This is a genomic window from Priestia koreensis (assembly GCF_001274935.1).
GTDB lineage: Bacteria > Bacillota > Bacilli > Bacillales > Bacillaceae_H > Bacillus_AG > Bacillus_AG koreensis.
In genome coordinates this window covers 1-56064 of the sequence record NZ_LILC01000013.1, presented here as the reverse complement: position 1 = coordinate 56064, position 56064 = coordinate 1, and the positions used below count along the sequence as shown (strand labels likewise).

Annotated in this window: 69 protein-coding genes, 1 pseudogene and 1 riboswitch (1 of these 71 only partly in view); of the genes and pseudogenes, 43 read left to right on the top strand and 27 right to left on the bottom strand. The window is 40.8% G+C overall.

Features of this window, described 5'->3' with window-relative positions:
* From AMD01_RS09330 to AMD01_RS09310, 5 genes are all read right to left on the bottom strand, one after another.
* On the bottom strand, positions 1–349 hold the start of the coding sequence (locus tag AMD01_RS09330) for an ABC transporter ATP-binding protein (protein WP_053401136.1). It extends 506 nt beyond the left edge of the window; 349 of the gene's 855 nt are visible here — the first part of the coding sequence; its start codon is at positions 347–349; its stop codon lies beyond the left edge, outside the window.
* Positions 336–2444 carry a hypothetical protein gene (locus AMD01_RS09325; protein WP_053401135.1) on the bottom strand — a complete coding sequence of 703 codons (2109 nt, stop codon included), beginning with the start codon at positions 2442–2444 and terminating at the stop codon, positions 336–338. Before AMD01_RS09325 ends, AMD01_RS09330 begins: the two co-directional genes overlap by 14 nt.
* A gap of 240 nt (positions 2445–2684) precedes the next feature.
* Positions 2685–3302, bottom strand: coding sequence for a DUF3885 domain-containing protein (locus AMD01_RS09320; RefSeq protein WP_245638923.1), 618 nt, complete (start codon positions 3300–3302; stop codon positions 2685–2687).
* A gap of 17 nt (positions 3303–3319) precedes the next feature.
* Positions 3320–3610 carry a hypothetical protein gene (locus tag AMD01_RS09315; protein WP_053401134.1) on the bottom strand — a complete coding sequence of 97 codons (291 nt, stop codon included), beginning with the start codon at positions 3608–3610 and terminating at the stop codon, positions 3320–3322.
* Positions 3610–3909 carry a DUF2089 family protein gene (locus AMD01_RS09310; protein ID WP_053401133.1) on the bottom strand — a complete coding sequence of 100 codons (300 nt, stop codon included), beginning with the start codon at positions 3907–3909 and terminating at the stop codon, positions 3610–3612. Before AMD01_RS09310 ends, AMD01_RS09315 begins: the two co-directional genes overlap by 1 nt.
* Before the next feature lie 144 nt (positions 3910–4053).
* Between AMD01_RS09310 and AMD01_RS09305 the strand changes: the two are divergent.
* Positions 4054–5082: pseudogene (locus AMD01_RS09305) on the top strand (alpha/beta fold hydrolase).
* Here AMD01_RS09305 and AMD01_RS09295 read toward each other — a convergent pair.
* Entirely contained in the window at positions 5075–5263 is a 189-nt protein-coding gene (locus AMD01_RS09295; protein ID WP_053401130.1) for a hypothetical protein, read from the bottom strand. The pseudogene AMD01_RS09305 and the gene AMD01_RS09295 sit on opposite strands and share 8 nt — an antisense overlap.
* A 177-nt stretch (positions 5264–5440) precedes the next feature.
* On the opposite strand from AMD01_RS09295, the gene AMD01_RS09290 reads away from it, so the two are divergent.
* Positions 5441–6007, top strand: coding sequence for a cysteine hydrolase family protein (locus AMD01_RS09290; protein ID WP_053401129.1), 567 nt, complete (start codon positions 5441–5443; stop codon positions 6005–6007).
* A gap of 43 nt (positions 6008–6050) precedes the next feature.
* Here the strand turns inward: AMD01_RS09290 and AMD01_RS09285 are convergent, their stop codons facing one another.
* The 3 genes from AMD01_RS09285 to AMD01_RS09275 all read right to left on the bottom strand — a co-directional run bounded on the left by AMD01_RS09285 (position 6051) and on the right by AMD01_RS09275 (position 7790).
* Positions 6051–6482, bottom strand: a complete 432-nt coding sequence (locus AMD01_RS09285; RefSeq protein ID WP_053401128.1) for a hypothetical protein — start codon at positions 6480–6482, stop codon at positions 6051–6053.
* Positions 6483–6565: 83 nt separating this feature from the next.
* The gene (locus AMD01_RS09280) at positions 6566–7264 is read right to left on the bottom strand and encodes a hypothetical protein (protein WP_053401127.1); all 699 of its coding nucleotides are present in this window, start codon (positions 7262–7264) and stop codon (positions 6566–6568) included.
* Between the two features lie 40 nt (positions 7265–7304).
* The gene (locus AMD01_RS09275) at positions 7305–7790 is read right to left on the bottom strand and encodes an NUDIX hydrolase (RefSeq protein WP_053401126.1); all 486 of its coding nucleotides are present in this window, start codon (positions 7788–7790) and stop codon (positions 7305–7307) included.
* Between the two features lie 115 nt (positions 7791–7905).
* On the opposite strand from AMD01_RS09275, the gene AMD01_RS09270 reads away from it, so the two are divergent.
* From AMD01_RS09270 to AMD01_RS09220, 11 genes are all read left to right on the top strand, one after another.
* Positions 7906–8109, top strand: a complete 204-nt coding sequence (locus AMD01_RS09270; RefSeq protein WP_053401125.1) for a hypothetical protein — start codon at positions 7906–7908, stop codon at positions 8107–8109.
* A gap of 30 nt (positions 8110–8139) precedes the next feature.
* Positions 8140–8568, top strand: a complete 429-nt coding sequence (locus AMD01_RS09265) for a WapI family immunity protein (protein ID WP_083446494.1) — start codon at positions 8140–8142, stop codon at positions 8566–8568.
* A 160-nt stretch (positions 8569–8728) separates the two neighbouring features.
* Entirely contained in the window at positions 8729–9289 is a 561-nt protein-coding gene (locus tag AMD01_RS09260; protein WP_053401124.1) for a tyrosine-type recombinase/integrase, read from the top strand.
* 49 nt (positions 9290–9338) lie between these two features.
* Positions 9339–9836, top strand: coding sequence for a cation:proton antiporter regulatory subunit (locus AMD01_RS09255; protein ID WP_053401123.1), 498 nt, complete (start codon positions 9339–9341; stop codon positions 9834–9836).
* A gap of 3 nt (positions 9837–9839) precedes the next feature.
* Positions 9840–11084: a cation:proton antiporter gene (locus AMD01_RS09250; RefSeq protein WP_053401122.1), complete on the top strand. Its 1245-nt coding sequence runs from the start codon at positions 9840–9842 to the stop codon at positions 11082–11084.
* Positions 11085–11160: 76 nt separating this feature from the next.
* Positions 11161–11448, top strand: a complete 288-nt coding sequence (locus AMD01_RS09245; protein WP_053401121.1) for a hypothetical protein — start codon at positions 11161–11163, stop codon at positions 11446–11448.
* Positions 11449–11596: 148 nt separating this feature from the next.
* Entirely contained in the window at positions 11597–12187 is a 591-nt protein-coding gene (locus tag AMD01_RS09240) for a TetR/AcrR family transcriptional regulator (protein WP_053401120.1), read from the top strand.
* Between the two features lie 16 nt (positions 12188–12203).
* Positions 12204–13406, top strand: a complete 1203-nt coding sequence (locus tag AMD01_RS09235; protein ID WP_053401119.1) for an MFS transporter — start codon at positions 12204–12206, stop codon at positions 13404–13406.
* 77 nt (positions 13407–13483) lie between these two features.
* Positions 13484–13972: a GNAT family N-acetyltransferase gene (locus AMD01_RS09230; RefSeq protein ID WP_053401118.1), complete on the top strand. Its 489-nt coding sequence runs from the start codon at positions 13484–13486 to the stop codon at positions 13970–13972.
* A 203-nt stretch (positions 13973–14175) separates the two neighbouring features.
* Positions 14176–15486 carry a phytoene desaturase family protein gene (locus AMD01_RS09225; protein WP_053401117.1) on the top strand — a complete coding sequence of 437 codons (1311 nt, stop codon included), beginning with the start codon at positions 14176–14178 and terminating at the stop codon, positions 15484–15486.
* Positions 15461–16324 (top strand): RNA polymerase sigma-70 factor, encoded by an 864-nt coding sequence (locus AMD01_RS09220; protein ID WP_053401116.1) that lies wholly within the window; start codon positions 15461–15463, stop codon positions 16322–16324. The genes AMD01_RS09225 and AMD01_RS09220 overlap by 26 nt, the downstream gene beginning before the upstream one ends.
* A gap of 556 nt (positions 16325–16880) precedes the next feature.
* On the opposite strand, the gene AMD01_RS09215 is transcribed toward AMD01_RS09220, so the two are convergent.
* A complete protein-coding gene (locus AMD01_RS09215; RefSeq protein ID WP_053401115.1) occupies positions 16881–17696 on the bottom strand; it encodes a phosphatase PAP2 family protein in 816 nt (271 codons plus the stop codon).
* Positions 17697–17881: 185 nt separating this feature from the next.
* Positions 17882–18682: a hypothetical protein gene (locus AMD01_RS09210; RefSeq protein ID WP_053401114.1), complete on the bottom strand. Its 801-nt coding sequence runs from the start codon at positions 18680–18682 to the stop codon at positions 17882–17884.
* Positions 18683–18976: 294 nt separating this feature from the next.
* Positions 18977–19056: riboswitch (glycine riboswitch) on the top strand.
* A gap of 163 nt (positions 19057–19219) precedes the next feature.
* On the opposite strand from AMD01_RS09210, the gene AMD01_RS09205 reads away from it, so the two are divergent.
* The 4 genes from AMD01_RS09205 to AMD01_RS09190 all read left to right on the top strand — a co-directional run bounded on the left by AMD01_RS09205 (position 19220) and on the right by AMD01_RS09190 (position 24665).
* Entirely contained in the window at positions 19220–20581 is a 1362-nt protein-coding gene (locus tag AMD01_RS09205; protein ID WP_053401113.1) for an amino acid permease, read from the top strand.
* 297 nt (positions 20582–20878) lie between these two features.
* The gene (locus AMD01_RS09200) at positions 20879–21079 is read left to right on the top strand and encodes a cold-shock protein (protein ID WP_053401112.1); all 201 of its coding nucleotides are present in this window, start codon (positions 20879–20881) and stop codon (positions 21077–21079) included.
* Positions 21080–21303: 224 nt separating this feature from the next.
* Positions 21304–23502, top strand: coding sequence for an arylsulfatase (locus AMD01_RS09195; protein ID WP_083446493.1), 2199 nt, complete (start codon positions 21304–21306; stop codon positions 23500–23502).
* 14 nt (positions 23503–23516) lie between these two features.
* Positions 23517–24665, top strand: a complete 1149-nt coding sequence (locus AMD01_RS09190; RefSeq protein WP_053401111.1) for an anaerobic sulfatase maturase — start codon at positions 23517–23519, stop codon at positions 24663–24665.
* A 17-nt stretch (positions 24666–24682) separates the two neighbouring features.
* Here the strand turns inward: AMD01_RS09190 and AMD01_RS09185 are convergent, their stop codons facing one another.
* Entirely contained in the window at positions 24683–25456 is a 774-nt protein-coding gene (locus AMD01_RS09185) for a sodium:solute symporter family transporter (RefSeq protein WP_053401110.1), read from the bottom strand.
* Between AMD01_RS09185 and AMD01_RS23495 the strand changes: the two genes are divergently transcribed.
* On the top strand, positions 25437–25787 hold the full coding sequence (locus AMD01_RS23495; protein ID WP_245638922.1) for a LysR family transcriptional regulator substrate-binding protein: 351 nt from the start codon (positions 25437–25439) through the stop codon (positions 25785–25787). The two genes, AMD01_RS09185 and AMD01_RS23495, sit on opposite strands and share 20 nt — an antisense overlap.
* 20 nt (positions 25788–25807) lie before the next feature.
* Here the strand turns inward: AMD01_RS23495 and AMD01_RS09175 are convergent, their stop codons facing one another.
* Together AMD01_RS09175 and AMD01_RS09170 are read right to left on the bottom strand one after the other, a co-directional pair.
* Positions 25808–26557: a gamma-glutamyl-gamma-aminobutyrate hydrolase family protein gene (locus AMD01_RS09175; RefSeq protein WP_053401108.1), complete on the bottom strand. Its 750-nt coding sequence runs from the start codon at positions 26555–26557 to the stop codon at positions 25808–25810.
* A 217-nt stretch (positions 26558–26774) separates the two neighbouring features.
* Entirely contained in the window at positions 26775–26996 is a 222-nt protein-coding gene (locus AMD01_RS09170) for an alpha/beta-type small acid-soluble spore protein (protein WP_053401107.1), read from the bottom strand.
* A gap of 170 nt (positions 26997–27166) precedes the next feature.
* Between AMD01_RS09170 and AMD01_RS09165 the strand changes: the two genes are divergently transcribed.
* Entirely contained in the window at positions 27167–27601 is a 435-nt protein-coding gene (locus tag AMD01_RS09165) for an NUDIX domain-containing protein (protein ID WP_053401106.1), read from the top strand.
* A complete protein-coding gene (locus AMD01_RS09160) occupies positions 27598–27840 on the top strand; it encodes an alpha/beta hydrolase family protein (RefSeq protein WP_053401105.1) in 243 nt (80 codons plus the stop codon). Before AMD01_RS09165 ends, AMD01_RS09160 begins: the two co-directional genes overlap by 4 nt.
* Here the strand turns inward: AMD01_RS09160 and AMD01_RS09155 are convergent.
* A complete protein-coding gene (locus AMD01_RS09155) occupies positions 27778–28410 on the bottom strand; it encodes a LysE family translocator (RefSeq protein WP_053401104.1) in 633 nt (210 codons plus the stop codon). The genes AMD01_RS09160 and AMD01_RS09155 overlap by 63 nt on opposite strands.
* Before the next feature lie 88 nt (positions 28411–28498).
* Here AMD01_RS09155 and AMD01_RS24015 point away from each other — a divergent pair, with 88 nt between their 5' ends.
* Positions 28499–28654 (top strand): hypothetical protein, encoded by a 156-nt coding sequence (locus AMD01_RS24015; RefSeq protein WP_157052679.1) that lies wholly within the window; start codon positions 28499–28501, stop codon positions 28652–28654.
* A 121-nt stretch (positions 28655–28775) separates the two neighbouring features.
* Entirely contained in the window at positions 28776–29336 is a 561-nt protein-coding gene (locus tag AMD01_RS09150) for a GNAT family N-acetyltransferase (protein ID WP_053401103.1), read from the top strand.
* A gap of 96 nt (positions 29337–29432) precedes the next feature.
* Here the strand turns inward: AMD01_RS09150 and AMD01_RS09145 are convergent, their stop codons facing one another.
* A complete protein-coding gene (locus AMD01_RS09145; RefSeq protein WP_053401102.1) occupies positions 29433–29642 on the bottom strand; it encodes a hypothetical protein in 210 nt (69 codons plus the stop codon).
* A gap of 238 nt (positions 29643–29880) precedes the next feature.
* Between AMD01_RS09145 and AMD01_RS09140 the strand changes: the two genes are divergently transcribed.
* The 7 genes from AMD01_RS09140 to AMD01_RS09115 all read left to right on the top strand — a co-directional run bounded on the left by AMD01_RS09140 (position 29881) and on the right by AMD01_RS09115 (position 34668).
* A complete protein-coding gene (locus tag AMD01_RS09140) occupies positions 29881–30507 on the top strand; it encodes a class I SAM-dependent methyltransferase (protein ID WP_053401101.1) in 627 nt (208 codons plus the stop codon).
* Positions 30508–30562: 55 nt separating this feature from the next.
* Positions 30563–31066: an AAA family ATPase gene (locus AMD01_RS09135; RefSeq protein ID WP_342666974.1), complete on the top strand. Its 504-nt coding sequence runs from the start codon at positions 30563–30565 to the stop codon at positions 31064–31066.
* A gap of 1 nt (position 31067) precedes the next feature.
* Positions 31068–31214 carry a hypothetical protein gene (locus AMD01_RS24455; protein WP_169775945.1) on the top strand — a complete coding sequence of 49 codons (147 nt, stop codon included), beginning with the start codon at positions 31068–31070 and terminating at the stop codon, positions 31212–31214.
* A 90-nt stretch (positions 31215–31304) separates the two neighbouring features.
* Positions 31305–31721 carry an MFS transporter gene (locus tag AMD01_RS09130; RefSeq protein ID WP_053401100.1) on the top strand — a complete coding sequence of 139 codons (417 nt, stop codon included), beginning with the start codon at positions 31305–31307 and terminating at the stop codon, positions 31719–31721.
* 14 nt (positions 31722–31735) lie between these two features.
* Complete coding sequence (locus AMD01_RS09125; RefSeq protein WP_053401099.1) at positions 31736–32383, top strand: MOSC domain-containing protein; 648 nt, start codon at positions 31736–31738, stop codon at positions 32381–32383.
* A 195-nt stretch (positions 32384–32578) separates the two neighbouring features.
* Complete coding sequence (locus tag AMD01_RS09120; RefSeq protein WP_053401098.1) at positions 32579–33913, top strand: helix-turn-helix domain-containing protein; 1335 nt, start codon at positions 32579–32581, stop codon at positions 33911–33913.
* 71 nt (positions 33914–33984) lie between these two features.
* Entirely contained in the window at positions 33985–34668 is a 684-nt protein-coding gene (locus tag AMD01_RS09115) for a DUF5626 family protein (RefSeq protein WP_053401097.1), read from the top strand.
* Between the two features lie 701 nt (positions 34669–35369).
* Here the strand turns inward: AMD01_RS09115 and AMD01_RS24010 are convergent.
* Positions 35370–35546 (bottom strand): hypothetical protein, encoded by a 177-nt coding sequence (locus AMD01_RS24010; RefSeq protein WP_157052678.1) that lies wholly within the window; start codon positions 35544–35546, stop codon positions 35370–35372.
* Between the two features lie 36 nt (positions 35547–35582).
* On the bottom strand, positions 35583–36422 hold the full coding sequence (locus AMD01_RS09110; protein ID WP_053401096.1) for a pentapeptide repeat-containing protein: 840 nt from the start codon (positions 36420–36422) through the stop codon (positions 35583–35585).
* Positions 36423–36639: 217 nt separating this feature from the next.
* On the opposite strand from AMD01_RS09110, the gene AMD01_RS24710 reads away from it, so the two are divergent.
* Together AMD01_RS24710 and AMD01_RS09100 are read left to right on the top strand one after the other, a co-directional pair.
* The gene (locus tag AMD01_RS24710) at positions 36640–37071 is read left to right on the top strand and encodes a hypothetical protein (RefSeq protein WP_053401095.1); all 432 of its coding nucleotides are present in this window, start codon (positions 36640–36642) and stop codon (positions 37069–37071) included.
* The gene (locus AMD01_RS09100) at positions 37072–37824 is read left to right on the top strand and encodes a class I SAM-dependent methyltransferase (protein ID WP_157052675.1); all 753 of its coding nucleotides are present in this window, start codon (positions 37072–37074) and stop codon (positions 37822–37824) included.
* Between the two features lie 19 nt (positions 37825–37843).
* On the opposite strand, the gene AMD01_RS09095 is transcribed toward AMD01_RS09100, so the two are convergent.
* Both AMD01_RS09095 and AMD01_RS09090 read right to left on the bottom strand, forming a co-directional pair.
* Complete coding sequence (locus tag AMD01_RS09095) at positions 37844–38143, bottom strand: TIGR04104 family putative zinc finger protein (RefSeq protein WP_053401094.1); 300 nt, start codon at positions 38141–38143, stop codon at positions 37844–37846.
* 158 nt (positions 38144–38301) lie between these two features.
* Complete coding sequence (locus tag AMD01_RS09090) at positions 38302–39048, bottom strand: class I SAM-dependent methyltransferase (RefSeq protein WP_053401093.1); 747 nt, start codon at positions 39046–39048, stop codon at positions 38302–38304.
* A 141-nt stretch (positions 39049–39189) separates the two neighbouring features.
* On the opposite strand from AMD01_RS09090, the gene AMD01_RS23995 reads away from it, so the two are divergent.
* From AMD01_RS23995 to AMD01_RS09080, 3 genes are read left to right on the top strand one after another with little or no spacing between them, the layout of a single operon-like run.
* Positions 39190–39357: a hypothetical protein gene (locus tag AMD01_RS23995; RefSeq protein ID WP_157052674.1), complete on the top strand. Its 168-nt coding sequence runs from the start codon at positions 39190–39192 to the stop codon at positions 39355–39357.
* Between the two features lie 10 nt (positions 39358–39367).
* Positions 39368–40201, top strand: a complete 834-nt coding sequence (locus tag AMD01_RS09085) for a DUF2268 domain-containing putative Zn-dependent protease (protein ID WP_053401092.1) — start codon at positions 39368–39370, stop codon at positions 40199–40201.
* 47 nt (positions 40202–40248) lie between these two features.
* Positions 40249–41532, top strand: coding sequence for a S41 family peptidase (locus AMD01_RS09080; protein WP_053401091.1), 1284 nt, complete (start codon positions 40249–40251; stop codon positions 41530–41532).
* A gap of 63 nt (positions 41533–41595) precedes the next feature.
* Here AMD01_RS09080 and budA read toward each other — a convergent pair whose 3' ends face one another.
* Positions 41596–42309: an acetolactate decarboxylase gene (budA, locus tag AMD01_RS09075; protein ID WP_053401090.1), complete on the bottom strand. Its 714-nt coding sequence runs from the start codon at positions 42307–42309 to the stop codon at positions 41596–41598.
* A 16-nt stretch (positions 42310–42325) separates the two neighbouring features.
* Positions 42326–44005 carry an acetolactate synthase AlsS gene (gene alsS / locus AMD01_RS09070; RefSeq protein WP_053401089.1) on the bottom strand — a complete coding sequence of 560 codons (1680 nt, stop codon included), beginning with the start codon at positions 44003–44005 and terminating at the stop codon, positions 42326–42328.
* 210 nt (positions 44006–44215) lie between these two features.
* Between alsS and AMD01_RS09065 the strand changes: the two genes are divergently transcribed.
* Positions 44216–44635 (top strand): GNAT family N-acetyltransferase, encoded by a 420-nt coding sequence (locus AMD01_RS09065; protein ID WP_425415126.1) that lies wholly within the window; start codon positions 44216–44218, stop codon positions 44633–44635.
* Between the two features lie 279 nt (positions 44636–44914).
* Here the strand turns inward: AMD01_RS09065 and AMD01_RS09060 are convergent, their stop codons facing one another.
* The 3 genes from AMD01_RS09060 to AMD01_RS09050 form a co-directional block, all read right to left on the bottom strand.
* Complete coding sequence (locus tag AMD01_RS09060) at positions 44915–45418, bottom strand: HEAT repeat domain-containing protein (protein ID WP_053401087.1); 504 nt, start codon at positions 45416–45418, stop codon at positions 44915–44917.
* 424 nt (positions 45419–45842) lie between these two features.
* On the bottom strand, positions 45843–47288 hold the full coding sequence (gene lmr(B), locus AMD01_RS09055; protein WP_053401086.1) for a lincomycin efflux MFS transporter Lmr(B): 1446 nt from the start codon (positions 47286–47288) through the stop codon (positions 45843–45845).
* 95 nt (positions 47289–47383) lie between these two features.
* Complete coding sequence (locus tag AMD01_RS09050) at positions 47384–47944, bottom strand: TetR/AcrR family transcriptional regulator (RefSeq protein ID WP_053401085.1); 561 nt, start codon at positions 47942–47944, stop codon at positions 47384–47386.
* A 155-nt stretch (positions 47945–48099) separates the two neighbouring features.
* Here AMD01_RS09050 and AMD01_RS09045 point away from each other — a divergent pair, with 155 nt between their 5' ends.
* The 4 genes from AMD01_RS09045 (at position 48100) to AMD01_RS09030 (ending at position 51392) form a co-directional block, all read left to right on the top strand.
* Complete coding sequence (locus tag AMD01_RS09045; protein ID WP_053401084.1) at positions 48100–48867, top strand: phosphotransferase; 768 nt, start codon at positions 48100–48102, stop codon at positions 48865–48867.
* A 132-nt stretch (positions 48868–48999) separates the two neighbouring features.
* The gene (locus tag AMD01_RS09040; protein WP_053401083.1) at positions 49000–49524 is read left to right on the top strand and encodes a DinB family protein; all 525 of its coding nucleotides are present in this window, start codon (positions 49000–49002) and stop codon (positions 49522–49524) included.
* Positions 49525–49779: 255 nt separating this feature from the next.
* Positions 49780–50502, top strand: coding sequence for a nucleotidyltransferase domain-containing protein (locus AMD01_RS09035; RefSeq protein WP_053401082.1), 723 nt, complete (start codon positions 49780–49782; stop codon positions 50500–50502).
* A gap of 347 nt (positions 50503–50849) precedes the next feature.
* On the top strand, positions 50850–51392 hold the full coding sequence (locus AMD01_RS09030) for a GNAT family N-acetyltransferase (RefSeq protein WP_285846573.1): 543 nt from the start codon (positions 50850–50852) through the stop codon (positions 51390–51392).
* Positions 51393–51483: 91 nt separating this feature from the next.
* Here AMD01_RS09030 and AMD01_RS09025 read toward each other — a convergent pair whose 3' ends face one another.
* Both AMD01_RS09025 and AMD01_RS09020 read right to left on the bottom strand, forming a co-directional pair.
* The gene (locus AMD01_RS09025; protein WP_053401080.1) at positions 51484–51699 is read right to left on the bottom strand and encodes a hypothetical protein; all 216 of its coding nucleotides are present in this window, start codon (positions 51697–51699) and stop codon (positions 51484–51486) included.
* Positions 51700–51776: 77 nt separating this feature from the next.
* Positions 51777–52124, bottom strand: a complete 348-nt coding sequence (locus AMD01_RS09020; RefSeq protein ID WP_053401079.1) for a hypothetical protein — start codon at positions 52122–52124, stop codon at positions 51777–51779.
* Positions 52125–52287: 163 nt separating this feature from the next.
* On the opposite strand from AMD01_RS09020, the gene AMD01_RS09015 reads away from it, so the two are divergent.
* The 4 genes from AMD01_RS09015 to AMD01_RS09000 are packed head-to-tail and all read left to right on the top strand — an operon-like array spanning position 52288 to position 55899.
* Entirely contained in the window at positions 52288–53238 is a 951-nt protein-coding gene (locus AMD01_RS09015) for an ABC transporter permease (RefSeq protein WP_053401078.1), read from the top strand.
* On the top strand, positions 53231–54181 hold the full coding sequence (locus AMD01_RS09010; protein WP_053401077.1) for an iron chelate uptake ABC transporter family permease subunit: 951 nt from the start codon (positions 53231–53233) through the stop codon (positions 54179–54181). The genes AMD01_RS09015 and AMD01_RS09010 overlap by 8 nt, the downstream gene beginning before the upstream one ends.
* Positions 54175–54933, top strand: a complete 759-nt coding sequence (locus tag AMD01_RS09005; RefSeq protein ID WP_053401076.1) for an iron ABC transporter ATP-binding protein — start codon at positions 54175–54177, stop codon at positions 54931–54933. Before AMD01_RS09010 ends, AMD01_RS09005 begins: the two co-directional genes overlap by 7 nt.
* 21 nt (positions 54934–54954) lie before the next feature.
* The gene (locus AMD01_RS09000; RefSeq protein ID WP_053401075.1) at positions 54955–55899 is read left to right on the top strand and encodes a siderophore ABC transporter substrate-binding protein; all 945 of its coding nucleotides are present in this window, start codon (positions 54955–54957) and stop codon (positions 55897–55899) included.
* Positions 55900–56064: the final 165 nt, after the last annotated feature.

The following is a 56064-nucleotide window of genomic DNA, read 5'->3' as shown; positions in this document are numbered from 1 at the left end:
GTAATTTTTCAATCTCCGCTCGGGCCTGCTTTTTCGGAATTCCTTTTAGCACGGCGAGGTGAAACAGGCACTCCATGACGGTCGCCTGCTTATACAAGGAAAAGTGCTGCGGAAGATAGCCGATCATTTGACGAATTCTGCTGGAATTTTCCCATGACACCTCGTCATTGAAACGAATATCACCATGATCAGGCTTAATCAATGTGGCTAAGATTCTCATTAGCGTCGTTTTGCCTGCTCCGTTCGGTCCTAAAAGCCCAAATGTTCCTTGAATGGTACAGGTGACGTTGCGAAGCGCTTTTTTTCGTTTGTATGTTTTTTGAATACCGTTTATCTCAATGATGTTCATCGTTCGTTCCTTCTTTCTCTTTCAAAATGTCTTTTAGCTTCGTCCATTTATTCGGCGTATCATCCTTCGTTAGCTTGTACCATGATTGATACAGGGGAGAACGAGTATCATACGCCTTAGGCTGCTTCATCCACTGAAGAAGCAGACGCTTAACGGCTAATTTCCCTCCGTCATCTCCAACGACAGAAGAGAGGAGAAAGTCTAAATTGTCCTTTGCTTCTTCGTTTGATAAGTGAAGCTGTGCGTTAATAGCCTGGGCATACGCACTCGCAAACAGGACGTTAAATTCATAGTCATATGAACTACTATTCATAGTTTTTGTACGAGCGAGCACCAGACGATAGGTGAAATCTGACATGTTCTCCTTTGTAAAATAATTCATTCCGTTTCGGTCGTAATAGCGAAATCCGAATATAAGGTCTGTGTTGTTCCACCACGTACCTTCACCGGAAAATCCGTCACCAATGTTTTCGTTCGGCAAAAAATAGAGACTTTTGGGAAGGTGAACTTGATCATGAAGCTGGTTCTGCAAAATAGCCGTAACTGCTTTTACATAGCGATGAAGTACCGTCGTATCGGCAAATTCTGATTCCCAATCGTTCGGATAAACGAGGGTGAAATCGCTCAGCTTCTTTGACGTGAGCTGTCCGGAGATGATCGATACTCCTTCATCAGTCGTTCCGCTCCAATGTTGCTCACTTTTTAATGGAAGGTTGGAGTAAATTTCCTTCCCGCTGTTCACATACAGATCATAGCTTTTTTGAGCGTGAGCGAGACGCGGCAGACGGTGAATTTGCCTCTGCTTTGATACAAGCTGGAATGCAGGAGTTAGGTCTTCACTAGGCAACCAAGATAAGTAGTTTGGTAAATAAATCGCACGGGTGTTAGCAAAATACAAATTTGAGTGCAGTCCAGTGTATGTAAACTCAAGCGTTTTTTCCGTATGAGGAGCCCAGCCTCCAGAAGAAAAATGAATGTTAACGAAGTCCTGCTTTTGCTCAAATGAAACGGTTTTTCCGTCAAGCTTAATTTGCTGTATATGAAGCTCATGATAGAGTGCCACTTTCATTGACTGCACGATTTGGTTACTCGTATTCTCCGCTTTGATTTTTACGAAAGCATTTAACTGACCCTTTGGCTGTAGATGGATATCATAATGAGAAAAGACGATAGGTGAATTCATCTCAGCTGCATTCGCACGGTGCGTATCGTAATAGTTTCGAATAACAAGATCATCATCATTAAACGTTTGATGAGGAGAAATGATGTACGTAAACGTTATACCAGTAATAAGGAGAAAACAAAACAAAGTGCGTTTGAATCCATTTGAAAACCATGCATGCCGTTTTTTTAGGATGAAGATTGTGAACAAACATAATAGTGCCATGCAAAACAAGCTTTTCATCCAGCGAATGGGCTCTAGTGCGAAGCCGTAAAAGCTGTTGTAGCTTCTCGTCATGTTCGGCTCGCCAAAATTTAATAAGCGATCAAGCCGGATGCTATAGGCCTTTGTCGGATCATATGGGAATATAGCCGCGTTCATCGGACTTAAGAGGACAAACATCATAAGAATGAGTGGATAAATGAGCTTGTTTCGAATAACGAGCGTAAGCACGCTTCCTAGTAAAAACATGACAAACGGCGTGAGGCCATAGTATAAAAGCATGTAAATCCCTACGTGTAGAAAGAAGCGCAGGCTATGAAAGTCACTTGTCACGTACAAAACCAAATAGGACAAATAAAGTACAAGAAGTGAGAGGATAATGGCACTCAGAGCGACGAATGATTTGGCCAGGGTTTTACAAGCAATGCTGTTCTCGACTACGCCAAACGTTTCCGCAATAGAAGCTGTTTCATCAAGCTTTGTTACATAAACTCCAAAAAATAAGTAAGTAAGGATAAGCGAAAAAATTCCATAGCTTCCCACTAAAGGTGACGCCGGATCGATTCCGCCAAGATCTGCATTATCTACATAATGACTGTATAAATAAAGCGGATATAAAATAAGCCCAATGTTTCCTACTAGCAGGAGTGGCATGACCCACGTCCGGCACGTCAGCTTTACATAAAATAAATACGAATTCCATACTTTCAATGTGTTCATCCTTTCTCTATGATGTGAAATCGTGTCGTGTCGCTTCTATAACGAGTGAGGAGAAAAAAGGTTAACAGATTTTTAGTATAGAAGATGGGGGGAGGACGGAAAAAGGTTTAGAGATCGATTGAAACTTAACATGAAATCATTACAAAAAGCATTGAATGAACTTTCAATGCTTTTTTATGAGATGGTTCTTTAACACTTATTTTCTCATCTTAATTATGTATGAGCTGATCTTCACTTCTTAAACGTCGCATCAATCTCTGCACGGTCATAGTCTAAAATCCAAGACTGGTCGTTTTCGTAGAGGGGGCGAATAGCTTCTGTTGAAGCGGCAACAACGTCACATCCGCGGTCATCGTAGACATGAAAAATGGTGTGGTTCTTTTGGTGAATAAAGAAGACATCATGCTTCATAGAGGGACGAATTCCTAGATCCTGGCGACAAATGGCTTTAATTAGCTTTTGATAACGAATATCCTTTGTTTTACATGAAAGAATGAACCGATGCGTTTTATGCTCTGTCTCCTCATCTTTCTCTGTAAAAACGTCCCGAATTTGGGTATGCTTTAACTGATATAAAACTTTACGACTTTTGATAAAAGATGCAAAAAGTCTAAGATTTCTTTTAAAAGCTCGATAATCATAGATATTCACAACCAATACTAAATTTTCTTCCTGCGGATGAAGCGTTTCAAATAGAGTAATAGCGCGGTGATCTACTTCCTTCAAATAAGTACTACCTTCTCTGCAGTTTGATGATTCATCATTTACCCCTAGTTCAAATCGAATACCAATATCGCCGTTGTAAAAAAGCGGAGGCACTAATTCGAGACCGGGAAAATGAGTGTTCATATATTAATCTAAGCTTTTCATAGATTTTGCGCTTCCAATCTATCCATTTCCTTTTGACGCTTTTTCGTTACTCTTTCTCTTCCGTCTGCCCACATTCCAAGCAAGATGACTGTCCCAAGTATTCCGATAAATAACAAACCTTTCTCACCAGGCTTTATCGTAAATAGATTCGTAGCCTTCCCATAAATTAAAAAGCCAACATAAAGAACCGGAAGAATGGCTCCCCAGAAGGATTGTCTTCGTGTTGATAAGAAATACTGAACGCCTAGAATAATAACAGCGGGTAAAAAATTAAGAATGAAATCCATTAACGATCCGCCCTTTCCTTTTTGTATTGATCAATCAGCAGCTTTGCAACATCTAGACTAATCCGCTCATCAATCACCAAATTCTTAATCATCGTTACAAATTCAACACCTTCTTCTGTACTTGATAACTCGACCTTTTTAATTAACTGATCAAGCTTTGCTCGGACAGTAGGGTAGGAAACACTGTATTCTTTTGCCATCTCTTTTAACGATCCTGAATGTAAAATGAACCGGCGGATAAATTCAACGTTCTCTTTATCTAGCGCCAATATCCAGGAAGGGACTTCATTTTTATCCATAATTATCCTCCTTTTTTAATAATATTAATCTTTATTTTAATTTTATTCAAGTTTTTTTAAATTTTATTTATTAAATCTTAAAAAGAACATTTTGTGAATTATGGTATAATTAGTTAAAAAGATTGATATATCAAAGGAGTTACCATGAAAAAAACAGGAAAAGTAGTACTCGTTACAGTAACGGCCATTGTATCCATTCTTCTCATCGCGCTCTTTTTTCCAACGTGGACGTCATCCATTGCAGGAGATCATAGCATTAGTACAATACAGCAGGTAAAAATAAACGGGACAAATCAAGAGATCATGATACGCGGACAGGACAAAAGAAATCCAGTTCTTCTCTTTGTACACGGAGGACCTGGAAACTCAGAGATTCCATATGCGAAAAAATATCAGCACCTGCTCGAAAAAAACTTTACCGTTGTGAACTATGACCAGCGTGGCACAGGGAAATCGTATCATTTTAATGAAGCTCACCCGAACATATCAAGTGATCTGCTAGCGGATGATTTAATAGCAATTACGGACTATTTGAATAAGAACGTAACCAACAAAAAAGTCATTTTAGTTGGACATTCGTATGGTACATATGTTGCCACTCAAGCAGCCGCAAAAGCACCTGAAAAATACGAGTCGTATGTAGGAATCAGTCAAATGAGTAACACGGTCGAAAGTGAGATGGACAGCCTCGATTACGTGCTGAAGCAAGCTACAAAAGCGGAGAATAAAGAAGATATTGGAGCGATTAAAAAGGTACAAAGCAAAGTGGAAAACGGCGAAGCTTTTACACCGCGTGATTTGGTGATGAAATACGGGGGAGGAGCTCGCCAAATTGACAATCCTGAAAAAAATCTATTTTAACTGGCATTAACGACTGAATATAACCTTCTAGATGCAATTGGGTATCTACGTGGAATTGGATTCTATCAATTTCCGCTTGTTCAGGAAGCGCTGAAGAATCCCCTGACAGAAAAAGTAACCGCGCTTGATCTTCCCGTTTATTTTGTGATGGGAAAATACGATTACATGACGTCGGCGAAAGCGGCGAAGCACTATTTTGATTCACTCGACGCGAGTCAAAAAGAGTTCCTTACGTTCAAAAAGTCTGCACACTATCCACAGTTTGAGGAACCGAAGAAGTTTTCGGACTGGATGGTGAAGACATTTAAGTAAGCTCTTTACTCATTCCGCAGTTTGTACACACAAAACGAATGGAAGTTCGAGGGACGTAAGGTGAGGGATCGCCTAAAGAAATCACTTTTGAATAATGATTGCAGCTTGGACAAGTGACAAGAAATTCATATCCGAAGCTCTCTAGCATGCGATGCTGATTTCGAAACGTTTTTTTCATCATCTTTTGCATCCTCCTGTTCAACGTAAATAACCTTAGTCTATCATAGTAGTGACAAATATTAGAGAAAGTTCATCTGTATTTTTCATTCACTAAATAATTCACAGAGATAAATATTTGAATTCTGTATGAAAATCGGACAAACTAGTAGGAGAGGTATTGAAAGAGGAGGATTTATGTATGACAAAAACAAACCCAGCATTGCTTGTGATGGATATTCAAAATGGAATTGTATCGCGCTATGCGGAGAAACCAGAAGCACTAGCGCCTTTTCAAAAATCAGTTGAAGCAGCACGTAAGGCAGGAATTCCTGTCGTATTCGTTCGCGTTGCATTCCGAGACGGCTTTCCAGAGGTTAGCTCAGCGAATAAAATGTTCTCGGCGATCAAAAATCAAGGTGGCATGACAGAGGCTGAATGGGCAACACAAATTCACGAATCTGTTGCGCCACGTGAAAATGAGCCGCTTGTGACAAAACGTCGCGTCAGTGCGTTTACAGGAAGTGACCTTGAGGTTGTCCTTCGCGCCCGTGGGATTAACGAACTTATTTTAACGGGTGTTGCAACAAGCGGTGTGGTACTTTCCACGCTTCGAGAAGCGGCAGATAAGGACTATCACTTAAAAGTACTATCTGATGCTTGTATGGACGGCGATGCAGAAGTACATCGTGTTCTGACAGAAAAAGTGTTCCCTCGTCAGGCAGACGTTATGACAGTGGATGAGTGGATTTCTTCTGTAAATGAATGAAAAGGCTTGGAGAATAATTTCTCCAAGCCTTTTTTAATAGCGATTATTTCGATTCCTTCACTTCATAACGAGCCTGCTTAAACGTTGTCATATCGTTTTCTTCATTATCATCCTTATATTGAAACAGCTGAACCTTCGGCTTATAGTCTGTTCGGTGAGCGTTCTTAATGTCTTTAATGCTAATTTTATACGATTGCTTATTTTTTATCTTTTGAGCCCATACTTTTTGATTGGCTACATAAATATAGGTTATTTTGTCTTCATCAATACCATCTGTTTCAAATTTGAGCTGATTTTCGTCCGTCGTAATGGTAGGGGTTAACAACTTCAACGATCCCTTGCCCGTATTTTGTGACGTGGCCACCTCAATGGCAGCCGCATCTTCCTCGTCAACAAGGGATTTTAACTCTTCTGAACACGCTGATAAGAGTAATACTCCCAGTAGTATTGTGATTAAATAGGTCACTTTTTTCATTTTGTACACCTCAAATGTATGGATTCGTAAGTTTAGTAGTAATTGTTGAAACGTACTGATAAACCTTTTTAGAATTAATAATGTTATGCTAACTCCTCGGCTGATAGAATATCCTTTCCAACCATATCAACCGCATACCAGGTAGATACGTCATCTTCAGGTTGCCCATCATGTTTTTTCCATGCGATGACAAAATGAACCTGACAGATTTCATTCTTAGGTAGAGAGGGAATCGGGACCACAAGAGCGTCATTGACATACTGAACAATTTCTTGCTGAGCTAGTTCGTCATATGTATAAAAACAGTTTGGCATTCGGTCGTTTTTCTTTCCGCGATGAGTAAGCATTGGTCCATCCTCAGTTCCTATTGTGAGCATGTGCGTGTTTGTATACCATGTCAGAGCATCTAGACCTTCACCACTATTTGCGCCACCTTCCAGTAATTTTTGTGTGCGTAGCGTAGCCGAATATTTAACCGAGAGTTGATCAACTAGCGGCTTTACACGCCAAACGGCTCCACATATGCCGTCTATGCTCATGTGAGGCGCAAGGGAGGAAGGGGGCTTACAAAAGACTAACTCGGCGATAAGTGCTGGGGTTACATACGAATAAAGAATCCCACCGTGATGTAAATCAAATGATTTCGTTTCCACTATAGCAAAATGTGAGAGCGGTTTTTCGTTTATATAAAGCTCCATATGCACCTCACCAAGCGGCGTCGAAATGAAGGATTTTGGAGATGAACGAGAAGGAACTATTTTTTCAGACGTAAATAAGTACATATGTGTTCACTCCTTCATCAAAAGATCTCATTACTACTATTCACTTCACCAAAGCTTGATCCAATATTTCCTGATAAAGATCATGCCAGTCTTCGTAATAAGCGTCGACTTCGGTAGGAGAAATGAACGTACGCGTTACTGATTCGTGCTTTCCTTCAAACGGCAGCAGCTCCAAAATATCCATCTTATAAAATACTTGAAACCCGACTTTTGGATAGGGGCTGTCTTCTGACCACGCAGGATTTTCATTATGATCAATCACCATGTACCCAAGCAGCTCACATGTTCCTTTTACATACGCTTCTTCTAGCGCTTCACGGGCAAAGCAATGTTCAGGGGTTTCATCTCCCTCAATATGTCCTCCTGGAAAGTCCCATCCTCTGTCTAACTCCACCATTAAGAGGTTTCCGTCTTGAAAGCAGAAACCATGAACGCTTGTAATAAGCGAACGGTCAGGAAGCTCACGCGATGGTTGCCATGTTAATTTCACTCTAGATTCGCCCCATGTTACATATGTTGTCGTCAATCTATTCACTCCTAAGAAAAATGGTGGGGTGATCGAACAATCGTAATCTACCATTTTCCAATATTTATGATAACCTTATATAAGGTTATCATTTCCAAGAAGGGATGGGAAGTGTATGAATCATGAACTAACGGAATGCCCAAAATGCGGAGAACGGGAGCTTGGAATTGGAAAGCATTATGATTATGGAGTTATATATCCAAAGGGCAAAATGAGCTTAGGCTCTGAGGTCGAGTATTTACTTTTCACAGAATGTGGTTTTATTATTGAAGGCTACGTCAAAAAGCCTGAGAAATTTAAAGGCACAATGAAGGAATAATTGACACTTAACACGACGAGGAGGTTGTTCATGATGGAGGAACGAGAAAGCGTATTAGAGCTTACTTTATCAAACGGGGAGAAGACCATTTCCATCTTCTCATATGGCTCTATGTACCCAAACGATGAGGAAAGCTATCTGCGTGATCTACAGTCAAATTTGCTATCCGTCAAATCAAACAATTTTACCTATCACTATCGTTCGCCCATCTTTTTGGAAAGTGAGCTTCTTACCTTTCAGCACGATCTTGAGCTCCTTCTTCAAGGAGAGGGAAAAACGGCTTCTTTAGATAGTACAGAAGAAGAGATTGGGTTACACATTAAACGAAAACGAGCCTTCTATGTGGTCGATTTTTCATTTTCTCAGATTGGGTTTAAAAAAGAAAAATGGCAGCATGAGCTTTCGTTTCAAATGGAACAACAGCAAATCGAACAATCTCTACATACGATGAAACGCTAGATCCATCTAACCGCCACATGCGAAATCATGTGGCTTTTTGTTGTTCAAATCTTCGACACAAAATAGACAGAAAATTCTTGTTTTCCAAGTGTTTTATTTGAACGTTACATAATACTATGTAATAGTATGATTATGTAACATTAATTAAGGAGACTTGTTTATGGAATATGTAGAAGCATTTCGAGACATCAAACAGATTAACGCGATGAAGAGGTATTTGAAAAAGCACTCAGAGAGGGATTACGTGCTGTTTGTTTTTGGCATTAATACGGGGATGAAAATTACCGAAATGCTGGACATTCGAGTAGGAGAGCTAATGGAGGACGGGGAGCACATTAAAACGTTTTATGAGTATCTGCACCACGAGCAGCCGAAAGAAGTGTACCTCAATCAGAAAATCAAGCAGGCGGTGCTTCACTATATCCAGCACCGTGCGTTAACAGCAGAAGATTATCTATTCAAATCAGCTCGCACCAATAACCCCATCACTCGCCAACAGGCGTACCGCATTGTCCATCAGGCAGCTGAAGCCATCGGATTTACAGGGAAGATCGGAACAAATTCTATGCGAAAAACGTTTGGTTATCATGCGTATAAGCGGGGCGTTGCGATTTCCCTGTTACAAAAGATTTTTAATCACTCCACCCGTGCTGAAACGCTCAAATACATCGGAATCTCTAAAACCGAACATATTCGCACAGAAATTGACGTTAACCTGTGAGCTTCTTAATTAGTGTCACATTACTTTAAAACTCAAGGAGGAAACGAGGATGAAAATTCGAGAAATCGAGCTTCCCGGCATTGGGAAAAAGTATGAGATTATTACTAAAAATGAAGAAAAGGTGGTCGTCATTATTCACGATGATGGCCGACGAGATTTGTATCACTTTGAACAAGATCAGTTTGATGAGGCCATCTCAAGTCTGTCACTCGAAGATGAAGAAGCAAGACAGCTTGCAGGTATTATCGGTGGAATGACGTATGCACCAAAAGCGCTAGAGACGATTGAGCTTGCGTTTGATGACTTAGTGATTGAATGGTTTAAAGTGCAAAGAGGGGCCGAAGCTGCAAATCACACGATAGGTGAGCTGAATATCAGACAGTCCTATGAGGTGAATATTGTTGCGATCATTAAAAAAAACTTAAAGAAAATCCACACGCCTGGACCTGAGACGCGTCTTGAAGTAGGGGACACGGTCATTGTGTCTGGACAGCGCGATCAAGTAAAACGAATTGTAAAAGACATCTTATCTGGAAGGAGCGGATAATTTATGACAAATCATCTCGTTTTTGAAGTTGGCGTCGCGCTTGTATTAATTGCCCTTACAGCAGTTCTTGCTGGAAAATTAAAATTCTCCATTATCCCCTTTCTCATCCTAGTCGGGATGGCCGTTGGTCCTCATGCCCCCAAAATTGGCATTATTGATTTAACTTTTATTAAAAGCACTGAAATTATTGAGTTTTTCGGTCGGGTAGGGGTTCTATTCTTACTCTTTTACCTTGGACTCGAGTTTTCAGTCGGAAAATTGATTCGCTCCGGAAAATCAATTGTCGTTGGCGGCTCCATTTATGTTTCATTGAACTTTGTGTTAGGCCTTCTATACGGCTATCTTGTCGGATTCCCAACGATGGAAACGCTCATTATTGCCGGACTTTTAAGCGTATCGTCTAGTGCAATTGTCGCCAAAGTATTAGTTGATTTAAAACGAACGGCAAATTCCGAAACAGAATTAATTTTAGGGATTATTCTGTTTGATGATATCTTTTTAGCGCTCTTCCTCTCCGTCATGTCGGGGCTGTTACTAGGTGGTTCAACGACCATTTTAGGTACGATCACCGCCGTTCTCATTTCATTGGGTTACATGCTTCTGTTCTTCATCATCGCACGAAAAGGAGCACCCATCCTCAACAAATTATTAAATATCAAATCAAATGAAATATTTATTCTCGTCATCTTTGCTGCGCTATTTTTAGTGGCTGGATTTTCAGAGAAATTGCACGTGGCAGAAGCAATCGGTGCATTGTTATTAGGGCTTGTGTTCTCTGAAACGGAGCATCGAAAGCGCATTGAGCACTTAGTTATTCCGTTCCGGGATTTCTTTGGCGCCCTGTTTTTCTTTAGCTTTGGACTCAGCATTGATCCGCTGAGTTTAGGAGGTGCCATTTGGCTAGCCGTTGGTGCTGTGATCCTCACCATCCTTAGTAACTTTATAGCGGGAATGATCGCCGGAAGAAAGGCTGGATTATCACACAAGGCCGCTTCAAATATCGGCTTAACGATCGTTTCTAGAGGGGAATTTTCCATTATCGTTGCTAATCTTGGATTGATGGGTGGACTTATGCCAATCCTCAAACCGTTTACCGCCGTATATGTGCTTATGCTCGCGATTATTGGGCCATTGTTAACGAAAAACTCAAAAAATGTGTACGTACAGCTCAACAAATGGTTCAAATGGGAAACAAAAAAAGAACGAAAAACAAAGCCTATGAATCATCAGTCCCACCATATGGATTAAAAAGTAGCCGCATCGCTTTGCCACTTTCGGCAAGGTGATGCGGATCAACCAAATCCAGTAAAAGGAGGGAAGGATTATGGCAATGGAATTAGCCGTTGTCGGACTGACCTACATCACGCTTTTAGTTACCGCATATGTCATAGTCACGTACACACAAGATGAACGAAATGCCCCCATTTTAACAAAAGCCTATCAAAACGCATACTCCATATTGGCGTTTAACTTTTTGATTGTCATTGCCCTCATTGAGCTGCCTCATCTCACCTTAAATCAACACATCACAAGCTATCTTCTCTTAATGAGTAAGCTCATTTCCGTCTTAACCTTAGCAGGAACGATCTTTTTGCTAACACGATATAAATGAACCATCATCCTCCATTACACCTGTGTTAATGGGGGATTTTTCTATACATAGGAAAAGGAAGAATGATCCATACTCTAGTTACTTGCTCTTATTTGATTTATTTGGTAATATAACTGACGAACGTTCGTTAATTTGTGAGGTGATAAAGATGAAAAGAAACGAAATTAAAGAGGCGGCCCTAAAGTACTTTACGATTCATGGCTATGAGGGGGCGTCTCTATCACAAATAGCAGAAGAAGTCGGGATGAAAAAGCAGTCGATTTATTCGCATTTCAAAGGGAAGGACGATCTTTTTCTACACGTGCTTCGCGATGCAAAGGAAACGGAGCTATCAACAAAGCTTCATTATTTTAGTACGGTCGATGACCAAAATCCTTACGATCATCTATCTGGATTTTTAAAACTCGTCGTGGATTTATTTCAACAAAATGAGCAACTGAAATTTTGGCTTCGCATGTCGTTTTTTCCACCGGCACACCTTGAAGGAGCGATTCAAGACGAGGTAATTGATTTAGAACGAAAGGTGGAGGCGGTTCTAACCGAAAAGTTTCAGGCGTGGCTTGAAGCAGACGAGATCGTGGCAGATCACGCAAAAACGCCAACGCTCGCATTTTTCGGCGTAGTCGACTCCATTTTGCTAGAGCTTGTCTATGTGAACGATGAACAGCGCCTACGAGATAAGCTAAAAGCCTCTTGGAGCGTATTTTGGAGAGGAATTTCACCACGAACAACGGAATGAATGGAGGTGCTTCATAGTGCACAAAACGCTAAAAGAACAAAAAGCAGTATTACTCATTCTTTTAAGTAACATTTTTATTGCCTTTCTCGGCATTGGACTCATCATTCCCGTTATGCCTTCATTTATGAACATGATGCATCTATCAGGACAAACGATGGGGTATCTCGTTGCGGCATTCGCGTTCGCACAGCTCGTCATGTCACCCGCGTCAGGGCGGTGGGTAGACCGTTATGGTCGTAAAAAAATGATTATAATTGGGCTTTTCTTGTTTGGCGTGTCAGAGATTATTTTTGGGATTGGAACACATGTCTGGATGCTTTATATTTCTCGCATACTTGGAGGTTTTAGCGCTGCTTTTATTATGCCTGGTGTGACGGCATACGTCGCAGACATTACGTCTCCACAGGAACGCCCAACGGCAATGGGATATATTTCAGCTGCCATTAGCACAGGATTCATTATTGGTCCTGGTATTGGCGGGTTTATTGCGGAATATGGCATTCGTACACCGTTCTTTTTTGCAGGAGGAATTGCCTTTTTAGCCTGTATTTCCTCTGTCTTTATGCTAAAAGAAACGCTTACAAAAGAGCAGATGAACGCAAACATCTCAAAGGGAAAAGAAACGAACTTTTTCAGTGATTTTAAGCGATCCTTTAAGCCGCTGTATTTCATTGCCTTTGTCATTGTGTTTGTCTTAGCACTTGGGCTTTCATCATATGAAACCGTCTTTAGCTTATTCTCAAACCGAAAGTTCGGCTTCACACCGCGAGACATTGCGATCATTATTACGGTAAGCTCCATTTTCGGCGTTATTTTTCAGGTCTTTCTTTTCGGAAAAATGGTCGAAAAAATGGGGGAGAAGAAGCTCATTCAACTCTGCCTCCTTATTGGCGTCGTACTCGCCGTTGCGTCAACGATTTTCTCAGGATTTTTCGTGATTTTAGCGATTACGTGCGTGATTTTCTTAGCTTTCGATATACTCCGACCTGCGCTTACGTCCTTTTTATCCAAATCAGCAGGGGAGGAGCAAGGATTCATAGCCGGAATGAACTCAACTTACACAAGTCTCGGGAACATTATCGGACCTGCGATCGGCGGTATTTTGTTTGATGTAAACTTAAACTATCCGTACCTTTTTGCCTCCGTCATCATGGCAATGGGGTTTGTGATTACGTTGATGTGGAAGGAACAAAAGCTAGGGAAAGAGCGGGCTTACTAGACAGGTCATAGGAATAATCCTATGACTGTTTTCATTTGCCGGGTACTATTATTCAAGAAAAAGAGAGGAGACAAAAAATGATTTTACGGAACGTGAGACCAACAGATTTAGAGCAGCTGATGATCATTGAACAGGAAGGGTTTTCGCCAGAAGAGGCGGCAACAAAAGAAGCGATGACAGAAAGAATTCAGTTTATAGGGGATACCTTCCTTGTAGCCGAACAGGATAATATTATTCTTGGCTATATTAATGGTCCGATCATTCATAAACCATATATCACAGATGATCTGTTTGAAAAAATACAGAAAAACCCGCAGAGCGGAGGATATCAAAGCATCTTAGGATTAGCCGTTTCAAAAAGCGCTAGAAATCAAGGAGTAGCAAAGGTTTTACTACATAAAATGGACGAGCTTGTGCAAAAAAATGAACGAGAAGGCATCACGTTGACGTGTAAAAAAGAGCTGGTACCTTTTTATGAAAAATGCGGATTTCGTAACCACGGCGTATCCGATTCAGCGCATGGTGGGGTAACTTGGTATAATATGGTGAAGCTAAGAGAAGCGTAAAGCGTGTTCACAAGGCAAATGGTAAAAAGCAAGCGTCAGATCAATAATGGAGAAGATCCACCCTTTAAAAACATCTCATAAGCCCAAGAACGGCTATGTTCTTGGGCTCATTCGCGAACAAATTTATGAAAGTTTTTACTTATTGTCACATCGTTTTGCCCTTTGTCGTCTTGAGTTATGAATGAACTTTAGGGGGTTATCTTATGACTCAAAATTGGGATGTTGTTATCGTTGGTGGTGGATTAGCAGGCTATGTGGCAGCAAATTATTTGACAGAAGCCAATTTATCCATATTAGTGATAGAAAAAGGGAAAGTTGTTGGTGGTAGGGCTAGAACAAATAAGGTGAAACAACAGTATTTAAATCTAGGACCGCATGCGCTTTTAAAAAAAGGAAAAGCCACGTCGATCCTTAAAGAGTTAGGTATTAGTCTTAGTGGAAAGTCACCCAAATTAGGCGGTATATTAGTTGAAAACAATATGGAATATGTTGCTCCGTTTTCTCCTCTGGGACTTTTTACAACACGTCTTTTGAATAACAAAGAGCGTATCGAATGGATTGCGGCTTTATGGAAAGTAATGACGATTGATCCAGAAAATTTAGCAGAGCAAACATTTCAACAATGGGTTATACAGATAAGTAACTCTGAAAAAATTAAATCACTACTATATATGCTTGCAAGACTTGCAACATATTGTCATGCTCCTGAGATGGTCAGTGCGAAAGTAACCATATTGAATATAAAAAATGCTATGGCTGGCGTTATTTATCTAGATGGTGGCTGGCAAACGATTATTGACCAACTTCATAATACAGCAATTACCTCAGGTATTCAGCTTCGAACACATACGCTTGTTAAAGAGATTCATCCTGCACAACAGAATCAATTTAAATTAATTCTGTCTAATGAAGAAGAAATTTACGCAAAATATGTCATTTGTACAACGGGGCCTCATGAACTCAACGACATGCTAAACAAACATGTTCAATACCAGCAAAACAGCTTTTTTACCGAGATGATAGCTGTAAAAGGGGCGACATTAGATGTTGCTTTAACACAGCTTCCTAACCCGAGGCGATTATTCGCTATGAACATTACAGATCCCTTTTATTATTCTGTGCATTCAAATTATGCACGGCTTTCTGATGACGGGAAAAGCGCCGTTCTTCATGTATTTAAATACCATCATCCTAATGATTGCATTGATGGAACAAGTAGTAAAAACGAGCTTGAAAAATTCTTAGATAGACTGCAGCCAGGCTGGCAAAAATATGTGATTAAAAGCCGATTTATTCCTACCATTACAGTGAATCAGCGCCTACCCCAAATAGGAGATGAGCACATGCTGCTGCGTTCTAAAACAGAAATTCTGGGATTATATATAGCAGGAGACTGGACGTCCCCCAACGCTATTTTAGCAGAGGGAGCAATCAGCAGTGGCAAACAAGCGGCTGAAGATATCCTTTTAAAAGAGGAGGAGGAAAACAGTGCAAATTACAAAAGAAGAATATGAACTTTTTAAACCATTGTTGTTTTCAATAGGTTATCGGATGTTAGGTTCAGTAGTAGAAGCAGAAGATATTGCCCAAGAAACGTTTCTAAAAGCGTACCAAGTAAAGGAAGAACATATAAGGGTTAAGAAAGCCTATTTGTGTAAAATCATGACAAACCTTTGTCTCGATGTATTAAAGTCTGCACCGTACAGGAGAGAACAATATGTGGGACAATGGAATCCTGAGCCTTTACTGCTAGAAAAATTACAGACCTTCGATCCATCTGAAACGCTGATACAAAAAGAGGGTTTAAGTATTGCTTACTTACGAATGATGGAGCATTTAAAAGCAGATGAACGAGCGATTCTGCTTTTAAGAGAGGTATTTAATTTCCCATACTCAGAGATTGCTAGCATAGTTGAAAAGAAAGAAGAAAACTGCAGGAAAATTTTTAGTAGGGCGAAGCAAAAAATATCGAGTGTAGAAGGTGAAAGCCTAAACTACGAGGAAAATACGTTAATCATTAATCGCTTTATAGAAGCATTTCAAACGCAAAAGATCGATGTCTTATTAGAGCTTGTATCAGAAGATGTCACGCTATTTTCTGATGGCGGTGGAAAAGTTACAGCTGCTATACGCCCAATTGTATCCTTCTCTAATGTAACATCTCTATTATATGGAATTATAAAAAAGGCGCCTGAGGACTTTTATTTCGAAGTAAAAAATGTAAATTACCAACCAGCAATTGTGATATACATGAATGGGAAGATTCAAAGTATCCTTAGTTTTTATATTAGTAATGAAAAAATAGTGGAAATGTATATAACAATGAACCCAGATAAACTACCTGTTCATTAAAGCTGTAGAGAAGGGAGAATGCGTGCAGAAGTTCTAAGTTCAGGAATTCTAATCTATAAGTTAATGTGGGGTAGAACGCATCAACATGTTCGTTTTAGAAATCATTAGAAGGTTATCTTTATTCTCAAAAAAATTATCTAAAGTTGAACTGCAAAGCTTACGCCCTACAATTAGTAACTTACCTCAGACAAGAAGCATTTGAAGTACTAAATTGTTTTTCTACGCTTCTCCTCACCTTATTCAGCTTCATCATTTGAGGATTCCCTAACACTAGCAGCACTTCTTAAGACGTCGGTGAAAAAATACGTCTCAAAGGTTTTACATGCTGTATAGAGATTGTGATGAATTTTCCGGCGACCAGAAAAATTTTAAAAAGTGGTTTTAAGAAATGGCATCAACACAACTAGATATTTTAGAATGTAAGGGTAATGAACAGAAAATAATACTGCGGATGAGGAGGTATTTAAAGCGTCTCTACAAACAAAACTGTTCTTAAATAAAGGAATAATTAACATTACCCAAACAACAAATGTTAAAAAAGATCATAGGAATCACCCTATGATCTTTCACTCAATACTGCTTTTGTCTTAACATTTGAACGTGAATGCTTGCGTTTGGCGTAAAGAACGAAAATCCAGTCAACGAGTTTGACCGTTCCGTAACCGAGCAATAAGCCACCTAGCATGTCAATAATCCAGTGAATTTCAAGGTAAAGGGTGGAGAAGATGACGAGCGTACAGTAAGACACCATCGTCCATTTAAAAATGGGACCCTTTTCACGAAGGGCAAGAAGCAAGATCGCAAACGAAACAGACGTATGCATGCTTGGGAAGCAGTTTTGCACCGTTGTTAACAGATCATTACCCGTCAGTCCTCTGGCCATGCCATCTGGATGACCCTTCACGTACCAAACTTCCTGCAATAAAAACATAACGTAAAAGGGTGTGATGATCGGCAACTGAAGCAGGTGACTTGATAGCGTATAGCGCACCATTTTCCCTACATTTTTTGTGAAGAAGCTGCGTGTAACCGCTGCTGCCCAGCTTAAGACAAAGCCGTAGTGGTAGATCCATCTCATAAAAATAGTAAGAGCTTCTGGCTGATACAATCGGAAAATCGCTCCGTCATTGAACGGAATCGAATTAAAGAGCGCATTTAAATTCCAAATATGCGAGTTATTTAAAAAGGACTGCAAAACCCAATCCCAAAATGCCGAACCATTTAGAAAACAAATCCCTAAAATGACGATTAGCCCAATTCCCATTGGAAGGAATTTTCGCCACTCCATCTCAGTTTGATCTTTTTTATAATCGATTAATAAAATAATCATTAATCCAAACGTTAAGCTAATGTTCAACATCCAATTTCCCATCCAGAAAAATCCCCCTCTCTAGATGTCATTCTCTATGTATTTATTAGGTAAAAGGATTGTTTCAGACCACTATAATCATAAGAGCCTGCTTTACATAAATTAGCACCATCTTACATAGTAGTCCTTATTGGGAAAAAGCACAACTGATAGGTGTGGTAAAAAGGATTTTTCCTTTTTACGATCATTCAAGCAGAAGCTGCAAATCTTTTTTTTAGTCGAATGCCACCGAAAATCAGCAAAAGAAGTGTGATCATCACCATAATTCCATAAATTTCGAGCTTTCTAATGTAAAAAAACAAGTTTGAAATGCTGAAGTTGTCTTTGATGTGAATGCTGTAAGGAGAGCCTTTCGGATAATGTACCGTAACATGGTCTTGATGACTGCGATAGATGTTAGGCGTTACTTCTTTGGTGAGATAGACAGGAGCACCATTTTCATCTGTAAAGGAAAGCGCCAAGTAATAGTAGTCGATTTCATATTTTCTTCTGCCGACGTCCTCATAACGATCAACAATGGTCGCTTCCGCTGCTTGCTGATCTCCACTATGGGCACTAATTGTGTGAAAGAGTGATTTCCCAAGCGATACATACCCAATGGCAAATAGTACGGATGCGATCGCAATCCCAATCGTGGCGAAAATTCTCAGCACCCACCGATCATGCTTTGTCGCCCACTCATTAAAGGCTGGAATACGAAGCAGCTGATAAAACACGTAAAACAGGGGGTAGACGAGAAAAATACCGAGAAAAATAAGGTGTTCATAGATCAAACTTTTTGCATCTTCATCGCTAAATATGGAAACCGTTTTGTTTCCCGTTATTTCCTCTCCTTTTTTTAATCCCTGAAATTGATCTTTCGGCACTTCTGTTAGCCCATCTGCATTACCGTCGAACGTTAACTTTTCTTCCGCTCCAGCCTTTAGTACCGCAAAATACGTATTCTTGTTAAATAAATCACGGAACACCACTTTTTCTTGAACAACCACCGTTGTCTTTTCATCCTTTTGGTGTTTATATATATCATATAATTCAGTAGCTTGGTCTGTGCTTAGCGAGCTAAGTACAATAAATGCAACAAACCCGAGCAGGTGCTTTCCTATTTTTTTTAGCGTGTCGATGTTTCATCCCTTCTTTCTAGGAAATTAGATAATGGCAAAAGCATGCTTATTGACAAAATTATCTGTTACTATTAGAATAACAAACTATCCGAACATCAAAAAACGTTTTACAAAAAAATGTATAGTTAGAAGGCTATGATTGCTATGGATCATCCTATAGCAGGAGCAGCTTCTGGAGAGACCGCATTGTTTTGCGGCGCCGAAGGGTTCATTATCTCAGGCAAAAGGACAGAAAGGTATCGAATATTTATTTGTTGTACTTATAAAAGCAGCACGACAAACTTTATTTGTTATTCTTAATGCCCGCGAGATTGGACCATTCCAATCTCGCTTTTTTTATTCATCTCCATTTTTTGCTCATCATTTCACATTCGGAAATTTAAGCAGTAGTAGGAGGAAATAATTTTGGCACAACAAGAATTAAAGAGGGAGCTATCCAATCGCCACGTTCAGCTTATAGCCATCGGTGGTACCATTGGAACCGGCTTGTTTTTAGGGTCAGGTAAGGCGATTCAAACGGCAGGTCCCTCGATCATCTTTGCGTATTTAATCGTTGGCATCGCGCTTTTTTTCGTTATGCGAGCGCTTGGAGAGCTTCTGTTATCAAAAACCGGCTATCAGTCTTTAACTGATATTGCCGAAGAATACCTAGGCCCATGGGCTTCGTTCGTTACGGGATGGACGTACTGGTTTTGCTGGATTATGACGGCTATGGCAGACGTGATCGCCATTGGAGTGTACGTAAAATATTGGTTTAATGTCCCGCAGTGGATTCCAGCTCTCATCGCATTAGTCGTGTTATTAGGATTAAATCTCCTAACGGTAAAGCTGTTTGGAGAGCTTGAATTTTGGTTTGCACTCATTAAAATCATTACGATTCTTGCCCTGATCGTGCTTGGGGTTGTTCTGCTTGTCATGGGCTTTAAAACGAGCTCAGGTCAGGTAACGCTTCAAAATCTTTGGTCACACGGTGGGCTCATGCCAAACGGAATGTCAGGCTTTTTACTTTCCTTTCAAATGGTCGTATTCGCTTACGTAGGGGTCGAACTAGTAGGCGTGTCCGCATCTGAAACGTCTAGTCCCGAAAAAAACATTCCGTCTGCGATTAATAAAATTCCGCTTCGAATTTTGTTTTTCTACATCGGCTCACTCGTTGTATTACTATTCATTAATCCGTGGACAGGTCTTGATGCGAGTCAAAGTCCGTTTGTTAAAACGTTCCGCCTCGTGGGTATTCCGCTTGCTGCAGGGATCATTAACTTTGTCGTGCTAACGTCAGCGGCTTCAGCCTGCAATAGCGGTTTGTTCTCGACAAGTCGCATTCTGTACAACTTAGGGAAAAATAATCAAGGCCCGAAATCGTTTAGCAAATTAAACAAAAACCACGTACCAAGCAATGCGCTGCTCGTATCGACGATTGTTTTATCAATAGGAGCGTTATTAAGTAAACTGATTCCTGATCAAGCCTTTAGTATTGTCACGACTATTAGTGCCATTTGTTTCATTTGGGTGTGGGGCGTGATCCTTGTCTGTCACATTCGCTATAAAAAAATGCGTCCGAAGCTTCATCAACAATCAACGTTTAAAGCTCCGTTTACACCGTTTATTAACTACGCGGTGCTTACCTTTTTTGTCGGTGTTCTTGTGATCATGCTATTCTCAAATGAAACGCGTCTGGCTCTTTTACTTACGCCAGTATGGTTTATCATCCTGCTCGTCATTTATTGGAGTAGAGGAAAAAAAACAACTCACTTAAAAAGAAGGTAGGAGGGACAGGCTCATCTACGACTGGTGGGTCTATCTTTTTGTGAGAAGGTCGTTCATTATTTAAATAAGTAGAAGAAATCGATATAAATGTTTGATGAGACAAGTAAAATAAATAGAGAAAAAAACAAAAATATTTATTTGGTTGCTATTAATTCTACTCTATGTTACACTACAGTTAACTTATTTTTGTTCGGTATATTGAGAAAAGAAAAAACTAGCTAGTTTTTTCTTGAAATAGTATGTTTGGGCAAGATTGGTAATACATTTGTGGATCATACCACAGCAGGAGGAAATATTATGACACAAGGTACAGTAAAATGGTTTAACGCAGACAAAGGTTTCGGTTTCATCGAAGTTGAAGGCGGAGACGATGTATTCGTACATTTCAGCGCTATCCAAGGTGAAGGTTTCAAATCATTAGAAGAAGGTCAAAAAGTTACTTTTGACATCGAGCAAGGTCAACGCGGAGCACAAGCTGCTAACGTTAACAAAGCATAATAAAACAAAAAAGACTCCTTTATAGGAGTCTTTTTTTTGTTTTGTGATGGAAATTCAGTATAAAGATCGTTGATTAGCTGAGATATTCATGATTCGGTAGGTTAATTAATAGAATGAAGAGGCTTTCCTTTGTAAAAGGGGGAAGCCTCTTCATAATTCGATTCAATTCCTAATATATTTCTTATAATGAACGACTGTGAATATAAGGAAAGCTGGTGTGCATCATGACTCATTCACGTGAGAAAAAACAGATGAATGTCATTTACATCGTACTTGATGACGTAGGGTATTCAGCGCTAGGGTGCTACGGATCAGAAATTAAAACACCACACATCGATTCGCTTGCATCTAATGGGCTTCGCTACAATAACTTCACCGTAACACCTCTTTGTTCACCGACTCGTGCTTGTTTGCTAACTGGCCGCAACTGTCATTCAGTTGGAGTTGGCGTCATTACGGAAATCGATTGGGGACCAGAATACCCAAATAAACGGGGGAAAATCTCCGATTCTGCCGCTACGCTTGCACAAATCTTACAAATGAATGGTTATGCCACGTATATGGCCGGGAAATGGCATCTCGTCCCAGGTCATGAGTCTGCTTCGAGTGGTCCATTTGATAACTGGCCGCTTGCGAAGGGCTTTGACCGTTATTATGGCTTTTTACTCGGTATGACTGATCAATACTCACCAGACTTAGTATATGATAATCACCGCGTTGAAAAGCCAAAAGAAGAAAACTACCACTTATCAGAGGATCTTGTCGATCATTCCATTCATTTTTTAACCGATCACTTGTCCGTTACCCCGAATCGCCCATTTTTCCTTTATTTAGCTTTCGGCGCTCAGCATGAGCCACATCAAGTACCAAAGCCATACATTGACTGTTATGACGGAATCTATGATAAAGGATGGGATGAACTACGTAAGGAGCGGTTCGCGCGTCAGCAAAAGCTTGGGATCGTACCACCAACCACGGAGCTTGTCGATCGTAACCCTGGTATTAAAGCGTGGGATACGCTGACCGACGATGAAAAGAAGCTGTTTGTGAAGTTTCAGCAGACGTACGCTGGATTTCTTACTCATACGGATGAGCAAATTGGACGCTTGTTGACTTTTTTGAACGATCACAACCAACTTGAGAATACGATGATTGTGCTCATTTCAGATAATGGAGGAAGTCAAGAAGGGAATTGGAACGGCTCCATCAATGATACGGCGTACTTTAACGGAATAGAAGAGAGCGTTGCGGAAATGCTGCCACATATCGATGAAATTGGTGGACCTTACAGTAGCGCGAACTATCCAAAAGGGTGGGCACAGGTAGCGAACACGCCGTTTAAATTTTATAAGCAGGATACGTTCTACGGTGGGACACACGTGCCCCTTATTATTCAGTGTCCTCCGGCTATTTCTGACCCAGGAACAGTCCGCTCACAGTTTTACCATGCGATTGACATTACACCAACTGTTTTGGATCTTCTAAGCATTCAAGCACCTCCGATGGTGGCCGGCGTGCTACAGATGCCATTTCACGGTGTCAGCATGCGGAATACGTTCACGAAACCAACCGTTCCATCTAATCGACACGTGCAGTATTTTGAAATGCTCGGACATCGTGCCATTTGGCAGGAGGGATGGGTGGCCGTCACGTATCACACCGACGGGACACCGTTTGACCAAGATCAGTGGGAGCTTTATCATGTGGAGCATGATTTTTCGCAAAAATACAATGTCGCAAAAGAATACCCTGAAAAACTGCAGGAGCTGATTGCGCTTTGGTGGGAGCAGGCGAAGAAATATGACGTACTTCCGCTTGATGATCACCCGTATCGAAAAGGATATGAAGGGCTTCAAGAAGGGCGAACAATGTTTACTTTTTACCCAGGAATGGCTCATTTGCCAACGGCTGCCGCACCGAAAATTACGCTAGCCTCATACTCGATTACGATTCCGATTTTCCGTTCAACAAGCGCAGATCAAGGGGTTCTTCTCGCACACGGTAACTTCTCAAGCGGCTACACGATCTATATAAAGGATAACTACGTGTTTTATGAATACGATTACGTTGGAACCGTCTATCAGTTAAAATCCAGCAAACCTGTTCCTGTCGGTGCGTCTGTTGTTTCGTTTGAGTTTCGCCGCGAGCTTCTCATGAAGGGACGGGGCAAGCTATATGTGAATGACGATGTGGTCGGCACAATTTTTATGCCGCGAACGCTGCCGTTTACAATTTCCGTAGAAGGAATGGACGTTGGGCAAGACCGACTCACTCCTGTCAGCAAACATTACCCGACTCATCACTTTCCGTTTACCGGCAAAATTGAAAAAGCCGTGATCAAAATTTTGGAAGCGCCGTTTTCCAAGACACCACCAGCGCGAAGTATTCGCATTCAAGTTAATGAGACCGTGTTTTATGTCTAAAAGGAGGGACGTTTATCCATACTTTTCATCTGCTTGCTAAACCGACAGGGCCTATTTGTAATCTGAACTGTGAGTATTGCTATTACACGAAAAAAGAAAGCGATTATCCGAGGGGACACGTCTTTAAAATGACGGATTCTGTACTAGAGTCCTATATTCAGCAGTACATTTCTTCACAGCCTACAGGAGAGGTGACATTTGCCTGGCAGGGAGGAGAGCCGACGTTAATCGGTCTGCCTTTTTTTCAGCGAGCAGTCGCTCTCCAGAAAAAATATGCAAACGGAAAAAGAATCGTTAACACCTTGCAAACGAACGGCACGCTTCTAAACGAGGCGTGGTGTGAATTTTTTTCAGCGCATCAGTTTCTCGTAGGCCTGAGCCTTGACGGACCTGAGCACATTCACGACCAATACCGGCTTGACCACGGGGGACAACCCACGTTCAGGAAAGTTATGAACGCCCTCCAGTTACTGAAACAACATGAGGTAGATGTTAATATTTTAACGTGCGTAACGAGGACATCTGCTTATCAGGGGAAGGAAATCTATCATTTTCTACAAGAACAAGAGATTGAGTTTGTTCAGTTTATTCCAGTGGTGGATCGTGTAGGAGGAGAGTCTGTAACGGATTGGTCGGTGGAGCCTCACATGTACGGAGAGTTTTTAATCAACGTGTTTAACGAATGGATCAAACATGATGTTGGCAAACGGTTTGTCATGAACGTTGAATGGGCACTTGCTTCCTGGATGGGGATGGCCTCACCTATTTGCATTTTTTCCGAAACATGTGGAAATGCCGTTGTGATGGAACATAACGGAAACCTTTATTCGTGTGATCACTTCGTTGAAAAAGAGCACTGTTTAGGTAACATTCAGCATGGATTAGCAGAAGCGGTATCGTCAACAAAGCAAAAACAATTTGGAAACCACAAGGCAGCGCTTCCGACAGCCTGCCAAAAATGCGAGGTTCGCTTTGCCTGTCACGGAGAGTGCCCAAAGAACCGATTTGTTCAAAGCGAAGGAGATGAACCCTACCTCAACTATCTTTGTCCGTCGTATAAGGCCTATTTTACGTATATTGATCCTTATATGAGAGATATGAGAGACTTGATTAAAAGTGGAAAACCCGTTCATCACATAAACAAAACCCGCACCTCTCCTTAACGAGATGCGGGTTTTGTTTATTTTTTATAGCTGTATGTTTCACGCGTGCTTCTCGTTTGAAAGATCTTTGTTTTACGAGCAGGTGTCAGAACCGTTACGCCGACTAAAACGACAAGGCCGGTGACTAGACCATAGATAATCGGCCACGTAGACGAAATGCCATAAATACCAAACGTCGCAAAAATAATGATGGTACTACTAATAATCGCGTAAAAGGCTGCTTCACTCGTCACGCGCTTCCAGTACAACCCAACGACAAGCGGTACGAAAATGGCGCCTGATAAAATCGCATACGCCATATCAAGCGCAACGAGAATGTTTTGAATCCATAATGAAAAGATAACGGAGAGTATCCCAAGTACAATTGTTACGATACGAGACGTCTTAATGACGGAGCGACCATCCATATCCTTTTTAATATACACCTTAATAATGTCGTTTGTAATCAGCGTTGCAGAAGCAAAGATCGCTCCTGATGCATTCGACATGAGCGCTGAACACACGCTCGCAAGCACAAGACCAAGAAGACCAGGTGGTAAAATCGTAAGTGCGAGACTTGTAAAAGCAGACTGTGAGTTATCAAGATTCGGTAGTAAAATGAGTGCACACATGCCAACTAGACTAAGAGCCACTGCATAAAATACGCTATATAAACCAGCAGAAACCGCGCTCTGCTTCATAACCTTTTGACTTTTAGCGGTGAACACACGCTGCCAAATGTTTTTAGTCGCTTCGTCACGCATTGCAAAAAATAAAAGCTTTGCTGATATCGTGAGCTCGTATCCGTTCATCTCGTATAACGATGATTGCAGCTTTAGCGCGATTAGCCACCATTACTTTCAAACACGTAACATAGAACCACAGTCTACTATTACCGACGGTGGAAGCGATGATATGATTAAACAAGCGGTACTAAACAACGTTGGCTATGCTATTTTAGGAGCGGATATTTTAAAAAATGAACTGAGAGAAGAAGCCATTACGATTCTTGAGAAAGTGAATGAACCCATTGTGACGTCCGCTATTCACTTAAAGGTACGGGCAGACGAAACTAATATTCGAACGTTTACAGCCTTTCTACAAAAAGAGTGGCTAACTGCCCAAGAGAAGCTTTTTGTTTAAGAAAAAACGAGCCAGCGCGATTAGCTAAGCGCTTGACTCGTTTTTTTTGCCTGTTCAACGTGGTTCATAAAGAGTTTAAATAAATGAAGCATCGATTCATGCTCCTTTGCCATCATTTCTGGATGCCACTGTACGCCCACTACAAAGGATTCTCCCTGTTTTTCAATGGCCTCAATGACACCGTCCTTTGCCCATGCTGAAGCCACAAATCCAGGAGCTACGTCTTTGATCGCCTGATGATGAAACGAGTTAATCAGCGTTTCAGAACCAAAGAGAGTATGTAAATGGCTTTCTTCTAAAATTGTAATAGAGTGAGAGGGGTCACTTGTGTTTTTGTATTGATCATGTTTCACAAATGAGCCTTCCATATCTGATAAATCTTGATACAGTGTGCCACCATAAGCCACATTCAGAATTTGTAAGCCGCGGCAAATGGCCAATACAGGCTTGCCTTGTTGGATGACGTGCTTTAGCAAAAGCTCCTCAGATCGATCTCTTGCCAAGAATGGTGATCCTGTTTTAGTCGTTGGTTCTTCGCCATATAAGAGAGGATTAACATCTTGGCCTCCTGATAAGATTAGACCATCAATCTGATCGGCCTGTGCTTTAATCATGTTTTCGTTCTCTAACACCGGCAAAATAACGGGTACACCTCCGCTTAATGCCGCTGATTCAATGTAATCATTGTTTACGTACGCCCGCTTATAGCCAGGAAAGCGGCCTCCCTCGTCAACAATAATACTTCCTGATATCCCTATTAAAACGCTCATCGTATTCAATCTCCCTTTCTGCTTGCTGTTTGATTCCTGTGTAGGAGAGGTTTAAAACAAACCATTCTTCTAATTATAGTCGGATTTGGGTATTTGACAAGGGAAGGGCGTATAAAAAAGAAGCTGAGCGAAACCAGAACGGTTCGACTCAGCTTCTTTTTTTGAGTATGTATGCCTAGGTAATTCTGCTACCAGAATACCTAGCACGAGTTAAAAATTAATGAAATGTACCGCCGCCAAGCTGTTGCTCAGCCATTCTGATAAGGCGTTTTGTGATTTCTCCACCAACTGAACCGTTAGCGCGAGAAGTTGTATCTGGACCTAATTGAACGCCAAACTCTTGAGCGATCTCCCACTTCATTTGTTCGATTGCTGCTGCGTGTGCTCCGCCTGGAACGACTAAGTCGTTACCGTTTGAGCGATTGCGTTGTAATGCCATAGGTATTCACCTCCTCAGTTGTTACATCTAGTATTTGAAGCGAATTCAGCTTTTATTCAATTAATGGAAAAAAATATATTTTTTTTCTTTTTCTGCTACTTTTTCCTTAACTTAAAAATAATTTTCCATTAAAATGGAAAAAGAGCATTTCATGATAAGGGGGAAGGAACATGTTTTTTGTAAACGTACAAGCTGCCATTTATGAAAATCACAAGTGGCTCCTGATTAAACGAAGTGAGCAAGAGGAACATGCCGCAGGGCAGCTAGCATTAGTAGGGGGGACGGTAGACCAAGAATTACGTGCAGAAAAAACGCTTGAAGCAACGCTAAAGCGTGAGGTTGATGAGGAAATCGGAATTGAAATTGATAACCTTCGCTATGTAAACAGTAGCTCGTTCACGACTGACAGCGGTGAAGCCGTCATTAATGTTGTTTTTCTTTGTGAACGCCGATCTGGTATTCCTTATATGAAGAGTGTTGATGAAGTAGATGCAATTCTGTGGCAAAGTACAGAGGAGATTTTACGAAACCCTAACATTCCGCTTTATTTGAAGAAAGATATTACCGAAGCTCGGAAATTAATCAAAGAGGAGAAGGTAATTTGACCGCGCACTACGTGCAAAAAGTGGGGAAAGGGGAGCACCCCCTTATTTTCCTACCTAGTACCGGGTGGTCAGCAACCATTGGAACACCGATTGCAGAAAAATTACACGAGCGATTTACGACCCATCTTATCGATCTTCCTGGCATTGGGAAAAGCGACGGTTTGGATGGAGTGAAGCTACAGGTAGATAATGAGCCGCTGAACGAATTGACCAAAAAAATAAAGAGAGAATCCAATTAAAAGAATGCCTGCAGAAACGGAGATCCACTTCATGTAAGAAGGTTTGAGTACCTTCCTCGTTCCAGCAACAATCGTCATTAGTCCGAGATCATGAATGAGAATCCCTGATAGAATCCCAATTGCCGCAAGCAAAAAATGCATCGAGTCTGCTTTTTGAAAAGAAGTGGTCAGCACGGTTCCAAACACGCTGAGCCAAAAAAATAAATTTCCGGGTGAGATGGCGACAAGAAAGCCGCTGATATAAGAGGAAAGGAGCGACTTTTTGACCGGTTTCCCGTCGGAATTCACATCATGCGCTGCTTCCTTCATGCTGCTAAAACCTATGTAAAGAAGGAAAATGGCCCCTACAAGCCACATCACGAGCTGAACAGCAGGAGTAGATAATACAGACGCCAGGCCGGAATATAAAAGGATAATAAACAGCAAATCAACGGTCATACCACCAAGACCCACCACCCAGCCATGCACGAATCCATTTTTCAATCCCTGTTTCGTCATTTCAATTGTGACGGTTCCAACCGGGAGCGCAATGGATAAGCCGAGTAGCATATTTGCTAGCAAAATGGTCATCAAAAGAGAAAAACCTCCTTCATTAGAGCGTTACCTTAAACTATTTTGGTGCAAAGATATATATTCCTTTTAGTGGAGGAGAACGATTATGTGGGAGAAAGGCGAAGTACATACTGAACGAGGCACGTTTGAATATTTTAAGAAGGGCGAAGGGATGCCACTGTGTGTCACGCATTTATACAGTGAATATGATGAGCGAGGTCATTATTTAGCTAATCTTCTGTCAGAACAGTTTGCAGCTTAGCTTAAGAAGGCGTCTTATTATTTCCCTATAAAGAAGTTAGATCGTAATATGGTATAATAATAAAAATATTCTGTTATTTAAAAATAGAATCTTAAATTAGTGATGAAATAGGAGTGTTTTAATGAGTAACAAAAATCTTTTAATGGTTAAGCACAGTCAGATGGAAAGTGAGCGTATCACATTACGTCCGGTTTTACTTAGTGATGCTGATGATATGTATGAGTATACATCTGATGAACAAACTACACGTTATATTTATGACCCCCATACAGATTTAAACCAAACGAAGAAAATGATAGCAAACTATTATATGAAACAGCCAATCGGTATGTATGCAATCGTGTTAAAAGAGAGCAACAAAATGATCGGAACAATTGAGTTTAGAATACACGAAGGGAATAATAGTGGAGAGCTAGGCTTTACATTGAATAGTCATTTTTGGGGTAAGGGATACATGACGGAAGCAGGGAAAGTAATACTCGAACTAGCCTTTCATACACTAGGTTTAGACCGAGTGTATGCGGGACATGATGCAAGGAATGTGGCTTCTGGAAAAGTATTGAGCCGTTTAGGTATGACATATGAAGGCACTCTTCGTAGAGACCAAATGGTAAAAGGTGTTCTAACAGATAGCCGACATTACTCCATATTAAAAGAAGAATATTTAAATTCCACGAAATAAAAAGGGTAGAACATATTAGTCATATAAAATATGTTCTATCCTTTGGTTTATTAATTTTTTTCAATTTAGGTCTTGATAAAGACTTCTCCTCTCCTTTTATTTCCTGCGCATTTTTACGATGCCCACAACAGGCGCCACAAGGGTTGTAAAGAAAAAGAACACCGTCAAAAGAAAACTACTTATGGCAAGGGAAGACGTTTCATCCATCGTCATTGATTTCTCAGCAAGGCTTCCACTTACTTGCCACGCAGCGAAACTTATGACAAATAAAGCAAGTGAAGCAATCACGTACCAATATTTTTTCATCGTTTATCCACCTCATTTAGTAAAATACGAATTGATCCTTATAAATCCCTCCTTTATTGATTGAATTTTTAGAACAAACATAAGGAAAAATATGTTATTATAAAACTATTAATCGAAAGGTGGCGGTGCACATGACATACATAACAAGTATTTCACATTTAATAGAGGGATTCACTAACTAGGGAACAGCTTCATAATGATGAATGCTGCTCGTCCTAGTCAAAACAAGGAGGCATTCATGCTAAGTAAACAAGGGTTCGACTTATGGGCAAATGAATATAATCAAACGGTACAGGAGACGGAAGAACAAAATCAGTATCCGTTTGCAGGATATAAAACGATTTTATCCACTATTTTTAATGAAGTGATGCAGCGACCACACGCAAAAGTGCTAGACATTGGTTTTGGCACAGGGGTCTTAACGAAGCGATTGTATGAAGAAGGTCATGAAATACACGGACTTGATTTCTCACCTAACATGATTCAAATCGCAAAAGAAGAAATGCCTAATGCACACCTAATTGAATGGGATATTAATCAAGGAGTACCAATCAAACAGTTATCGGAGCAATACGAGGCGATCATTAGCACCTATACACTTCACCATTTAACAGATGAGGCAAAAGTAGCGTTCATTCACCAGCTGCTTCCACTATTATCAGATGGTGGACGAGTCTTTATCGGTGACATTTCCTTTCCGACACAGCGTGAATTAGATGAATGTCGGGAAGTAAGCCGTAGCTACTGGGATGATGATGAATTTTATTTTGTAGCAGAAGATTTCAAAGGGGCTCTGAAGGATATTTGCACGTGTGAATTCTATCCGATTTCACATTGCGGTGGTGTTTTCATTTTATCCAAATAAACAGCCAAGAACCTCCCACTTAAGGAGGTTCTTATTTCTATGAGGTGACAAGCATGTGATAAACAAAATTCATATTATCGGCTCCGTCGGCAGTGGAAAAACAACGCTCGCAAGGCGGTTATCCAAAGAGCTTAACATTCCGTTTTATGAGCTTGATAACGTTGTATGGGAGCGAGGAGAACGAGAGGACAGAAGGCGTAGTCCTGAAGAAAGGGATGAGCTTCTATTAACAATCATTCGTTCTGAGCAGTGGATTATTGAAGGCGTTCACCTTGATTGGGTAGGGGACAGCTTTCAGCAAGCGGACCTCATCATTTTAGTCGATCCACCGTACCGCACGAGGCAGAGGCAAATTATTAAACGGTTCTTCAAGCAAAGAATGAAATTAGAGGCATCTCACTACAAACCAACCTTCTCTATTTTTCGTAAAATGATCGAATGGAACAAGATCTACGAAACGAAAAACCGACAGGAGATTCTAGAAGCGCTTGCTCCGTACAAAGATAAGCTGCTTCATATATTCAATAGCAACGACGTAATGCTAAGAAAGGAGGAGTAGCATGTTTAATCGATTTTTTGTCATTGGCTTGATTCTGTTTATGGCCGGAATCTACGTAACGCAGTGGACACCTATTTTAGGAACAATCGCGGGCATTAGCGGTGGAGTGCTGATGGGGGTTAGCACGGCTCAGCGAGTAAAAAGGTGAGGGGTTGAATGATGGGTCTCTACTCTTTCTATTTTGTTAAAATGAGGTGGTGTCATTCATAAAGTCTATGTATATATTTTAGGAATTATTGTGTTAAAATGGATGAAAAACCCGAACTGGATGCTCCTTTTAAGCGTATTATTTTTTCTATCAGGCATTGGGATTTCCCTTCTCTGCTTGGCTCAGCACAGCGGGATGATTTGTTTAGGTATGTTTTTATTCGACGGCGCGCTGTCGATGGGATTTGTTATTCAGGCTGCCGTACACCAAGCAGCTACACCCGATGCTTTGCTGTCGTGCGTACGCAGCGTGACATATGTATTGGGCGGGATAAGCGGAGCGCTCGGAACCTTTCTTGCTGGCTGGCTCTCACAGCACTATTCCACAGCTTTTGCGCTGTGGACGGGTGTGATTGTTCTTGTCACGGTAGCCACAATCATGGCTACTAATCTTGGTCGGAGCGCTCGAATAAAGGAAATTTGTCCGCCTGACGGAGTAGGTTTATAGAAAAGGAGTTTAAAATGACGACGTACGATGTAACATCACTTAATATTGGGAAAATTGAAACCTTAACATATGGTACTAAAACCTTTGAATCTGCTATTCGAAAGGGCGCTGTTACAGAACCAATCTTTTTGAGTGAAATTGGGCTACAGGGCGATGAACAAGCGTATAAACATCATGGTGGTGTAGAAAAGGCTCTTTGTTTATACCCGCATGAACACTACGCTCACTGGCGACCAATTTTATCAAACATGGTGGAGACGGCTTTGTTTGGCGAAAACATTACGACCGTTGGATTAACGGAAGAAAACACGTACATAGGGGATACATTTTCTTACGGTGAAGCAATTATTCAAGTTACAGAACCACGAAATCCTTGTGCAAAGCTAGCTGCAAAATATGACGTCTCTGATTTGGTTCTTCAAGTAAGAGATAGCGGCTACACCGGGTTTTTATTCCGTGTTTTAAAAGAAGGAATGGTCTCACCTCAGGATAAGCTCGTTCTTTTAAAACCCGATCCGCACGCGGTTAGTGTAGCACTTGTGAACGATGTGAAATTCTTTGACAAGAAAAACAAAGAAAAACTGCAAAAAGTCCTCGCTGTCGAAGGGCTTGCTGAAAGCCTGCGTGCGACGCTTGAAAAACAGTACCAGTCTGCTCTGTAAAGCGAACAGAGAAAGAGGGTCCTCTTTCTCTGTTTTTTACGCTACACACATCAGAAAATGTATATTTTTCCCTCATTTCTTATAAAAAAACATTTTTTCGAATAAAAAAGTTGACTTTTCCTACCGAAAAGGATTACATTTCAAAATAAGCAGAATATTAAAAAAATAACAGGGAATTGATAGGTGAGGGACATTATGGAAAGTGTAGGACAGCGAATTAAAGAGAGAAGAAAAATGATTGGATTAACGCAGAGCGAGATTTCTGGACCGAATTTAAGCGTCGGAATGATTAGTTTAATTGAACGTAATTTAACGAATCCGTCCTTAAAAACGCTTGAACAAATTGCAGCCCGCCTTGGGGTGAGCGTTCAATCATTGCTTGAAAACAAAAGTGGAAAAGGGACAATAGCAGAAAACAAACAAGAAACGATTACGTTACTTCAAGGGTTAATGAAGGCGAAACGCTATAAAGAAGTAAAAGAAATTCTAGGACATTTAAAAGAAAAAGACCTTGATCTTTCCGTGCGTGGGGCAGTGGCAAAAATTGATGGAGACCTCGCTCTTCAAAGTGACCAATACGACGAGGCACTCATTTATTTTAACGATGCGCTTATCTATTTACCTCCTTACGAGCTCGAACAGCTCATTAGCATTTACATTTCGCTATCAAAGGCTTATTTTAAAACTCGCGACTACCATAAAAGTATTGAAGCATCGATTAAAGGGCTTCTATTATTAGAATCAAACTATGCGCCGGAAAACACATTGCTATACTTGAACCTCTACTTTACGCAAGCTTACAGCTACTGCCGCATTCAAGAATTTGAAAAAGCACTTACGATTATGTCACAGGCTTTTCAACTCATGAAGGAGCAGAATTGTTACTTTAAAGCAGGATCTTTTTATATGCTGCATGGCGTTGTGTACTTGTATTTAAAAGAGTTTGAAAAGGGAATTGTGGAAACGGAAAAAGCGATTCGTCTCCTAAAAGAAAACGAAGAGTGGGGCGAAGTTGCCGGGTGTTTAACGAATTTAGGCATTTTGTATCGTGAAACGGGAGAATTTGATAAGAGCCTAAACTATTTACAAGAATGTTTGGAGCTTGCGATTAGTCATCAAAAGCAAAAACACGTGTTAAACAGCTATTATGAAATGGCGCTTACGTACTACAAAGCTGGAAACCTTTCAGAAGCAGAGAAACTTTGTAAAGAACATCGTGATCATGTCGGTGGTGACAAAGAACTTAAAGCGACGATTAATTTTCTGCTGTCTCATGTAGCATTTAAACAAAACGCCAGCAGCTTGTCTCTGCTATACATTGAGGAGGCCTATGAGGACGCATCCTTGATTGCAGACAACTCTCTCATGACGCGATGTCTACAATTCAAATCTACAATTTTACATACAGAAGGTCGTCTAGAAGAAGCCTATCAGTGTCTTCTTTGTGCCACTCAAATGTTCGAGCACCAAACGCGAAAATACTATGAAAGCTTCCCAGAAACGAGGATGGAAATTAGCGGAGTTTTCTGATTTTTAACGTTTCGAGACACCTAATATATGGTATTATATGAATAACCATATCGTATAAAGGAGTCGCCTTTGTGGACGAGAAAAATAAGAAACCCGTTCGTATCGCCACTTATAGTATGGCGTTACTACTTACGTTAATTATTATTATTGTAATTACATTTGTTAAAACTGCTCCTACCGCAGAGTCTGTACGCGCAGAAAAGTTAACAAAGAAAGATCAATTACGGCTTGAAACATTTTTATCTGCTTATGATGTAAAACCAAGAGTTCAGCGAAAGCTCATTCGAAAGATTAATAGCGGAAAGACGATGGACTCCCTACAAGACGTAGCGAAACCGGTAAAAATTACGATGGACAATACAGCTAAAAAACAGCAACAGGTTGAAACATTTGCCGATGGTTCGATTGCGGTAACGACCGTTACACTAAATGATACCGTTACAAAACAGAACACAACGAGCTACAAAAATACCAAAGTGGCTTGGAACACAGGAATCGCACGGGCAGAATTCTTTGCTGATTTTACGATTAATGGAGACGGAAGCGATGATATCACAAACGTCGATCACTATACCATTGAGTCCATGATTGGGACCTATCAGTCGGACACGCTTCAGCTAAAAAAGAAACGAGAAAGCCTAGATGGAAAAGCAGAGGCAACGCTCAATTTTAAAATTGTCTCCACTAGGAGCGAAAGCAAGCATTGGGTGAAGCTCGTTGTAGGAGAAGATTCCTTTTTGAGCACGCATAATTAAGAAGGTCAGCGGCACTTAGGCGCTGACCTTTTTAATCTCTGCAGCATGGCTAGGTACAACAAACCTAGTAAAAGAGACGTATGGGAGAAACATTCGTCTAAAAACAACCATTCCTCACACCAAGGATCGTAGCGAAAGATGCGACACTCCTGCAGGATTAGCAGACCAGATGAGATCCCGCAGGAAGCAAAGCGACGAGGAAGCTCAGCGGCTGCTCTGCGGAAAGGGAGCAATCTGTAGCGAAGAGCCGAACTCATCGTTTGACTAAATACTCCTACAAAAAGAGAGATGAATGGAGGCACATTCGTTAAAGAAGAACCATTCCTCACACCAAGTTGTAGCGGAGGATGCGACACTCCTGCAGGATTAGCAGGCCAGATGAGATCCCGCAGGAAGCAAAGCGACGAGGAAGCTCAGCGGCTGCCCTGCGGAAAGGGAGCAATCTGTAGCGAAGATCCGAACTCATCGTTCTATCAAACGTTCCCCAATCTAGCAAAATACTTTTACCAGATTCCTAGTTGTCTGAAACTTATGTGTAAACGAAACCGCTAGGACTATTTGTAAGAATTTAATCCGTACATGTCATTCAAATTGAACAAACGGATGGAGAGATGTGAACATGATTAAAGCAGTCCTTACTTTCCATACGCATCTTACAAATAACCAGCTTGGAAGCAATGTTCCAAGCTGGTTATCCGGCTTCAAACGTTTAGCGTATACGGCTTGTAGAAATCACTTTGAAGAGCAGAATGATGGAGATTCTCTGGTGAACTTTTTGTGTTTCTGCGCTTTGATACGGCGTCAATGCTAACACCTATTAAGAGTACAACGCCAACTAACACGATCGGTAGAACATACGTTGTATTCCTTCTCTCCATATACACTTTTCCACAAAATGTATATGGAGAGGTTTTCTATTGCCAATGCCTTGGCGTAGATAAGTTTGAAGGAAGCTTTGCTTTATGATCACCATGACAGGCATTGACCTGTGCCTGAGTTAAAAAAAGCGTGCTCGTCAAGTCAGCCCCACTAATGTTTGCATCACGAAAGTCTGCGCCGATGACATCCGCACAGCGTAAGTCCGCTCCTTGTAAATTCGCGGCCATCAGCCATGCGCCCCGCAAGCTTTCTCCCCGAAGATCTGCTCTTTGTAGATTTGCACCGAGAAGATCTAATCCTTGCTTTTTCTTTTTCGGTTTTTGGCACGTTTTTTTAGCAGGAGGACTCGACTGACGAACAAGACGACTTGCCTCGGTTAGCCACTGATTGACCTCATGACGATGAAGGGGAATGTCGATTTGAAGAAGCTGCTTTCCTGAAAGAAGCGTTAACTTCTCTGTTTTTTCGTACATGTCGCTTAACTGTAGATGAATCGAAACAACTTCTTCTCTCATTCTCGCCTCGTTTAAATAGTAAAGCATTTCATGAAGCTGCTGCATAACTGGAAATGCATCAAACATCTCTTCGCGGTGTGACGCATCACCAGTTCGCCAATCAACACCCTCATATGTCAATTGGGATATTTTTTGACCTGCTCCAAAGCACTCATATACAGTGCATCCTTTAAAGCCGTTCTCTCGAAGCGTATCGTGAGTCGCACACTGATAGTCAGCTCTTAAGTGCTGACAAGGAACGCCACTATCCTTATCGTTTGGAAAGTCTGAAGATTTTATATAAGGTAAGGCGACACAGCACAGTCCAAAGCACTGTTCACACTGAGAGGATAGTGCTGTCGTATCTGCTTCTTTTAACATGGTGACACACCCTTTTTCGTTTTCTACGGGACGAAACGGAATGAATTCCTATCGGTAGAATTTTGTTTAAGTAGTACCCAGTAGGGATTCGCAACAGTCGCAATTTTCTCTCTCTATTATAATAAACAAGAGAAAGTTATGAAAGAAAAAACAGGAAATTTGTTCCTGAAAGGAGGGGGTAATGGTAAAATAAGGACATATAGAGGAGGGAAAAGAGATGAAAAAAATGGTGACGTTTTTTCTTATACTAGCCATTGTAATAGGAGGACTCGTCTTTATAAATCGTCAACAGTCTTTTGCTGATGTGATTCCTAAGGAGGAGATGAAAAAAATTCATGAGATTACGCTTAAGCAAATGGTAGCAGATGAGCAAACGCGTGGCGTACGGATTGAGGATGAAAAAACGCAGCAACAGCTATTGGATGCGATCTCCGCTATGAAGTTGAAAAAAGTAGACAACCCATCAAAGAAAACCCTCTATGAACTCCGCACGTACCCTGAGAGTACGTTTGGCATTGCCTTTTTGACATCAAACTACGTCTGGATTACTAAAAATGAAAAAAGTGACTACTATAAAATCGTTAATGATGCAGCTCCCGTAAAAGTGATTGAAGAAGCGGGATTTGACTGGAAGCTGGAGGAGAAATAGGTGAGCGATTACTACGGAGAGCTATGTACCCGAATGTATGAACGTGACAAATCACTGGCACAAGGAGAAGAACTCCGCTTCTTCCTTTCGTTTGTGGCGAACAAAGAGATGAATGTGCTTGAGCCAATGTGTGGGAACGGACGTATGCTCATTCCATTTATGCAAGAGGGGATTGATATTGAAGGGTTTGATCTATCGGTTGATATGCTAGAACGCTGCCGAGAAAAGTGTGTAGATCTTAATCTTATTCCGACTATTTATCATGATAAAATAGAGGAATTTTCCACAGATAAAAAATATGATTTGATTATGATTCCGTTTGGTTCGTTTTCATTGTTGCCCGATCACTTAGTAGCCAAAAGCTTAGAAAATTTATCTTCGTTGTTAAAGGAAAACGGGAAATTACTCTTGACGATTATGACAACGAGCAACACGTCGGAAGAAATTCCGAATTGGGCTCAAACAAATCGTGTGGAATTTACAGACGACACGATTATTGAGTGGAAAAAAGTTCATTACGATGAGCACGAAAACACATTACACACCACGATAAAATATGTGCTGATGCGTGATCAAACAGTGATTAAAACGGAAACAATGAATTTCCGGGTCCGTCTTTATGAGGAGAATGAATTTGATACGATTTTAAGCCGGAATGGATTTCCGAATGTTACGATTCATGAGGTGAAGGATGGATACGGATTCGGTCGTTCATTTGATGTGTATGAATGCATGACAGAAAAAGCGCTCTGAGCTCAGAGCGCTTTTTTTGTTACCACAAGTGTTCTTCTTCATTTGTTAATTCGTACAAGTTTGGCATGTACAAAGAGAACATTCCTAACAGGAGAAATTCAACAAAGACAATGGATTTGGCGGCAAATCCAAATGCAATTAATGGAACAAGTACAAGGGGAATAATCGTGGAAATTAAGCTGATCTTAAAGCGCGCGTCCTTTGAAACGTACTGCACTACTTGGCAATTTGGGCAGGTTAACGTTCGTTTGAATGTCCAGATTTTTTTAAAAGTAGTCCCCCAGCTCCACTGATGTCCACAATTTTGACAGCATGGCATGTAGACCACTCCTTTCTCTACTTGTATATACGAATTATAATTGTAAAAGTTTCGTTTTTTATGCAATTTATGGTGAAATGCTTACGATAAAAATTTACGCAAACAAAGATCTCTAATAGAAAAAGCCCGTCCCTAGAGTAAAAAAGGGATGGGCTTTGTTACTTTTTCGTACACTTCATAATGAACGTCGTTGGAATAAGCTTTGCTTGATCATACGAGTACCACTGATTCTCGTGACGCTCTCGATCTTCTTCTGTCAGCGAAACGTCTTCAATTAATTGTTCAATACGAAAACCTGTTTCTATTAGTAGATTAATATAAGTGCTGATGCGGTATTGCTGCATGTAGGCAGGCTCATTCCATGCAGGATGCTTGTATGAACCTTCCTCATGATAGGACTTTGCTACGGTGAACGTATCATGATCACGTCTGATTCGGTTATGAAGAGGATGCTCCCAGCTAAAAATAAAAACGCCGTCTTTTTTTAGGTATGTATGGATATGCTGAAGCGTTTGTTTCATGTTGGTCGTCCATCCAAGCGCGTATATGGAATAGACGATATCGAAGTAGTCACGTGGAAGTCCAGGATTCTCTTCCATCGGGGATTCAAATAAATGAAAGGGAACATTGCTTTTTTCCAAAACCTTTTGTGCAGCTGTAATTTGCACCGTTGATAAATCAAGACCCCATAGCTCATTTGCTCCGTGATCATTCATATATTTAAGGGAATGACCGCTCCCACAGCCAACATCTAATACGCGAAGCCCAGACACGTCTCCGAATAAATTCAGCTCTTCTTCACTCGGTGCAAGTGGACCATACTCCGGTAGGGGATTTCGACCGAAAAAGCGTGTTGCCGCCTCATCCCAGCTATGTTTATTAATGGTTAGCGACGTTTTGTCCAATGTAAAACCTCCTCTAAAATGACCAATTATATAGAAATTCTCTAAAGGCATCGTTTCTCCTTCACAGAAGTACGCCTTCTGAAGTGATTACCGTACATTATGTATAAATATGGTAAAATTTAAAAGAGAGGAGGACTAACGATGAAATTACAATACGCTTTATTTTTTTATCTAGTCGTTGCAGTTGGCATCGTTCATATCGGTCGAGAAGCAATGGGGAATGAATTTCTTCCTATTTTCCTATCCATTAACGCGCTGTTTATGATTATTTGTGCGAATGGGAAAAGACATACGTTAACTAAAAAGTGAGGAATCGCAAATGGACACAGCGAGCATTTTGAACAAAGTACCAGATTTTTTGCAATTTTATCAACGTGCAAATCACGAGCACGTTACGACTGACAAGCGGTGGGAGCTGTGGCAAAAGCATTACGGATTTGCCGCAGTCCCGCCTACCGATGAAGGAAATGCATTAGCTAGAACGTTAGTCGAGAATGCATGGGGTGCGTATCACACTCATATTGAATCCATACGCAGCTGGGCTCCTCATGACGACCTCTTGAAAAAACATTTAAGTAACGTAAAAAGTTTACTAGGATACGAGGAGCCTCTTCAGGTCGTCATTTTGTACTTCGTAGGTGGGTTTGAGCACAATCCGTTTGTAACCATAACTGAAGATGGAGACGCCGTGCTGTGCTTACCAATTGAAACGAGAGCGGACACGGACGATATTTTACTTACTCACGAGCTCACTCACGTCGTACATATGAAAACCGCTGAATTAACCGGAGCATGGGAGCGCTCTGTCGCTTCAACTGTCATTCAAGAAGGCCTTGCGACACAAATTAGCAAGCATTTCGTTCCTGGTCATCCTGACGCAGCGTATATCGAGCATAAAGAAGGCTGGTTTGCTTCCTGTCAAAAGCATGAAGAGGAAATTTTAGCGGGCATTCGTCCTTATTTGCGAGATGAGAGCTCGTCTGCGCTTACAAAGTTTACATTTGGTGAGGGAACAACTGGTCACGATCGAGAAGTGTACTATACAGGCTGGGTCGTTGTGAATCGATTACATAAAAAGGGCATGACGTTTCAAGAAATTGCGCAAGTACCAGAACATAAGCTTCCTAACTTAGTTGAATACGCACTGAAGTAGAAAGGACAACGCGCGGAATGAATGAACACAAGAAAAGAGGGACCTCATTGGAACAAGTATTTAATGAAATCGTTCATATTATGCGCAACGACTATGCGGGCTGTTATGACAAAATAGGGTGTGACCGCCCTGATGAATACATCCACGAGATTCGTAGATTGCAAGCCGAGCAACTATTAACGGATGAAGCGGTTGTCGATCTTGTGCAAGATTATTTAATGGATTGGAATGACCCACATCTGTTTTTTAATGCTATTCAAAATAAATCGGTGAAAAAACGTCATCGAGGGTTTGACGTGCGGCGCTTTGAAGATAAGCTTTATGTAACGTCCGCACAGCAGGAGTCACAGCTCCAAAAAGGAATGTATTTTACGTCATTAGGGGACATACCTGTCCTAGAGTTAAAAGAAATTCACCACCGCTATGTAAACGAACGTACGGCAGAGCGCGAAAAGTGGACAAAGATTTTAGCTCTTTATGATAAAGGTGAAGTCGTAACAGAAGCTGGAAGTCGCCAAACGATAAATTTGCGGTGGTTTGATTATCCGAAATGGATTCCTACATACAGCGTTCAAGAACAAACGCCAGATACTGTTATGTTTAAAATAACCGATTTTGCAAACCCTGATGCCATTGTGAATCTTATCAGGAACAATGAGCAGCTGTTGAGTAAAGCTAAACATTGGATTGTAGACGTTCGCGTGAATAAAGGAGGAAGCGATTCAAGCTTTTTCCCATTGCTTCCTTATTTGTTGCCACCAGAAGGAACGGAGCTATACGATCCCACGGAGAAAATGCTGTTTCATAACACCACATCAAATGCAGAACGTGCCGTTTATGAAATTGAACGACAGTTAACATTCATTGACGACAAACAGTCGCGCTTCTCCGTCGAGTTATTTTTACGTGAATGGAAAAAACATAAGGGGAAGGGCTTTGTTGAGTTTGATTTTCGTGAGCTTCTTCCCGAGAACACGTTTGTAAAAGGATTTCCCCAGCCCCAGAAAGTCGTTGTGTTAACAGACTATACGTGTGCAAGCTCAGGAGATTCTTTTATTGAAATGTGTAAAAAATCGAGCAAAGTGACGGTAATCGGTAGACCAACTGCAGGGGTGAATGACTATGCGAACCTACTGTCTCAAACGTGGAACGATACCTTCGAGCTTTCCTATCCGACGTCACGATTATCACGAATTGACGAGGGAAGGGGCATGACGCGAAAAGGGATAGAGCCCCACGTATATATTCCATGGACACCCGAGCATTTAAAACGGGATGTTGACATGGAGAAAGCTTTTGAATTATTACGTACAACCACGACAGCAATATAAGTGAATGTAAAAACGTCACGTACCTCAAGTTTAAGGGGCGTGACGTTTCTAAAAAAGCTCCGCTTACTCTGCTGTAGCAATTTCTTCTTCTACGCTATGACTCTCTAGATCTGCTTCTAAAAACTCGTTCGTTTCAAGGAGAGTTAAATCTAACTTTGTTTTTTGGCAAATCTTGATCGTGATGTTCTCTATCGTCAGATCCTGAACATGACCGCCTTCCTTACGTGCTTCATCGATAAAATGCAGGTGATAACCCGGAACACCAATTCCTGTCGCATAGTTAGGGGTGAAAAATCCAGCAATCGTTCCCGTAACGTTCGTTGATGTGAACGTAGGCTGATTTTCTGCTGCTTCCACCATAGAAGGATAAGGCTTTTCTTGCTTGGCAACGGTTCTCGTTTTCACTTCACGAAACGTCCCGTCAATGCGAATCGCATAAAAAATATTTTTACTCTGCAAGCGTTTATTTAGCCATTCTTCTAGCTGCTCTAGGCTCATTTCCTCTTCGATTTTATAGGAAACCTCTTCTTGAAACGTCGTCATAATAGCAAAAGGCGTTTTCGCACTTTCCTCAACCGGAATCGCTTTTCCATGCGTAATTTGATAAAATTCTCCGTCAATCGCGATCATTTCACCGTCTAGCTTATTAAACGTTCCAAGGCCAAAGTCACCTTGCTTTGCTAGATCTTTATACGTAACGACTCCGTCAAACACACCATCTAAAAGGGCAATCATTGTGGAGGTTTGATAAATGGTTTTCTGGTTCTCTTTTGTCATCTTTACTCATTCCTTTTTAGTTTAATTGATCTGGTAATAGCTGTGTATTTAGCTTCTCGTTATCTTTATAATCAACGGGAACATCAATGACGACAGGTCCGTCGGTCTGAAACGCTTCTTTCAATACCGATGCAAGTTCCTCTTTTGTGTGTACTCTAAATCCTTTTGCACCGAAGCTTTCCGCAAATTTCACAAAGTCAACGTTTCCGAATTCTACCGCTGATTTTCGGTTGTACTTCACTTGCTGCTGAAAGCCAACCATGTCATAGGTTTGATCATTCCAAATAATATGGACGATGGGGAGGTTCAGGCGAACGGCTGTTTCAAGCTCCATCGCTGAGAACAGAAAGCCACCGTCTCCAGACATGGACAAGACTTTTTCATGAGGTCGAACGAGCGATGCCGCAATCCCCCACGGAAGCGCCACACCAAGCGTTTGCATTCCGTTTGTAAATAACAAATGTTGTGGTGTGTAGGAGCGGAAATAGCGAGCCATCCAGATATACAACGAGCCAATATCACACGTGACCGTTGTATCATCATCAATCGTCTGCTGAAGAACGTCAATAATTTGAAGGGGATGCAGCTGTTTAGTGTCTTCATTGAATTCGTAGTCTTCCTCTGACTGTTGAAGTGTACTCTTAATGGTTGTTAGGCGAGCAGTAATCTCATCTGAATACGTGATAGAGGGCCACTCACTTACAAGAGCTTCAACCGTACTCGAAATATCTCCCCATAACTCCACTGTTGGCTGATAGTCATAGTCTGCTTGTGCAGGAACGGCGTCTACATGAACAATCTGTCGCTCACCTTCTTTGTTCCAAAGAGAAGGAGGATATTCGATTGGATCATACCCAATCGTTACGACCACATCAGCATGCTTCAGCAACACATCTCCTGGTTGATTACGAAATAGCCCTACTCGTCCAAAAAAGTTGGATTCAAGGTCACGTGAAAGGGCTCCAGCTCCTTGAAACGTCTCTACGACAGGAATCGCATGCTGCGAAAGAAGCGTGCGTATTGCCCTTACTGCCTGTGGCTGGCTAGCACGCATTCCTAGCAGAAGCACGGGCAATTTGGCTGTGCGAATTGTTTGAACGGCGTCTGTTAATGCATCTTTATTTGCAGCTCCAAGCTTTGAGGCTTTTAAAGGTGAAAGAACGGGAAGTGACGTTTCACTCGCCATTACGTCTTGTGGCAAGCTGACAAACGCTGCGCCAGAAGGAGAAGAGGTCGCTTTACGAAAAGCATCTGCGATGACTTCTGAAACGTTCGCTGCATCTTCTACTTCGACGCTGAACTTTGTAATGGATTTAAAAAGGCCTTCATTATCCATTGATTGGTGACGATTTTTTGCTCGATCTCCTCTAGGAACAGCTCCAGCTAGTGCAACGATTGGGTCACCTTCTGCTGTCGCTGTCACAAGCCCGGTCGCTAAATTAGCTGCTCCTGGTCCTGATGTTACGAGGCATACACCTGGCTTACCAGTGAGTCTTCCGACCGCTGCGGCCATAAAGGCTGCGTTTTGCTCATGACGGCATAAAATGACCTCTGGACCACGGTCTTTTAATACGTCAAATACGCCATCAATTTTTGCTCCAGGAATGCCGAATATGTAAGGAACATTATGCTTCTCTAAACTTTCAACTAATAAATCAGCACCTGTTTTAGCATTGTTTTTATCTGATTTACTCATGCTGTCATCTCTCCTTTAACTAAGAACGTGATGTACTTCACATATGTAGTACCCTATCAAAATAAAAAGTAACCAATGTATGGAATGTCATGTAATAAGCCGCTGACATGTGTGGCAGGTTTGTCTTATAATAATAAAAATAGCTTTCATACATACTTTGAAAAAGAAGGTGCCGCAACAATGACATGGTATATTAGGAGATTTGAAGAAATGTCGACAAATGAGCTGTACAGCGTGCTGAAAGAACGGGTAGACGTGTTTGTCGTCGAACAAAACTGTCCGTATCCTGAACTAGATGGAAAGGATCTTCTGAGCTATCACTTGTTTAAAGAAGTAGAGGGGGAAATTGCCGCATACTCTCGCCTTCTTCCACCAGGGGTGTCTTATGAGGAGGCTTCCATCGGACGCGTTCTTGTCAAAAAAGCCTATCGCAAGCAAAAGCTAGGGGAAGAGCTGCTGAAGCGAGCGCTCGATTTTTTAACAAATGAGCTTAACGAATCACGCATTAAAATTCAAGCCCAGGATTACCTGCGAAAGTTCTACGGGTCGTTCGGATTTGAAGTAATATCAGATGTTTACTTGGAGGACGGAATTCCTCATGTGGATATGATTCTGTCTAAAAAGAGCTAACATAATTTTTAAAAAGCAAGATTGGGCAAGGGGAGTGGGGTGGGGGAGTTAAAATTACACGGCGATTTCACAAAGAGAGACTGGTTAGATGATTTTGGTGTAGAAGAGCACCAAATCCCTCTATCATTTGTTCTTCACGGTGAGTGACCACGAAGAACATTTACCCCATTTCACCTCAAAAAGCAAAGGGTAATTCACAACAATAATCACATAAGAAAACGCTGTTGATTTTTACTATCAGCAGCGTTTTTTCTTTCATTAGCTCAGATTTTCGTGTCATTATACTTCTTTTAATGAAAATAACAGGTCTAACGCGTCTGAGAGTATTTCCTTTTTTCGTTCTATTTCATCTAATTCTTTCTTTACCTTAATGATACATTTTAGTATTACATCATCAGATAGATCAGAATGAATGTTTTCCTCAATTAGTTGATATGCTTCCATTTGCACCTCAAAGTTTCCAGATAAAAGATGATAGATTAGCGTCTCTAAGTGTGAAGAACAATCAAAAGGTTTCAAGGCAAAAAGCAATGAACCTCTAAACCCTAAAGTCTTTGGGTCATTTATCATTTCAATCAATGGTTCTACTGCTATTTCATTTTCAATATCACTAAGAGTAAGTGCAATAGAATTTCTTAGTCGATGATTATCTGTGCTTTTTAAAAACTCAATGAGAAGCGGGATGGCGGGTTCGTACTTATTTGTCCCTACTTCCTCTAAAATACCTTCTGCTTCATCAATTTTTTCCTCTTTTAATGCTTTTTTTAGCTTTTCTAAGTTCATTTCTCCAAACTCCTTTGCTTATCAACGTTCTATCTTTATTTTAAATAAATTATATCTTTCCTAGTAAGTACCTTATCTGTTAGCCCAATTCTCAGGCAATTTCACAACCATTTTCGCACATAGGTTTCATAGGTACAATAAGTATTGTCCATATAAAGAAAATCTCTGCGAACGACTAGGGGGATTTTTGATAAAAGTACAACGAACGTTAATTGATCAATAAAAATAAAGGCGTGAATTCACTGGTGAATTCACGCCAAAAACTATTGTAATTTTAACTTTTGCACCCCGAATGGGAACCTGTTACCTTCGAGGACAAGACCTTTTTCTTTTGATCGTTTAGCTGTGAGTTAGCTATTATTCTCGTTCGTTTTTTTATGTTCTACTTTAAAACTGAACGACTTATAAGTCCAGCACTGCTTTTTTACGATACTTCCTTCACATTCACACGCTTAATGAATAGAGATCCTAAAAATCCAATGATTGCGACCGTTAAGATAAACACGAAGGCGTGCTGTGTCCCAGCTGTGATCGAAGCAGAAATAACAGACGGGTCCGCAGGATTTTTTACGGTTGCCATGTAATCCTTTTGACCAGATGCCATAATACTTGCGGCTACGGCTGTTCCGATTGCACCGGCAATTTGCTGTAGCGTGTTCATAACGGCCGTTCCATCAGGGTAGAACTGCTTCGGTAGCTGATTCAAGCCGTTTGTTTGAGCTGGCATCATGACCATTGCAACCCCAATCATTAGACACGTATGAAGCACAATGATAAAGGCTGTCGTTGAAGCGGTATTAATGGTCGTGAAGAACCAAAGGACAACAGATATGATAATAAAGCCTGGAATCACGAGCCATTTGGGACCATACTTATCAAATAATCGACCCATCACAGGCGAGATAAGTCCATTTACGACCCCACCAGGAAGAAGCAACAGTCCTGCTACAAATCCGGTTAAAACAAGACCACCTTGCAAATAAATCGGTAATAATAGCATTGATGACAAGATCACCATCATACAAATGAAGATCATCACAAGACCAATCGTGAACATTGGATATTTAAACACTTTTAAGTTAATCATTGGCTGATCCATCGATACTTGACGGAGGCTAAATAGAATTAAAAACAACACACCAATTCCAATTGAAATAAGAACCTTTGGCTCTAGCCACCCAGCATCTCCTTCACCAGCGCTACTGAAGCCAAAGACGATTCCCCCAAAACCAATGGTTGATAACACAATGGAGAGGGCGTCCAGCTTAATCGTTTTCGTTTCAGACACATTTTGCATATAAATGATCCCGAAAATCAGTGAGAACACTAGAACAGGAAGTGAAATCCAGAAAATCCAGTGCCATGTTAAATGCTCAATGATTAACCCTGAAATCGTTGGGCCAACGGCTGGAGCAAACATAATAACAAGACCAATCATTCCCATCGCAGCTCCGCGCTTTTCAGGAGGGAAGATTAACAGAATCGTATTGAACATTAACGGTAATAGAAGACCTGTACCAATTGCTTGAATGACGCGAGCCCCCATTAAGAAGGTAAACGTCGGTGAAAGAGCCGCTACAAGCGTTCCGACAACCGAGAAGGAGAGAGCAGCGATAAAGAGCTGTCTCGTCGTAAAACGTTGTAATAATAGACCTGATACCGGAACTAAAATGCCAAGCACAAGCAGGTATCCTGTCGTTAACCACTGAACGGTCGTTTCTCTAATTTCAAATTCCCTCATTAAATCAGCTAGCGCCATATTAAGCGCTGTTTCACTAAAAAGCCCGATAAAACCGCTCATTAAAAAGGCAATCATAATCGGTAAAACTTTTATCTGTGTTTGGCTGTGCTGAGTAGCACTCGCATCCATTTTATTTCCCCCTTTTAATCAAACCATCTCATGTATATTCGTTACAGCTTGAACATTAGACCAGTCACTATAATTTTTATGTAAATGAACAACGTCTATGTTTGTTTTAACAGCTGTGGAATTTGTGCCGCTGCAATGCGAAGCGGTTTACTGCTTTTATTGGCAAGAGCGCGCAAAATGCTGCCTTCGATTAAGGAATTAATCACAATTGCCATATCCTGTGCGCTCCCTTCGTCCCAACCGTTTGCAGTAAGCTTCTTGTAGTATCCGCCTTCCCAAGCCTCAAATGCCTGCTGACATGCTTGTTGTAGCAACTCACTTGTGGAAGCCGTTTCTGCTGCAAGTAATCCTACTGGAAAACCAGGGGCGTGATCATCTTTCTCAAAATGATCTGCTACGTCAAGAATGATGCGCTGAATAGCCTCAACGGCATCTTCATAGTTCTCAAGAATTTCTTCATTTTTTTCCTGAACAAACTCTTTCATATACTTAATCGCTTCAACAGCCAGCTGCTCTTTTCCTTGTGGAAAGTGATAATACATCGAACCCTTTGGCGTAGCGCTTTGCTCAAGAATTTGAGTAAGACCTGTTGCATGATAGCCCTGTAACTGAAACAAGCTAGAAGCCGTTTGAATAATTTTATCGCGCGTATTCATAATCCATTACCCCCTCTCTAATTCATTTCGCCTATAGACCGATCAGTCTAATATAAAGAGAAAAGGAACAAAAGTCAATCAATTTATGTAAAAGAGGACTTCTCTCTATTCTCACGAATCATGTATTGAACACGTTTAAGAAGGAGGAATAAACAATAAATACCGAACGTTTAAAACAAATAGAGAATATCATTGGAGAAGTAATTAACATTGAACTTCTAAATGAGCAGGGATGGACATCAAAAGTCAGTAGGGTACAAACTGAAACACATACTTATTTACTGAAAAGCGCGTTCACCAAAAGATACCGCTCATGGCTAGTACGTGAGGCATATGTGCTAGAAACCCTTCAATCTACTTTTCTTCCCGTACCAACATATTACGGTTTTTTTGAAGATGAAGAAGGAAGCCACTTGATTATGTCCTTTGAGGAAGGAATGACATTAAGAAAAGCCTTTAGTCTGGCTAAAACTGAGCAGGAAAAATGCAAGCTTATGAACTCGTTTGGTGAACTTATAAGGAAGCTCCATGAGTTGCCTTTGAACGAACCTCTCAGAAAATCCGTTCCCTGGCTAGATGGACAGCTTAAACAAGCGGAGATTAATTTGCATGAAGGGGGAACGGATGGAAATGATGTACTCCTGGAAAAGTTACATGCAGAAAAGCCAGCGCCCATTTTAGAGACGATGATTCACGGAGATTGCACGATGGAGAATGTTCTAGTGAGGGATGGAAAAGTAGAGACATTTATTGATGTAGCAGATCTAACCATTGGAGATCCGCGCTATGATGTGGCATTAGCCGTGCGACGATTCACCAATCATCCCCAATATATAGACGCTTTTTACGATGGATATCAACGACTTGCTATCTCAAAAGAAGAATACGCTTATTTTGATCAAGGTCTATATGAATTTTTTTAGTCTTTTGCGTGCAGGTTGTTACTACGATAATAAGAGGATATATTTACTTTTTATGGTACTATTGTGAAGGAGATATCAAGTTAAAGAGCAGGGTATCAAGATTTCTAATCGAGTAAACGAGGTGCATGTTTCATGGAATTTAAGATAGAAAAATTAAGGGGGGTTAGCGCCCAAATTGGTCACCTTGTCTCACAAATGAACTATGCTAGAAAAACAACTTTAGAAGCCGTACATGGTTTGACTACTTCCGAATTAGACTATTTAATGAGCGAGGAAAGTAATAGTATCGGGTCTCTTTTATTACATATGGCTGCTGTTGAAAAAGGGTTTCAAATAGAGATTTTTGACGGTAGAAAACCCAATGAACAAGAAATGAAGGAATGGGGTGCACCATACAGTCTTGGTGATATGGGCAGAACACATATCAAAGGTCATTCCTTAGAGTTTTATATCTCCAAACTAGAAGAAGTGAGAAGTAGAACGTTAAAAGAATTTGCTACTCTAGATGATGATTGGTTGTATGAAAATAGACTGTGGGATAACAATCCGTCTAATAACTATTTCATCTGGTTTCACGTATTCGAAGATGAAATTAACCACAGAGGTCAAATAAGAGTGATTAGAAAAATACTGTCTCAAAATTCGACCTTAATTTAATGACAATTGCATCCGTTCCTTAAAAGAATGGGTTTTTATATCTATCTCAAGTAATTCAATCCTGTACCTCCCGGGCATAAAAGGAGAGTTGTTCCTTTTCTAAAGCATTCCATATTTGTTTAATGTGCTGTTCAGTACGAGTATTAAACCGAGCAAGTACCCCAAACATATTATTTCACCCTTTCTAGTAACATTATATTATCACAAATATTCGGAATAATTTATAATAGAGGCATAGAAAAGGAGGGTTGCTTCATGATTCAGCGCTTAGAGCCTATGGATGCAGCAAAACAATTTGTTATGAGACACTTCCCGCTATGTGGCGGGGCCGTTTTGGCAGGGAGTGTTGTTCGAGGAGAGGCAACCGAGACATCGGATTTAGATATCGTCGTCTTCGATGAGAATTTACCGGCTTCCTACCGGGAATCGGTCATTGAGCTTGGCTGGTGCATTGAAGTATTTGCGCACAATTTTACTTCCTACCAGGCCTTTTTTGAGCAAGATTGTAAACGAGCGAGGCCTTCATTGCCACGCATGGTAGCGGAGGGATTTGTCCTCGTGGATCACGGGAAAGTAGAAGACATTAAACGAGAAGCGCAAAGGCTTCTTGATCAAGGTCCTGAGGCATGGACAGACGAGACGATTCAATTAAAGCGATATTTTCTAACCGACGCGCTTGATGATTTAATTGGTTGCACAAATAAAGCAGAAGAGCTATTTGTCGCCAACACGCTTGCAAATCTTACCCACGAATTTATCCTTAGGACGAATCGCCATTGGGTCGGTGACTCGAAGTGGATTGTTCGAGAGCTTTGCCGATACGATGAAGAATTTGCGGAGCGATTTATTGACGCATTTCATACGTTTTATAAGCTTGGTTACAAAGAGCGCATCGTTCAAATAGTGGATGAAGTACTCGCTCCTTTTGGGGGGCGTCTTTTCGAAGGATTCTCGCTAGGAAAAGAACAGGGCGCATAATGTGAAGGCGGTATTCATTGATCGAGATTTTGTTGGGGATATGCTTGTTGAAGCAGTAGAGAGGATTGGTTAAACGAAAGCTGATAAATTACCAGCTTTCGTTTTTTTAGTACATCTAAGATATCTATGAAGCTATTTTCTTTTCCACGTGCGCACACGAACAGGCAGTACCACATACAACACTACAAAAGCACATCTACAAGAACCAACATGAGCAACAGCACATCCGAAAAAGCATCCTCGCCCATGACCACCCTCATTGCCAACTACAACTTCTTTTCCAAAAAACCTTTTAAATTTAGTATACTAGATCTATTCAATAATATGGAAAAAGGGGTGGTTTTATTATGATACCAACGGTCAACCTACGGGAGCTTCAACTAAAGGATGCCGAGGACCGCTATACGTGGTGCCTAGACAAGGAGGTAACGAAGCATTTAAATATGCCGGAAAAATACCCTCCGTTTACAAAAGAAGAAACGGCTTCATGGATTCAGATGTGTATTGATAAAACAAACGGCTACGAGCAAAAAGCAATCGTCACTGAAGAAGGTGTACATATTGGCTGGGTGGATTTTAAAAATATGGACCCCTTAAATCATCATGCTGAATTGGGCATCGCGATTGGGGACAAACGCTACTGGAGAAAGGGGTACGGAATAGCCGCTATGAACAAAATGCTGTCATTTGGATTTCGTGAGCTTAACTTAAATAAAATTTGGCTACGAGTAGAAGTGGACAACGAAAAAGCCATTAAATCCTATAAGCGTATTGGCTATGTTGAAGAAGGGATTTTACGACAGGATCGCCTCCGTGAAGGGATGTACGTTGATCGTCTACGAATGAGCATACTGAAAAGTGAGTTTTTACATAGTGCCGGGTCCAAATGATGAGTGGAAGCTGCTGTTCATGGTTGGATACATATTTTAAATGAGACATCACGCAAGAATAATCTTTGCATGTTTTATGATGTCATGGAGCTTATAATTTTCCATCTCTCATCCATTTCCAGATTCGGTAGCTGCCGAAAATGGAAACGGCCAAAAGGAGCATAGAAAAGAAAACCCAAATCTCTAATCGATTCTCTGAATATAATCCCTCAGCGTTGGCGGTAATAAAAACAATTAGACCAATGACCATGAGGTAGCAAAATACATTTGGAATGATCCAAATAACCCGGCGTACTTTATCTGTCATTCTACCAGATCCTTTTTCGTAGTGTATGAGAAACCATAAACAAAAAGAGCACCTAAAGTGCTCTTTTTATCGTGTGTTTAACTATGCTTATCCGCTTCCTCGACCATCGAATCCGTCGCGTCTAACACGCTTTGTCCGCTGAACATGTCACGCTCTGCCACTTGTGTACCCGTATTTACCCATGAATAATAATTCATCGTCCATCTATTTTCCCATGGACGTGGACTATTTTTTTGCAGATCTTGCCACTGTATCTGTCGAATGACCTTTCCGGCATCATATTCAATGGGTGCTTGCTGTTGATTGACCGGCTGAGAAGGAAGGGAGTCTTGTTCTTCTAGCTGTGCAAATAGTGGGTGTGCGTACCCTGAAATGTATGTAAAAAGACCTCCCGCAACGACAATCATTGCCACTAGTTTCTTCATTTTTTTCACTCCCTATGACATTAGACGGGGAAAAAAGGGGAAAAGTTTCGCCATTTTTTAAAATATCTATAAAACTCTTTGCATTTCTATTAAAACATGATAGGATGAAAATATCAATTGATAATGATTATCATTACTAACGAGAAAGGAGGGCAAAAACAGCTTGAAACTGCGCTATTTACTCGGTTTGCTCGTTCTATTTGCTGTTGCTTCGTTATTTATTGGCGTTCAGAACCTGTCCATAATGGACCTCTTACACCTTAGTGGTGAAGAAGAGAGGACGCTCATATTCAGCCGCATACCGAGACTAGCTAGTATTTTACTAGCAGGAATGAGCCTTAGCATTTGTGGTTTAATTATGCAACAAATAACACGAAATAGATTTGTTTCTCCTACTACGGCAGGAACAATGGATTGGGCAAGGTTAGGTGTTCTCATTTCTCTTTTGCTTTTTACTTCCGCAAGTCCTCTGATGAAGATGACGATTGCATTTATTTTCTCTCTAGCAGGAAACTTCTTGTTTATGAAAATTCTTAGCAGAATAAAGTTCAATGACACGATTTACATACCGCTCGTCGGGTTAATGCTCGGGAGCATCGTTAGTTCCATCGCAACATTCATTGCCTACAAATATGATTTTATTCAAAGTCTTTCCTCATGGCTTCAAGGTGATTTTTCTCTTGTCGTTAAAGGGCGATATGAACTGCTATACCTGAGTATACCTCTGTTAATAATTGCATATCTATTTGCTGATAAGTTTACTGTAGCAGGAATGGGAGAGAGCTTTTCTATTAATCTCGGACTTAACTACAAGAGGGTTGTAAACATCGGATTAGTCATCGTGTCATTCATCACATCCGTGACCATTTTAACCGTAGGAATGCTTCCTTTTCTAGGACTCATCATCCCTAATATCGTTTCGATGTATAAAGGAGACAATTTGCGAAGTAGCCTTCCACATACCGCAATACTCGGAGCATTGTTTGTACTTGCCTGTGACATGCTGGGGAGAGTCATCATTTTTCCGTATGAAATATCTATTGGATTAATGGTCGGTGTAATTGGAAGTGCAATCTTTCTGTTTATGCTCGTAAGGAGAGGTCGATATGCATAACAACAATCGAAAAATGATTGCGATCAGCATGGTGGCAATCGTTTTTATCGCTCTTTTCCTTAGCTACGACTTGGGATACTGGCCTTATACGCTGCCAAGGCGCATAGAGAAGGTGTCAGCCATGGTATTGACAGGAGGAGCCATTGCGTTTTCCACCGTTATTTTTCAAACGATTACAAATAACCGAATTCTTACGCCGAGTATTCTTGGACTTGATTCACTCTACTTATTTTTACAAACGGTTATTATTTATCTATTTGGTTCAACAAATCTATTGATAACCAGTAAACCTGTTAATTTTGTTCTATGCGTTCTTTTAATGATTGGCTTTTCAATCATTCTTTATCATTTTATGTTTAAGCGGGCGAGTAAAAATGTCTTTTTTATCTTGCTTGTCGGAATTATTTTCGGAACGCTATTCAAGAGTATGTCATCGTTTATTGAAATGCTCATTGATCCCAATGAATTTCAAATTGTCCAAGATAAATCATTTGCAAGCTTCAACAATGTAAATACGGATTTGCTATATATAGCAGCCGTTATCTTTATTGGATTAGGTGTTTACGTTTGGCGGTTCACCTCCATTTTTGATGTGCTGTCACTCGGTAAGGAACAGGCGATAAATCTTGGCATTGATTACGACAAGCTTGTTCGAAAAATGCTGATTGTCATTGCGATTCTTATTTCAGTTGCCACAGCGCTAGTAGGACCAATCACATTTCTAGGTCTACTCGCTGTGAATCTTGCGCGTGAATTATTTAAAACTTATCGCCACACGTACCTATTGCTTGGATCATTTCTGCTAAGTATCACCGCACTCGTTGGAGGAGAGTTTATCGTTGAAAAAATATTTACCTTCAATACGACATTAAGCGTCATTATTGATTTTGTTGGGGGTGTATATTTTATTTACTTGCTGTTAAAGGAGAATAAATCATGGTAGAAGTAAAAGGTGTTTGTAAAGCATACGGAGAAAAGGTCGTGCTTGCTGAAACGTCCGTTTCCATTCCAAAAAGGACTATTACGTCATTTATTGGCGCAAACGGAGCAGGAAAAAGCACGCTTCTCTCCATTATGAGTCGCCTTGTCTCCCCTGATTCTGGCTCTATCGAGATTGAGGGCAAGGACATGGCGGCATTTGAGAGTAATGAACTTGCTAAAAAAATAAGTATTTTAAAGCAGTCGAATCAGCTGAGCATTCGTTTAACGATCCGTGAGCTGGCGAACTTTGGACGCTTTCCTTATTCGAAAGGGCGTTTAACAAAGGAAGACAAGGAATTTGTAGATAAAGCGCTGTCTTACATGAAGCTTGAAGATATTCAAGATAAATATTTAGATGAGCTGAGCGGTGGGCAATGTCAGCGCGCATTTATTGCCATGGTCATCGCACAAGATACGGATTATATTTTTTTAGATGAACCCCTTAATAATCTAGATATGAAGCATTCCGTAGAAATTATGAAGCTGCTTCGTCAGCTCGTAGAGGAGCTTGGAAAAACAATCGTCATTGTCATTCATGATATTAACTTTGCCTCTGCCTATTCGGATTATATAGTGGCTTTAAAAGGTGGACAGATTGTTCAAAAAGGAAAAACAGAGGACATCATTCAAACACCTGTTTTACAGGACATTTACGACATGCATATTCCAATTGAAATGGTAAATGGAAAACGAATTTGTTTATATTTTTCTTAAAAAATCAATGAGGTGATACAGATGAAAAAATGGTTAGTAGCAATGTTAACAGTTCTAACGATGGCGGTAGTCGCTGCTTGCGGAAACGGAGAAACGAAGGAAGCATCAGGAACGAAAGAACAGATCATCACTATTACGGATCAGTACAATAAAAAAGGAATTGACGTGAAAAAGAATCCCAAAAAAGTAGCTGTATTCAGCATGGGAGCGCTGGACACGCTTGATAAATTAGGCGTTCAAGTAGCCGGGTTACCGAAACAAGCAGTTCCTGACTACTTATCTCAATACAACGATGAGCGATATGAAAACCTTGGCGGCTTAAAAGAGCCTGATTTTGAAAAAGTAGCCGAAATGAAGCCAGATTTAATTATTATCCAACACCGTCAGGCAGAATTATTTAATGAGTTTTCAAAAATTGCTCCAACTATTTACATTGATACAGACAACAAGCATTATATGAAATCATTTAAATCAGACACTAACAAATTAGCGAAAATTTTTGGGAAAGAACGTGAAGCGAAAGAAGCACTTGCAAGCATTGATCAGCAAATTGAGGAGCTGCAAAAACAAGCAAAAAAGCTGAACAAAAATGCATTAGTCATGATGGCAAACGATAGTAAAATGACAGCCTTTGGGCCAGGATCTAAATATGGATTAGTTCATGATGTCTTTGGTATTCAGCCAGCAGATGAGAAACTTGATCCAAACGCAAGTCATGGACAAAGCATATCATACGAATATTTAGTAAAGAAAAATCCTGACTATCTACTTGTGGTTGACCGTGGGGCGGCGATTGGACAAACATCCTCTGTAAAGCAAATTGTCGAAAATGACTATGTAAAAAACATCAATGCCATAAAAAACAAACACGTCGTATATTTAAATCCAGGTCTTTGGTACTTATCTGGTGGGGGGTTAGAATCTGTCGAAGGCATGATAAAAGAAATAAAAGAGGGCATTCAATAAAAAAAGAAAGGCAAAGCTAAGCTTAGCTTAGCTTAGTATTGAGAATGATGATCAATATCAAAGAAAGGAAGATCCATATGTTTGTACAAGTGAACTACCCGCCACTTAGCACCCTTACGGGTTGCTTGAAGTGGGGGCTTCCAAGATCGTAAGACCTTTTCTTTT

What these genes read in the sequence shown, in the direction of transcription:
- AMD01_RS23995 (WP_157052674.1), top strand. Translation starts at nt 39,190, where the DNA reads ATGAAATTACAATACGCTTTATTTTTTTATCTAGTCGTTGCAGTTGGC.
- AMD01_RS09195 (WP_083446493.1), top strand. Translation starts at nt 21,304, where the DNA reads ATGACTCATTCACGTGAGAAAAAACAGATGAATGTCATTTACATCGTA.
- alsS (WP_053401089.1), bottom strand. Translation starts at nt 44,005, where the DNA reads ATGAGTAAATCAGATAAAAACAATGCTAAAACAGGTGCTGATTTATTA.
- AMD01_RS09085 (WP_053401092.1), top strand. Translation starts at nt 39,368, where the DNA reads ATGGACACAGCGAGCATTTTGAACAAAGTACCAGATTTTTTGCAATTT.
- AMD01_RS09025 (WP_053401080.1), bottom strand. Translation starts at nt 51,699, where the DNA reads ATGACAGATAAAGTACGCCGGGTTATTTGGATCATTCCAAATGTATTT.
- AMD01_RS09095 (WP_053401094.1), bottom strand. Translation starts at nt 38,143, where the DNA reads ATGCCATGCTGTCAAAATTGTGGACATCAGTGGAGCTGGGGGACTACT.
- AMD01_RS09280 (WP_053401127.1), bottom strand. Translation starts at nt 7,264, where the DNA reads ATGTACTTATTTACGTCTGAAAAAATAGTTCCTTCTCGTTCATCTCCA.
- AMD01_RS09310 (WP_053401133.1), bottom strand. Translation starts at nt 3,909, where the DNA reads ATGGATAAAAATGAAGTCCCTTCCTGGATATTGGCGCTAGATAAAGAG.
- AMD01_RS09020 (WP_053401079.1), bottom strand. Translation starts at nt 52,124, where the DNA reads ATGAAGAAACTAGTGGCAATGATTGTCGTTGCGGGAGGTCTTTTTACA.
- AMD01_RS24455 (WP_169775945.1), top strand. Translation starts at nt 31,068, where the DNA reads ATGTTTAATCGATTTTTTGTCATTGGCTTGATTCTGTTTATGGCCGGA.
- AMD01_RS09140 (WP_053401101.1), top strand. Translation starts at nt 29,881, where the DNA reads ATGCTAAGTAAACAAGGGTTCGACTTATGGGCAAATGAATATAATCAA.
- AMD01_RS24015 (WP_157052679.1), top strand. Translation starts at nt 28,499, where the DNA reads ATGTGGGAGAAAGGCGAAGTACATACTGAACGAGGCACGTTTGAATAT.
- AMD01_RS09245 (WP_053401121.1), top strand. Translation starts at nt 11,161, where the DNA reads ATGGCAATGGAATTAGCCGTTGTCGGACTGACCTACATCACGCTTTTA.
- AMD01_RS09030 (WP_285846573.1), top strand. Translation starts at nt 50,850, where the DNA reads ATGATACCAACGGTCAACCTACGGGAGCTTCAACTAAAGGATGCCGAG.
- AMD01_RS09295 (WP_053401130.1), bottom strand. Translation starts at nt 5,263, where the DNA reads ATGATGAAAAAAACGTTTCGAAATCAGCATCGCATGCTAGAGAGCTTC.
- AMD01_RS09170 (WP_053401107.1), bottom strand. Translation starts at nt 26,996, where the DNA reads ATGGCATTACAACGCAATCGCTCAAACGGTAACGACTTAGTCGTTCCA.
- AMD01_RS09290 (WP_053401129.1), top strand. Translation starts at nt 5,441, where the DNA reads ATGACAAAAACAAACCCAGCATTGCTTGTGATGGATATTCAAAATGGA.
- AMD01_RS09125 (WP_053401099.1), top strand. Translation starts at nt 31,736, where the DNA reads ATGACGACGTACGATGTAACATCACTTAATATTGGGAAAATTGAAACC.
- AMD01_RS24010 (WP_157052678.1), bottom strand. Translation starts at nt 35,546, where the DNA reads ATGGAGAGAAGGAATACAACGTATGTTCTACCGATCGTGTTAGTTGGC.
- AMD01_RS09110 (WP_053401096.1), bottom strand. Translation starts at nt 36,422, where the DNA reads ATGTTAAAAGAAGCAGATACGACAGCACTATCCTCTCAGTGTGAACAG.
- AMD01_RS09065 (WP_425415126.1), top strand. Translation starts at nt 44,216, where the DNA reads ATGTCGACAAATGAGCTGTACAGCGTGCTGAAAGAACGGGTAGACGTG.
- AMD01_RS09255 (WP_053401123.1), top strand. Translation starts at nt 9,339, where the DNA reads ATGAAAATTCGAGAAATCGAGCTTCCCGGCATTGGGAAAAAGTATGAG.
- AMD01_RS09265 (WP_083446494.1), top strand. Translation starts at nt 8,140, where the DNA reads ATGATGGAGGAACGAGAAAGCGTATTAGAGCTTACTTTATCAAACGGG.
- AMD01_RS09145 (WP_053401102.1), bottom strand. Translation starts at nt 29,642, where the DNA reads ATGAAAAAATATTGGTACGTGATTGCTTCACTTGCTTTATTTGTCATA.
- AMD01_RS09000 (WP_053401075.1), top strand. Translation starts at nt 54,955, where the DNA reads ATGAAAAAATGGTTAGTAGCAATGTTAACAGTTCTAACGATGGCGGTA.
- budA (WP_053401090.1), bottom strand. Translation starts at nt 42,309, where the DNA reads ATGACAAAAGAGAACCAGAAAACCATTTATCAAACCTCCACAATGATT.
- AMD01_RS09120 (WP_053401098.1), top strand. Translation starts at nt 32,579, where the DNA reads ATGGAAAGTGTAGGACAGCGAATTAAAGAGAGAAGAAAAATGATTGGA.
- AMD01_RS09215 (WP_053401115.1), bottom strand. Translation starts at nt 17,696, where the DNA reads ATGGGAAATTGGATGTTGAACATTAGCTTAACGTTTGGATTAATGATT.
- AMD01_RS09005 (WP_053401076.1), top strand. Translation starts at nt 54,175, where the DNA reads ATGGTAGAAGTAAAAGGTGTTTGTAAAGCATACGGAGAAAAGGTCGTG.
- AMD01_RS24710 (WP_053401095.1), top strand. Translation starts at nt 36,640, where the DNA reads ATGAAAAAAATGGTGACGTTTTTTCTTATACTAGCCATTGTAATAGGA.
- AMD01_RS09175 (WP_053401108.1), bottom strand. Translation starts at nt 26,557, where the DNA reads ATGAGCGTTTTAATAGGGATATCAGGAAGTATTATTGTTGACGAGGGA.
- AMD01_RS09185 (WP_053401110.1), bottom strand. Translation starts at nt 25,456, where the DNA reads ATGAACGGATACGAGCTCACGATATCAGCAAAGCTTTTATTTTTTGCA.
- AMD01_RS09320 (WP_245638923.1), bottom strand. Translation starts at nt 3,302, where the DNA reads ATGAACACTCATTTTCCCGGTCTCGAATTAGTGCCTCCGCTTTTTTAC.
- AMD01_RS09260 (WP_053401124.1), top strand. Translation starts at nt 8,729, where the DNA reads ATGGAATATGTAGAAGCATTTCGAGACATCAAACAGATTAACGCGATG.
- AMD01_RS09285 (WP_053401128.1), bottom strand. Translation starts at nt 6,482, where the DNA reads ATGAAAAAAGTGACCTATTTAATCACAATACTACTGGGAGTATTACTC.
- AMD01_RS09240 (WP_053401120.1), top strand. Translation starts at nt 11,597, where the DNA reads ATGAAAAGAAACGAAATTAAAGAGGCGGCCCTAAAGTACTTTACGATT.
- AMD01_RS09010 (WP_053401077.1), top strand. Translation starts at nt 53,231, where the DNA reads ATGCATAACAACAATCGAAAAATGATTGCGATCAGCATGGTGGCAATC.
- AMD01_RS09155 (WP_053401104.1), bottom strand. Translation starts at nt 28,410, where the DNA reads ATGACCATTTTGCTAGCAAATATGCTACTCGGCTTATCCATTGCGCTC.
- AMD01_RS09230 (WP_053401118.1), top strand. Translation starts at nt 13,484, where the DNA reads ATGATTTTACGGAACGTGAGACCAACAGATTTAGAGCAGCTGATGATC.
- AMD01_RS09250 (WP_053401122.1), top strand. Translation starts at nt 9,840, where the DNA reads ATGACAAATCATCTCGTTTTTGAAGTTGGCGTCGCGCTTGTATTAATT.
- AMD01_RS09035 (WP_053401082.1), top strand. Translation starts at nt 49,780, where the DNA reads ATGATTCAGCGCTTAGAGCCTATGGATGCAGCAAAACAATTTGTTATG.
- AMD01_RS09315 (WP_053401134.1), bottom strand. Translation starts at nt 3,610, where the DNA reads ATGGATTTCATTCTTAATTTTTTACCCGCTGTTATTATTCTAGGCGTT.
- AMD01_RS09150 (WP_053401103.1), top strand. Translation starts at nt 28,776, where the DNA reads ATGAGTAACAAAAATCTTTTAATGGTTAAGCACAGTCAGATGGAAAGT.
- AMD01_RS09165 (WP_053401106.1), top strand. Translation starts at nt 27,167, where the DNA reads ATGTTTTTTGTAAACGTACAAGCTGCCATTTATGAAAATCACAAGTGG.
- AMD01_RS09040 (WP_053401083.1), top strand. Translation starts at nt 49,000, where the DNA reads ATGGAATTTAAGATAGAAAAATTAAGGGGGGTTAGCGCCCAAATTGGT.
- AMD01_RS09270 (WP_053401125.1), top strand. Translation starts at nt 7,906, where the DNA reads ATGAATCATGAACTAACGGAATGCCCAAAATGCGGAGAACGGGAGCTT.
- AMD01_RS09200 (WP_053401112.1), top strand. Translation starts at nt 20,879, where the DNA reads ATGACACAAGGTACAGTAAAATGGTTTAACGCAGACAAAGGTTTCGGT.
- AMD01_RS09060 (WP_053401087.1), bottom strand. Translation starts at nt 45,418, where the DNA reads ATGAACTTAGAAAAGCTAAAAAAAGCATTAAAAGAGGAAAAAATTGAT.
- AMD01_RS09050 (WP_053401085.1), bottom strand. Translation starts at nt 47,944, where the DNA reads ATGAATACGCGCGATAAAATTATTCAAACGGCTTCTAGCTTGTTTCAG.
- AMD01_RS09225 (WP_053401117.1), top strand. Translation starts at nt 14,176, where the DNA reads ATGACTCAAAATTGGGATGTTGTTATCGTTGGTGGTGGATTAGCAGGC.